The 57,671-nt window shown below is 31.5% G+C and carries 59 protein-coding genes (2 of these 59 only partly in view); 35 read left to right on the top strand and 24 right to left on the bottom strand.

Annotated features, from left to right (window positions below; translation table 11 throughout):
* From O5O44_RS14410 to O5O44_RS14350, 13 genes are all read left to right on the top strand, one after another.
* On the top strand, positions 1-565 hold the 3' end of the coding sequence (locus O5O44_RS14410; RefSeq protein WP_289194926.1) for a heavy metal translocating P-type ATPase. Its footprint begins 1,397 nt before the window's first position; 565 of the gene's 1,962 nt are visible here — the last part of the coding sequence; its start codon lies beyond the left edge, outside the window; the stop codon is at positions 563-565.
* Positions 566-576: 11 nt separating this feature from the next.
* A complete protein-coding gene (locus tag O5O44_RS14405; protein WP_289194925.1) occupies positions 577-1,191 on the top strand; it encodes a class I SAM-dependent methyltransferase in 615 nt (204 codons plus the stop codon).
* A gap of 139 nt (positions 1,192-1,330) precedes the next feature.
* Positions 1,331-3,589, top strand: coding sequence for a heavy metal translocating P-type ATPase (locus O5O44_RS14400; RefSeq protein WP_289194924.1), 2,259 nt, complete (start codon positions 1,331-1,333; stop codon positions 3,587-3,589).
* Positions 3,590-3,612: 23 nt separating this feature from the next.
* Positions 3,613-3,825 (top strand): heavy-metal-associated domain-containing protein, encoded by a 213-nt coding sequence (locus O5O44_RS14395; RefSeq protein WP_289194923.1) that lies wholly within the window; start codon positions 3,613-3,615, stop codon positions 3,823-3,825.
* A gap of 19 nt (positions 3,826-3,844) precedes the next feature.
* Entirely contained in the window at positions 3,845-4,615 is a 771-nt protein-coding gene (locus tag O5O44_RS14390) for a M90 family metallopeptidase (protein WP_289194922.1), read from the top strand.
* A 310-nt stretch (positions 4,616-4,925) separates the two neighbouring features.
* Entirely contained in the window at positions 4,926-5,231 is a 306-nt protein-coding gene (locus O5O44_RS16315) for a phosphatase PAP2 family protein (RefSeq protein ID WP_350494440.1), read from the top strand.
* Between the two features lie 15 nt (positions 5,232-5,246).
* A complete protein-coding gene (locus O5O44_RS14380; protein WP_289194920.1) occupies positions 5,247-5,405 on the top strand; it encodes a hypothetical protein in 159 nt (52 codons plus the stop codon).
* Positions 5,406-5,493: 88 nt separating this feature from the next.
* Entirely contained in the window at positions 5,494-6,660 is a 1,167-nt protein-coding gene (locus tag O5O44_RS14375; protein WP_289194919.1) for a hypothetical protein, read from the top strand.
* Between the two features lie 11 nt (positions 6,661-6,671).
* Positions 6,672-7,391, top strand: coding sequence for a hypothetical protein (locus tag O5O44_RS14370; protein WP_289194918.1), 720 nt, complete (start codon positions 6,672-6,674; stop codon positions 7,389-7,391).
* Between the two features lie 387 nt (positions 7,392-7,778).
* The gene (locus tag O5O44_RS14365; RefSeq protein WP_289194917.1) at positions 7,779-8,615 is read left to right on the top strand and encodes a DUF932 domain-containing protein; all 837 of its coding nucleotides are present in this window, start codon (positions 7,779-7,781) and stop codon (positions 8,613-8,615) included.
* A 261-nt stretch (positions 8,616-8,876) separates the two neighbouring features.
* A complete protein-coding gene (locus O5O44_RS14360) occupies positions 8,877-10,673 on the top strand; it encodes a ParB/RepB/Spo0J family partition protein (RefSeq protein WP_289194916.1) in 1,797 nt (598 codons plus the stop codon).
* A 256-nt stretch (positions 10,674-10,929) separates the two neighbouring features.
* On the top strand, positions 10,930-11,097 hold the full coding sequence (locus tag O5O44_RS14355) for a hypothetical protein (RefSeq protein WP_193744009.1): 168 nt from the start codon (positions 10,930-10,932) through the stop codon (positions 11,095-11,097).
* An 11-nt stretch (positions 11,098-11,108) separates the two neighbouring features.
* Positions 11,109-11,654 (top strand): hypothetical protein, encoded by a 546-nt coding sequence (locus O5O44_RS14350; RefSeq protein ID WP_289194915.1) that lies wholly within the window; start codon positions 11,109-11,111, stop codon positions 11,652-11,654.
* On the opposite strand, the gene O5O44_RS14345 is transcribed toward O5O44_RS14350, so the two are convergent.
* Genes O5O44_RS14345 through O5O44_RS14330 form a run of 4 tightly spaced genes read right to left on the bottom strand, consistent with a single transcriptional unit; the run spans position 11,636 to position 17,697 of the window.
* Complete coding sequence (locus tag O5O44_RS14345) at positions 11,636-12,556, bottom strand: hypothetical protein (protein ID WP_289194914.1); 921 nt, start codon at positions 12,554-12,556, stop codon at positions 11,636-11,638. The genes O5O44_RS14350 and O5O44_RS14345 overlap by 19 nt on opposite strands.
* Before the next feature lie 2 nt (positions 12,557-12,558).
* Complete coding sequence (locus O5O44_RS14340) at positions 12,559-15,732, bottom strand: hypothetical protein (protein ID WP_289194913.1); 3,174 nt, start codon at positions 15,730-15,732, stop codon at positions 12,559-12,561.
* Complete coding sequence (locus O5O44_RS14335; RefSeq protein ID WP_289194912.1) at positions 15,725-16,414, bottom strand: chromosome partition protein MukE; 690 nt, start codon at positions 16,412-16,414, stop codon at positions 15,725-15,727. Before O5O44_RS14335 ends, O5O44_RS14340 begins: the two co-directional genes overlap by 8 nt.
* The gene (locus tag O5O44_RS14330; RefSeq protein WP_289194911.1) at positions 16,384-17,697 is read right to left on the bottom strand and encodes a hypothetical protein; all 1,314 of its coding nucleotides are present in this window, start codon (positions 17,695-17,697) and stop codon (positions 16,384-16,386) included. The genes O5O44_RS14335 and O5O44_RS14330 overlap by 31 nt, the downstream gene beginning before the upstream one ends.
* Before the next feature lie 756 nt (positions 17,698-18,453).
* Here O5O44_RS14330 and O5O44_RS14325 point away from each other — a divergent pair.
* The 10 genes from O5O44_RS14325 to O5O44_RS14280 all read left to right on the top strand — a co-directional run bounded on the left by O5O44_RS14325 (position 18,454) and on the right by O5O44_RS14280 (position 26,685).
* Positions 18,454-18,807 (top strand): single-stranded DNA-binding protein, encoded by a 354-nt coding sequence (locus tag O5O44_RS14325; protein WP_282030750.1) that lies wholly within the window; start codon positions 18,454-18,456, stop codon positions 18,805-18,807.
* Between the two features lie 78 nt (positions 18,808-18,885).
* A complete protein-coding gene (locus tag O5O44_RS14320; protein WP_289194910.1) occupies positions 18,886-19,266 on the top strand; it encodes a DUF6876 family protein in 381 nt (126 codons plus the stop codon).
* 11 nt (positions 19,267-19,277) lie between these two features.
* Positions 19,278-19,475: a hypothetical protein gene (locus O5O44_RS14315; RefSeq protein WP_289194909.1), complete on the top strand. Its 198-nt coding sequence runs from the start codon at positions 19,278-19,280 to the stop codon at positions 19,473-19,475.
* A gap of 398 nt (positions 19,476-19,873) precedes the next feature.
* Positions 19,874-20,266 (top strand): BfmA/BtgA family mobilization protein, encoded by a 393-nt coding sequence (locus O5O44_RS14310; RefSeq protein WP_289194908.1) that lies wholly within the window; start codon positions 19,874-19,876, stop codon positions 20,264-20,266.
* A gap of 4 nt (positions 20,267-20,270) precedes the next feature.
* On the top strand, positions 20,271-21,299 hold the full coding sequence (gene mobB / locus O5O44_RS14305) for a MobB family relaxase (RefSeq protein WP_289194907.1): 1,029 nt from the start codon (positions 20,271-20,273) through the stop codon (positions 21,297-21,299).
* 1 nt (position 21,300) lies between these two features.
* On the top strand, positions 21,301-22,893 hold the full coding sequence (locus O5O44_RS14300; protein ID WP_289194906.1) for a type IV secretory system conjugative DNA transfer family protein: 1,593 nt from the start codon (positions 21,301-21,303) through the stop codon (positions 22,891-22,893).
* Positions 22,894-22,966: 73 nt separating this feature from the next.
* Positions 22,967-23,542 carry a DUF4062 domain-containing protein gene (locus tag O5O44_RS14295; protein WP_289194905.1) on the top strand — a complete coding sequence of 192 codons (576 nt, stop codon included), beginning with the start codon at positions 22,967-22,969 and terminating at the stop codon, positions 23,540-23,542.
* Positions 23,529-25,040 (top strand): RNA/DNA-binding domain-containing protein, encoded by a 1,512-nt coding sequence (locus O5O44_RS14290; RefSeq protein WP_289194904.1) that lies wholly within the window; start codon positions 23,529-23,531, stop codon positions 25,038-25,040. Before O5O44_RS14295 ends, O5O44_RS14290 begins: the two co-directional genes overlap by 14 nt.
* A 96-nt stretch (positions 25,041-25,136) precedes the next feature.
* Entirely contained in the window at positions 25,137-25,670 is a 534-nt protein-coding gene (locus O5O44_RS14285) for a hypothetical protein (RefSeq protein WP_289194903.1), read from the top strand.
* A 31-nt stretch (positions 25,671-25,701) separates the two neighbouring features.
* A complete protein-coding gene (locus O5O44_RS14280; protein ID WP_289194902.1) occupies positions 25,702-26,685 on the top strand; it encodes a hypothetical protein in 984 nt (327 codons plus the stop codon).
* A gap of 54 nt (positions 26,686-26,739) precedes the next feature.
* On the opposite strand, the gene O5O44_RS14275 is transcribed toward O5O44_RS14280, so the two are convergent.
* Genes O5O44_RS14275 through O5O44_RS14235 form a run of 9 tightly spaced genes read right to left on the bottom strand, consistent with a single transcriptional unit; the run spans position 26,740 to position 33,964 of the window.
* Positions 26,740-27,105 (bottom strand): hypothetical protein, encoded by a 366-nt coding sequence (locus O5O44_RS14275; protein WP_289194901.1) that lies wholly within the window; start codon positions 27,103-27,105, stop codon positions 26,740-26,742.
* Between the two features lie 7 nt (positions 27,106-27,112).
* Positions 27,113-27,946, bottom strand: coding sequence for a DUF4138 domain-containing protein (locus tag O5O44_RS14270; RefSeq protein WP_289194900.1), 834 nt, complete (start codon positions 27,944-27,946; stop codon positions 27,113-27,115).
* A 30-nt stretch (positions 27,947-27,976) separates the two neighbouring features.
* Complete coding sequence (gene traM, locus O5O44_RS14265) at positions 27,977-28,906, bottom strand: conjugative transposon protein TraM (RefSeq protein WP_289194899.1); 930 nt, start codon at positions 28,904-28,906, stop codon at positions 27,977-27,979.
* Entirely contained in the window at positions 28,887-29,510 is a 624-nt protein-coding gene (locus tag O5O44_RS14260) for a conjugal transfer protein TraK (RefSeq protein WP_289194898.1), read from the bottom strand. The genes traM and O5O44_RS14260 overlap by 20 nt, the downstream gene beginning before the upstream one ends.
* Before the next feature lie 11 nt (positions 29,511-29,521).
* A complete protein-coding gene (locus O5O44_RS14255) occupies positions 29,522-30,364 on the bottom strand; it encodes a hypothetical protein (protein WP_289194897.1) in 843 nt (280 codons plus the stop codon).
* 2 nt (positions 30,365-30,366) lie between these two features.
* Complete coding sequence (locus O5O44_RS14250; RefSeq protein WP_193744022.1) at positions 30,367-30,954, bottom strand: conjugal transfer protein; 588 nt, start codon at positions 30,952-30,954, stop codon at positions 30,367-30,369.
* A 14-nt stretch (positions 30,955-30,968) separates the two neighbouring features.
* Entirely contained in the window at positions 30,969-33,371 is a 2,403-nt protein-coding gene (locus O5O44_RS14245) for a TraG family conjugative transposon ATPase (RefSeq protein ID WP_289194896.1), read from the bottom strand.
* Positions 33,358-33,642, bottom strand: a complete 285-nt coding sequence (locus O5O44_RS14240; RefSeq protein WP_289194895.1) for a hypothetical protein — start codon at positions 33,640-33,642, stop codon at positions 33,358-33,360. The genes O5O44_RS14245 and O5O44_RS14240 overlap by 14 nt, the downstream gene beginning before the upstream one ends.
* A 34-nt stretch (positions 33,643-33,676) precedes the next feature.
* On the bottom strand, positions 33,677-33,964 hold the full coding sequence (locus O5O44_RS14235) for a hypothetical protein (RefSeq protein WP_289194894.1): 288 nt from the start codon (positions 33,962-33,964) through the stop codon (positions 33,677-33,679).
* 175 nt (positions 33,965-34,139) lie between these two features.
* Here O5O44_RS14235 and O5O44_RS14230 point away from each other — a divergent pair, with 175 nt between their 5' ends.
* On the top strand, positions 34,140-34,793 hold the full coding sequence (locus O5O44_RS14230) for an N-acetylmuramoyl-L-alanine amidase family protein (protein ID WP_289194893.1): 654 nt from the start codon (positions 34,140-34,142) through the stop codon (positions 34,791-34,793).
* Between the two features lie 91 nt (positions 34,794-34,884).
* Here the strand turns inward: O5O44_RS14230 and O5O44_RS14225 are convergent, their stop codons facing one another.
* Positions 34,885-35,979: a helix-turn-helix domain-containing protein gene (locus O5O44_RS14225; RefSeq protein ID WP_289194892.1), complete on the bottom strand. Its 1,095-nt coding sequence runs from the start codon at positions 35,977-35,979 to the stop codon at positions 34,885-34,887.
* Positions 35,980-36,544: 565 nt separating this feature from the next.
* On the opposite strand from O5O44_RS14225, the gene O5O44_RS14220 reads away from it, so the two are divergent.
* From O5O44_RS14220 to O5O44_RS14210, 3 genes are read left to right on the top strand one after another with little or no spacing between them, the layout of a single operon-like run.
* Positions 36,545-37,207 (top strand): multiubiquitin domain-containing protein, encoded by a 663-nt coding sequence (locus tag O5O44_RS14220; protein WP_289194891.1) that lies wholly within the window; start codon positions 36,545-36,547, stop codon positions 37,205-37,207.
* Positions 37,182-38,360, top strand: a complete 1,179-nt coding sequence (locus tag O5O44_RS14215) for a ThiF family adenylyltransferase (RefSeq protein ID WP_289194890.1) — start codon at positions 37,182-37,184, stop codon at positions 38,358-38,360. Before O5O44_RS14220 ends, O5O44_RS14215 begins: the two co-directional genes overlap by 26 nt.
* Positions 38,344-38,781 (top strand): ubiquitination-like system serine protease family protein, encoded by a 438-nt coding sequence (locus O5O44_RS14210; protein ID WP_289194889.1) that lies wholly within the window; start codon positions 38,344-38,346, stop codon positions 38,779-38,781. Before O5O44_RS14215 ends, O5O44_RS14210 begins: the two co-directional genes overlap by 17 nt.
* 39 nt (positions 38,782-38,820) lie before the next feature.
* Here the strand turns inward: O5O44_RS14210 and O5O44_RS14205 are convergent, their stop codons facing one another.
* From O5O44_RS14205 to O5O44_RS14180, 6 genes are all read right to left on the bottom strand, one after another.
* Positions 38,821-39,945 carry an exonuclease/endonuclease/phosphatase family protein gene (locus O5O44_RS14205; RefSeq protein WP_289194888.1) on the bottom strand — a complete coding sequence of 375 codons (1,125 nt, stop codon included), beginning with the start codon at positions 39,943-39,945 and terminating at the stop codon, positions 38,821-38,823.
* 13 nt (positions 39,946-39,958) lie between these two features.
* Positions 39,959-40,615 (bottom strand): P-loop NTPase family protein, encoded by a 657-nt coding sequence (locus tag O5O44_RS14200; RefSeq protein ID WP_218546313.1) that lies wholly within the window; start codon positions 40,613-40,615, stop codon positions 39,959-39,961.
* The gene (locus O5O44_RS14195; RefSeq protein WP_289194887.1) at positions 40,599-41,246 is read right to left on the bottom strand and encodes a hypothetical protein; all 648 of its coding nucleotides are present in this window, start codon (positions 41,244-41,246) and stop codon (positions 40,599-40,601) included. The genes O5O44_RS14200 and O5O44_RS14195 overlap by 17 nt, the downstream gene beginning before the upstream one ends.
* Before the next feature lie 6 nt (positions 41,247-41,252).
* Positions 41,253-41,534, bottom strand: coding sequence for a helix-turn-helix domain-containing protein (locus tag O5O44_RS14190; protein ID WP_203255945.1), 282 nt, complete (start codon positions 41,532-41,534; stop codon positions 41,253-41,255).
* A 275-nt stretch (positions 41,535-41,809) separates the two neighbouring features.
* Positions 41,810-42,646 (bottom strand): RteC domain-containing protein, encoded by an 837-nt coding sequence (locus O5O44_RS14185; RefSeq protein ID WP_289194886.1) that lies wholly within the window; start codon positions 42,644-42,646, stop codon positions 41,810-41,812.
* Between the two features lie 261 nt (positions 42,647-42,907).
* Positions 42,908-43,324 carry a helix-turn-helix transcriptional regulator gene (locus O5O44_RS14180; RefSeq protein WP_289194885.1) on the bottom strand — a complete coding sequence of 139 codons (417 nt, stop codon included), beginning with the start codon at positions 43,322-43,324 and terminating at the stop codon, positions 42,908-42,910.
* A 589-nt stretch (positions 43,325-43,913) separates the two neighbouring features.
* Here O5O44_RS14180 and O5O44_RS14175 point away from each other — a divergent pair.
* A complete protein-coding gene (locus O5O44_RS14175) occupies positions 43,914-44,894 on the top strand; it encodes a D-cysteine desulfhydrase family protein (protein ID WP_289194884.1) in 981 nt (326 codons plus the stop codon).
* Between the two features lies 1 nt (position 44,895).
* Here O5O44_RS14175 and O5O44_RS14170 read toward each other — a convergent pair whose 3' ends face one another.
* On the bottom strand, positions 44,896-46,227 hold the full coding sequence (locus O5O44_RS14170) for a tyrosine-type recombinase/integrase (RefSeq protein ID WP_289194883.1): 1,332 nt from the start codon (positions 46,225-46,227) through the stop codon (positions 44,896-44,898).
* 685 nt (positions 46,228-46,912) lie between these two features.
* On the opposite strand from O5O44_RS14170, the gene O5O44_RS14165 reads away from it, so the two are divergent.
* From O5O44_RS14165 to O5O44_RS14155, 3 genes are all read left to right on the top strand, one after another.
* Positions 46,913-47,404 (top strand): hypothetical protein, encoded by a 492-nt coding sequence (locus tag O5O44_RS14165; RefSeq protein WP_289194882.1) that lies wholly within the window; start codon positions 46,913-46,915, stop codon positions 47,402-47,404.
* An 80-nt stretch (positions 47,405-47,484) separates the two neighbouring features.
* Complete coding sequence (locus O5O44_RS14160; RefSeq protein WP_289194881.1) at positions 47,485-49,842, top strand: toxin-antitoxin system YwqK family antitoxin; 2,358 nt, start codon at positions 47,485-47,487, stop codon at positions 49,840-49,842.
* Positions 49,843-49,872: 30 nt separating this feature from the next.
* The gene (locus O5O44_RS14155) at positions 49,873-50,250 is read left to right on the top strand and encodes a hypothetical protein (protein WP_289194880.1); all 378 of its coding nucleotides are present in this window, start codon (positions 49,873-49,875) and stop codon (positions 50,248-50,250) included.
* A 329-nt stretch (positions 50,251-50,579) separates the two neighbouring features.
* Here O5O44_RS14155 and O5O44_RS14150 read toward each other — a convergent pair whose 3' ends face one another.
* Genes O5O44_RS14150 through O5O44_RS14140 form a run of 3 tightly spaced genes read right to left on the bottom strand, consistent with a single transcriptional unit; the run spans position 50,580 to position 53,416 of the window.
* Positions 50,580-50,786 carry a hypothetical protein gene (locus tag O5O44_RS14150; protein WP_289194879.1) on the bottom strand — a complete coding sequence of 69 codons (207 nt, stop codon included), beginning with the start codon at positions 50,784-50,786 and terminating at the stop codon, positions 50,580-50,582.
* A 7-nt stretch (positions 50,787-50,793) separates the two neighbouring features.
* Positions 50,794-51,510, bottom strand: coding sequence for a hypothetical protein (locus O5O44_RS14145; protein ID WP_289194878.1), 717 nt, complete (start codon positions 51,508-51,510; stop codon positions 50,794-50,796).
* 1 nt (position 51,511) lies between these two features.
* Positions 51,512-53,416: a hypothetical protein gene (locus tag O5O44_RS14140; protein WP_289194877.1), complete on the bottom strand. Its 1,905-nt coding sequence runs from the start codon at positions 53,414-53,416 to the stop codon at positions 51,512-51,514.
* 115 nt (positions 53,417-53,531) lie between these two features.
* Between O5O44_RS14140 and O5O44_RS14135 the strand changes: the two genes are divergently transcribed.
* From O5O44_RS14135 to O5O44_RS14120, 4 genes are all read left to right on the top strand, one after another.
* The gene (locus O5O44_RS14135; protein WP_289194876.1) at positions 53,532-54,128 is read left to right on the top strand and encodes a hypothetical protein; all 597 of its coding nucleotides are present in this window, start codon (positions 53,532-53,534) and stop codon (positions 54,126-54,128) included.
* A 249-nt stretch (positions 54,129-54,377) separates the two neighbouring features.
* The gene (locus tag O5O44_RS14130) at positions 54,378-54,758 is read left to right on the top strand and encodes a hypothetical protein (RefSeq protein ID WP_289194875.1); all 381 of its coding nucleotides are present in this window, start codon (positions 54,378-54,380) and stop codon (positions 54,756-54,758) included.
* 17 nt (positions 54,759-54,775) lie between these two features.
* A complete protein-coding gene (locus O5O44_RS14125; protein WP_289194874.1) occupies positions 54,776-56,941 on the top strand; it encodes an ATP-dependent DNA helicase in 2,166 nt (721 codons plus the stop codon).
* Between the two features lie 46 nt (positions 56,942-56,987).
* On the top strand, positions 56,988-57,671 hold the 5' portion of the coding sequence (locus O5O44_RS14120; protein ID WP_289194873.1) for a hypothetical protein. Its footprint extends 861 nt past the window's final position; only the first 684 of its 1,545 coding nucleotides appear in the window; the start codon lies at positions 56,988-56,990; its stop codon lies off the right edge, out of view.

Here is a 57,671-nt window from a genome sequence, read left to right as displayed (position 1 = left end):
AGGCTATGTTGTTATCGCAGATGAATTAAAAGATGATGCCAAAGAAACAATTACCAATTTGCACAAAGTAGGTGTCAAAAATATAATAATGCTCTCTGGTGACAAACATTCCATTACCCAACAAGTCGCAAGAGAATTAGGAATTGAAAAAGCTAAAGGAGGATTATTACCAGAGGATAAGTTAAATGAAGTTGAAGCTTTAAAGAAGAATCCAGAAAACAAAGTAGCATTTATAGGTGATGGCATCAATGATGCACCTGTTTTAGCAGCTAGTAACGTGGGTATAGCTATGGGTGGCTTAGGAAGTGATGTGGCTATTGAAACCGCAGATGTCATTATTCAAACCGACCAACCTTCAAAAGTAGTTAGAGCTATTAAAATTAGTCGTTCTACCCGAAAGATAGTATGGCAGAATATCATATTGGCTTTTGGCGTAAAAGTTATAGTATTAATTTTAGGAGCAGGTGGTTTAGCAACAATGTGGGAAGCAGTTTTTGCAGATGTTGGTGTTGCATTGTTAGCAATATTGAATGCTGTTAGATTACAAAGAATGACTTGGAGTTAAAGCATAATACTATGAAGAGAAAAGAACATTGGGAAAACGTTTTTAAAACAAAATCTCTAGATGAAGTGAGTTGGTATGAAGTTGTGCCAGAAACATCTTTATCCTTTTTTAAGGAATCTAATATCTCTAAATCCGCAAAAATCATCGATATTGGTGGTGGAGATAGTTTTTTGGTAGATAATTTATTAAAGCTAGGTTATAAAGATATCACGGTGTTAGACATTTCTGAAGCTGCATTAGATAGAGCTAAACAACGTTTAAAAGGCCAATCAAAGAAAGTAAAATGGATTGTAGCCGATGTTGCTGATTTTTTACCACCAGAACACTATGACTTTTGGCACGATAGAGCAGCATTTCATTTCTTAACAGAATTACAAGATATAAATGGTTATATCGAAACTGTTCAAGAGTATCTAAATAAGAACGGTAATTTAGTTGTTGCCACTTTTTCTGAAAATGGTCCCAAAAAGTGTAGTGGTTTAGAGATAAAACAATATTCGGAAAGCACCATGACCAATCAATTTAAAATGTACTTTGATAAAATTAGGTGCATTAAAATTGACCATAAAACGCCCTTTGATACCAATCAAAATTTCGTGTTTTGCTGGTTTAAAAAAATAACGTAATCATTCAAAATCATTGCCGTTGAGTTTTTCTGAATAAAAGAAGGTGAATGAGCAAATTCTACAAATCATTCAGCAAATAACGTAACATATTAAAGACTTTAAATCCTGAAATTTGTAGTCTACAAATAAGCATAGGATTATGGAGACCACAAACATATTTAAAACCAAAGAAAAGAACCATAAATTAGGAATAAAAGAATCATTCCCGGTTACAGGTATGACCTGTGCGTCTTGTGCAGCGAGTGTTGAATCTGTATTAAAACATACGGAAGGCGTTTTTGATGCCAGTGTCAACTTTGCCAATAGTTCTGTTCTTGTGGAGTATGATAAAGAGTTGAGCCCTCATAAACTTCAAAATGTGCTTCGTGAAGTGGGTTATGATATTATCGTAGATGCAGAAAACCCTTCGGAAGTACAACAAGAACTTCAGCAGAAGCATTACCAAGACATTAAAAAGCGTACTATTTGGTCGGCCATTCTTACTCTTCCTATTTTTGTATTGGGAATGTTCTATATGCAATGGGAACCAGGCAAGTGGATTTCTTTGGTATTGGCTTTCCCTATTCTTTTTTGGTTCGGTAGTAGCTTTTTTAGCAATGCTTTTAAACAAGCCAAACAAGGTAAAGCGAATATGGATACCTTGGTGGCCTTGAGTACAGGGATTGCATTTTTGTTTAGTCTATTCAATACTTTTTTTCCTGAATTCTGGTTAAGTCGTGGTATTGAGCCACATGTTTATTATGAAGCTGCGACAGTAATTATCACATTTATTTCTTTAGGAAAACTGTTGGAGGAAAAGGCAAAGTCAAATACCTCTTCGGCCATTAAAAAGCTTATGGGATTACAACCCAAAACGCTAAAAACTATTGAGAATGGGGAAGAAAAAGAAATTCCTATTTCCTCGGTGCAAGTAGGTCAAACTATTTTAGTTCGTCCTGGAGAAAAGATTCCTGTGGATGGGGAAGTTTCCAAAGGCAGCTCGTATGTAGATGAAAGTATGATTACGGGAGAACCAGTTCCAGTTGAAAAATCTCAAGATGAAAAAGTTTTTGCAGGAACGGTAAACCAAAAAGGTAGTTTTCAATTTACTGCCGAAAAAGTAGGTGGAGAAACACTACTATCCCAAATCATCAAAATGGTTCAGGAAGCTCAAGGAAGTAAGGCGCCAGTTCAGAAACTGGTCGATAAAATTGCAGGAATATTTGTTCCTGTCGTATTGGGGATATCTATTATTACATTCATTGTTTGGATGTCAGTTGGAGGCGATAATGCATTTTCGCAGGCCTTACTAACTTCTGTGGCGGTATTGGTTATCGCTTGTCCATGTGCATTGGGATTGGCAACACCTACGGCTATAATGGTGGGTATTGGAAAAGGAGCCGAGAATAATATCCTAATAAAAGATGCCGAAAGTTTAGAACTAGGACATAAAGTGAATACTGTCATTCTTGACAAAACAGGCACGATTACGGAAGGAAAACCATTAGTAACAGATGTGCTCTGGAATGACAAGTTTGAAAATCAAAATCAATACAAGCAAATTCTTTTAGCAATAGAAGCACAATCAGAACATCCCTTGGCAGAAGCAGTAGTCAACCACTTAAAAGATGAAAATATTGAAAAAACTGAAATTGCTTCTTTTGAAAGTATTACAGGAATGGGTGTAAAAGCTCAAACAGGAAATGGTTCGAAATACTATGTTGGAAACCATAAACTAATGCTTGAGAAAAATATTCAAGTAGAAGCTTCCTTAATGCAAACAGCAGAAAGTCTCGAAGAGCAAGCAAAAACAGTTATTTTCTTTGGCAATGAAAAACAAGTGCTGGCAATACTCGCCATTGCAGACAAGATTAAGGCAACTTCAAAAAAGGCTATAGCAACGCTTCAAGAAAGAGGCATCGAGGTCTATATGCTCACGGGAGATAATAATAAAACCGCATCAGCTGTTGCACACCAAGTAGGAATATCAAATTACCAAGGTGAAGTAATGCCTTCGGATAAAGCAGCTTTTGTTGAGAAATTGCAAGCTGATGGTAAGATAGTGGCAATGGTAGGCGACGGTATAAACGATTCTCACGCTTTGGCACAAGCCAATGTAAGTATTGCAATGGGTAAAGGCTCAGACATCGCAATGGACGTCGCGAAAATGACACTAATAACGTCAGATTTGCAATCGATTCCCAAGGCTTTGGAACTATCAAAGAAAACGGTTTTGGGTATCCGTCAGAACTTATTTTGGGCATTCATATATAATATCATTGGAATACCGATTGCGGCGGGCGTTTTATATCCCATAAATGGGTTCTTATTGGATCCAATGATTGCGGGAGCAGCAATGGCATTCAGTAGCGTATCTGTCGTTCTAAATAGCTTAAGGCTTAAACGAGTAAAACTTTAAGATTAATTATAAATTCAAATACTATGAAAACTTTAAAATTTAAAACAAATATCAATTGTGGTGGTTGTGTATCAAAAGTAACCCCTTTTTTAAACAAACAAGATGGTGTTGAAAGCTGGGAAGTTGATACTGCGAATCCAGATAAAATTCTAACGGTAGAAAGTGATGGTGCCTCAGAAGAAGATGTAAAAGCTACTTTGCAAAAAGTAGGATTTAAGGCAAAGTCCTTAGAGTAATACCTTTAAATAAATTAATATGAGTTACGTTATTCTCTTAAGTGTCATTCTTCTTTTGGTTGTTCACTTTTATAGAAAAGCACAGCGACAAAAGGTGCAGCCTTTCCCAAAGCATTGGCACAGTCTGTTGTTAGATAATGTGCTCTACTATCGTAATCTTTCAAAGGAAAGGCAAGTAGCTTTTCAGCAGCGAATGATGCAATTTTTAAGTGAAGTCTATATTGATGGCGTACAATTGGAATTGCAAGAGCTCGACAAGATTTTAATTGCTGCGAGTGCAGTAATACCTGTTTTTGGCTTTAAAGAATGGCATTACACCAATTTAAGTGGAATACTACTGTATCCGGATAACTTCAATGAGGATATGCAATTTGGCAGCAAAGATAATTTGCGTAATATTGGAGGAATTGTTGGGAATGGACGTTTCGAGAAGCAAATGATTTTATCAAAAAAAGCGTTATATCACGGTTTTAAAAATACAACCGATAAAAGCAATACTGGCATACACGAATTTGTGCATCTTATTGATAAATTAGATGAGAGAACAGATGGTGTGCCAGAGCGATTATTAGAACATCAATATGCCATACCTTGGTTGAATTTAATCCATAAGGAAATGGAAGCGATTAATAATAATCATTCTGATATCCGAAAATATGGTGGTACAAATCAGGTAGAATTTTTTGCGGTAGCTGCGGAGTATTTTTTTGAGCGACCCGATTTACTTAAGAGTAAACATCCTGAGCTTTATGAGATGTTGGAGAATTGTTTTAAACAGAAGCTTGGTTGAAGCCTATAATTAACTCAGCAGATTGTCGTTACATTGCCACGCTATCCGTTTTCGGGTAATTATTTCTTTAAAATAAGGGTTTGCAAAAGATTTGTTTTGATTTTCAATTGTGTGGATGATAATGTTTTTTTACTAGTAAGAACAGAAAAGCACTAACCCACTAAAAGATGAAATTTAATTATTTTATTGAAATATGTGTGGCAATAGATATTGCTATTATTGGTTTAGCATATCCTGTTACTTTAGATAAAATCTCAAATGTAGGAAGTAAGTACAAGTCAAATTACTTGTCACGAGGGTTTGAACAAGAATTTCCTCTGGTGTAAGCACCCAAATAATCAAAAGAATAACAGGAAGACAAAGCCCAAATGCAGCGATTGAAAGCGGAAACCCAGGAGGTCATTGGACACCTTCTCCAAGTTTTAAAGCCTACCAAACCAACACACCAAATTATGATGCTATGCCATCTGGCCGTATGACCACTTACATAGCAACGCTTACCGTTATCACAACTCACTATCCAGACGTTAAATGGCTTAAACCAGTAGGATATACGATAGCGGGAGTTATGGCTTTTAAAATGATGAGTTCCAGGGTACATTGGGCATCAGATTAGCTATTTGCTATTTTAATGGGTTATGTTATAGGTAAGAATGCAGCCAACCGCAGAATTAAAAAAGAAGTAAAACGCGATATTACAGGCGAAATTATCGAACCGAGATTTAAAACCAATTTCACGTTTTCGTCGCATTCAGGTTATAATATGGTAGGTGTTGTGATTAAATTTTAGCACATTAAATAAAATTTCCTTAACTCACATTTTTATTTAGTGGCTTTTAGAATTCAGATTATTATATTCGTAATTGATTAATCTTATTATGAAAATATCCCAATCATTACCAAAACCGGAAAATTGGCAAGACTTTGAAAACCTTTGCAAAAAGTTATGGGGAGAAATCTGGAGTTGTGCTGAAATAAAGAAGAATGGTCGTTCTGGACAAAACCAAGCAGGAATAGATGTGTATGGAATTCCAAAAGGTGAAATTTCATATTTTGGAATTCAGTGTAAGGGAAAGGATGAGTACACAAACAAGCAACTTCTTGAAAAGGAGATTAATGAAGAAATTGAAAAAGCAAAAAAGTTTGAACCTTCACTTAAAAAAATGTATTTCGCAACTACAGCGGTTAAGGATGTTGTTGCTGAAACTGTCATCCGAAAAAAGAATATTGAACATTTAAAACAAGGAATCTTTGAAGTGCATCTATATTCATGGGAAGATATTGTTGACCTTATTTTCGAGAACAAAACTACTTATGACTATTATTTAAATAGTCAAACGTTTAAAAAGAGTCAGTCTGTAAATGTAACTTTTAAAAATGGAGAAACAGAGATGACTGTTAATCCAAAATTTCTTCAAAAAATTCGTGTTGCAAGAACGAAATATGAACAAATGGAACAACAAGCTAAAGAACTTATGCCCGATTGGATAGAGAAAATGGTTGATAAACATTGGATTACACCTGAGATATTTAGTACTAGTTTTTCTAATAGCCCAAAGCAAACTGAATTTAATAGAAGTTTTTTCGAAGGTACTATTCTTGTTACCAATAATGGTTCAGATCCATTAGAGCATTGGAAATTAACTTTATCGCTACCAGAAGATATAAATGAAATATCTTATAAGAATTGTGAAAAGAAAGGAAGTTATATAATATCGGGGTTAAAAAATGTTCATTTTGATACGTTCATAAATTCTGAAAGTAATATAATTACAATTGAGCCTAGAAAAAAAATATTGGTTGGAGATGATAGTTTTGAATCCGATTCATTATTCTATAAGCCTAATCCAAAAAAATCATCAATAAAGATTCCTTGGAAATTAGTTTCTAAAGACTTTAAAGAAAAAGGTTTTTTAACATTACATATTGAGCCGAAGATTGAATCTGAAAGAATAAAGGTAGATGATAATTCCCCGCTTTTATTAGATGAAAATAAAAGAATTACAATTGAAGATTTTTTTGAAACTGTTGTTGAAAGTGAATAGTTAGCAAGATTATGATTGATGAATTAAGAAAATTATATCTACGGTTTAATTATACTGATGAAAAAGGTTTCATTTTCAATGCACCAACTTTAAAAGAGGGAGAACATATATCAATTGGCTTTGATAATAAGAAAAGACAATTCAATGTTCATTTTACAGATGATACAATTAATGAGCTTGGTGCTAAAAGAAGAAATTACGTTTTTACACTTTCTGCGTTTCGCTTTTTCCTTTTCTTAAAACGTTTTGAGTTATTCTACAATCAAAGCATTCTAAATCTTGTATTAAGCTCAAAAATTAATTTTGGTAAGTTAAAGAAACATAAGCTAATCATAAATACGTTTATGACTTCCGATGAAGCTGAAGAAAAACTCATTCATAAAAGAAAAAACGGTAAACATTGGAAATTTAGAGAAAGTTTTGATATCGATATTATCTTAGAAAATTATAAATATATTGAAGAGTCCGATTTATCAAACAATAGCTTTTATTACGCTTATAAGTTAAAGAAGAACAATTTATCGGTACAAGGGATTATATATAAGTTTGAAAACTTAAATAGTATCTATTTCATCCCAATTAAAAAATGGAATCGATTTATGAGGCAAATGGCTATTGCTATGTATAATTATTTCAATACATATCCAACCGAAGAAACTTTACCTTTCAGACAACTAATGTACGAGCGTCTTAAACATCCCTATTTAAATGATGAAGTTGGTAAGGAATAGTAAAATTAGCCATTTCTTCACACTCAGCACATTTCTCTATATTCCGTTGCTCTGCATTCCGAGAAAGGAGCTTCACTAACATAGGTCTTGGAAACAATTCCAAAGTTTTAGATTTCCACTTCGCTTGATCCTCCCTAATCCCGAAACTTCGGGAGCAGGAACGCTACATTCCCAATATAAAACTTTGAAATAGCGTCCGCTTAAAAAAAAGAGAGTTATTCATACAATATGTGAAGCAAGTTAAACTCGTAAAACACACCCATCAAAAGACTACGGCATAAAGCCATTGCAACATCCAATGCTTGTTTATTCCGTTTCCTTTTGAGCTGTGATTTCAGCTTCCGTTTGGTTCTAGCTTAAATATTGTTTAATCTAAAATCAAATATTATGTATTTAAGTAATTTACAGCAAGATGAGATTTTTGTTTCTTCAGAAATGAAATCCTTAAAAAGCCTCACGCAGATGGAATCTCGTAGAGGACTTGAAAATGCCATTATCTCAAATGGTAAAATCGTGAATGTGGTATCAAACAGTTATGGCCATATTCCTAATCAATTATTCTTTAAAAAAGCAGAACAGATGCTTTTGGATGCTGGAATTAATTACCATAAACGAAGTGTCAATAGAAACGATAGGTCTTTCATTATAGACTTTATTATTGAAGACAGCAACCAGTTTAAACTCAAAAACAAGGAAGATTTAATACTACCCATGCTACGTTTTAAAAACTCGTATGATGGTAGTGAGAAGACTTCCGGACATTTTGGTTTTTATAGAAAAGTATGCTCAAATGGATTGCACGTTTCGCAAGCAGAAATTGAGTTTTCCATAAAGCATAGCAAAAATAATACAGAATTGATTATGCCAAGAATGAATGGCTTATTCGATAAGTTCCTGAACAATGAATTTTATACCATCGTCAAGAAATTTGAAAAGATGAAAGACTTTAAAATCATCGACACAAAAGAATTTGTAAAAGCCATTTTGGATAAAACTAAGCTGTTTAGGTATGAATGTAGCGATACAAATGAAGAGCCTTCAAAGAAATCCCGTGAAGTTCTTGAAACCTTGAACTACGAAGCACTACTGCTAAACGAAGAGCCGAATTTATGGTTAGGCTACAATGCCTTCAATTCCATGTTACACAATACATTGAAGAAGACATTTTCACAACAAGAAAAGTGGGATAAAAAACTATTCAATGAAATATATGAAATGGTTTAATATCGAATAATCAAAGGTTGCTCTAGTACCTTAAAACTAGAGTTTTTTTTAGATTCATACTTTATTTCCGCTTAAAAAATGGGAGAGATATCTATATCAATATTGGTACAAAGATAAACTCGCAAAATATTATCATCAAAAGACTACGGCATAAAGCCAAAGCTTCGCCCACAACTCATTTATTCCGTTTCCTTTTGAGCAGAAATTTTGTCTTCCGTTTGGGTTCTGCAAAAATATTGTTTAATCTAAAATTTAAGTATTATGACAACAAAAGCGAGTACTACAAGTAAAAACGGAAAGGCATCAGCCGCCGTAAAAAATGAAGTCAAGAAGAAATTGACACAAGGCGCCATTGGACTTCAAGTTCAAGAACTACCTATCGGAAGGATTATTCCTGATCCAATGCAACCAAGAAAAACCTTTAACGAGGAAGCTCTAAAACAACTGGCTGAAAGCATCGAAGAACACGGTGTCCTACAACCTATTACGGTCCGAAAATCTGGAAAAGATTACATCATCGTCATGGGCGAACGTAGGTATCGCGCAAGCAAATTAGCGAAAAAGAAAACTATTCTGAGTATCGTTAGAGAGTACGATAATAATGATGTTCTGGAAATTCAAATTATCGAAAATCTGCAAAGACAAGATGTTGAACCTACTGAAGAAGCTGAAGCTGTAGCATTCCTAAGCGAAAAATATGCGCCAACGGAAATTGCGAAACGGTTGGGAAGAACAGAAAACTTTGTAAGGCAACGTTTAAAATTAGCAGCTCTAATTGAAGGTTTTAAAGTGTTTGTTCGTAATGGCGAAATGACGATTTCGTTAGGTGTAGGTGTTGCGCTTTTCGAGCCAGAGGAACAGCAAATGATGCTAGAAACAATGGGAGAAGAATTTAATGCCCATCAAATTAATCAGATGATTAAAAACCAGACCTACGATTTGGAGAATGCACCTTTCGATGTGGTCGATGACAAATTGATTACTAAAGTTGGAGCATGTACAACATGTCCATTTAACGCAGCAAATCAAGGTAATTTGTTTGGCGATGGTAAAATGGTGTGTACAAAATCAGCCTGTTATGAAACGAAGAAAAGCAAGTCATTCTTGAACTTGATTGAAAAATCGAAGAAGGAGAATGTGTTGTTGATTCCTGAAATTCGCAAATACTGGGCAGATGACGAGAATAACCAGCTCATTATATCGCAATTGGAAACAAATGGATTGAAAGTCTATCTTCTGGATGATGTTGAAATAATCGAAGAGCCGATTGAGCCTACAATGGAAGCAATTAAGACAGAATACCAACATTACGACTATTCTGAAGATGAGCTAAAAGCTGAACTTGAAGAAGCGGTTGATAATTACAAGGAAGAATTGGAAGTTTATAATTCCGCAAAAGACAATGGATTTGTAACTGGTATTATGTTTCATCCAAAAACGTATGCTCATAAAGCCGTTTTTGTAAAGCGGTTAGAAGATTCAAAAAACGAAAATTCTACATATTCTGAACCGTTGGCAAATAGAAAAATGGCAGAGTGTTCGCCTGAAGAGCAAATCGTTAAAATCAATGAAAGGGAAATCAGAAAGCGACACATCGAGCATAATAAGGAATTTGAGGACATAGTTCAGATGATTCGTGAAACCGATTATATTGAAAAGAAGAAATCACTTTCGGTAGATGAAATGGTGGCTTTTTCATTAACTTTATTTGAAAACAATGTGGACTATGTAGGTCGACAAAAACACTTTTCAAAATTATTGGGTAACACATCCAAGAAGACTGATGTTGAAACTGTCGAGAACTTCAAAAAGAATTTCAAAAAAGAAACCTTTTATAAGTTGATTCGGTACATCCTTACCAAGCAAGTACATTTTGGCGAAAGCAATCACGTTAATAACTTAACGAACATTTCATTCTACAATGCGATGCAAGGGTATTATAAAACCAAAATTGCCAATATTGAAAAGGAATATGCAGAAGAGAGAAACAAGCGTGAAGCACGTTTGAAAGAGCGAATAGGAAATCTTGAAAAGAAAATTCAGGAATTAAACGATTAGCTTTTGTTGTTGGAAGTAAGGGTCAGCATTCGTGCTGGCTCTTATTTTTTTATATAGTCCTTTAAAAAAAGGTAAGTAGAACCTATTCAATCAATATCAGCGCAAAGGTAAACTCGTAAAATACACCCATCAAAAGACTACGGCATAAAGCCTACGCATCATCCAACGCTTATTTATTCCGTTTCCTTTTGAGCTGTGATTTTAGCTTCCGTTTGGGTACTGCTCAAATATTGTTTAATCAAAAAATCTTAGAATTATGAAACAAGTATCTGAAAAACCCAGCATCTCATTACAAGAAGCAGAAGAACATTATCGAGTAAGTAGTGAAAATTACGATGTCGATAGTGGAGAAAGTCATTTGGCTTATTACAGAGAAAAGCATCCTGAAAATTACCAGGTATTATTAACTAATTGTTTAAGCTAAAATCTCACATCATGGAAAATTTAAAAGTAGTTCAGTTCAATTTCGGTTTTGAATGTAAGCCGATATTAGCAAAAGAAAAAGTAGTAAAACCAACTAAAAAGGATAAGAGCGATTTCGTCTTCGATTTTATGGATTGTCTCGCGAGTCCAATCATTGTTTTTAAATCGGCATGGCAAGACACCATACCGAGAGACATTCTTGGTAGAATAAAATTATCAAGAATAATTTGCTCAATGACAGGAGATAAAATGGCATCATTAACAGAGACTTTAGCCTATATGATGCCAAGAACTTATGAAGCACCCATGCAAACAGAATGGGCAAACATTTACACATGGCTGGGACTTCAATATGCAATGCAGACTAAAAGTAAAGACCAGTTAGAAGCTATGATTGAAATAGCACCAAAAGAACTGTCAGATTATGAAAAAGGACTCTTAAAAAATCTGAGATTATGGATTTATGATAAGCGAAGAAAAGCGCTTAAGGGTATTTTGAAAAAGAACAAAGTGTCAAAAGATGATGGTATTTTGGATATTCAAGAGAAACTGTTTTGAATCATTTTTTTTAAGTCATTTGATTCCTCAATAATCCAATGATTCGTCTCTATAAGTTTTTTAATCTTTGCTTGGTACTTCTCTGAATACAAATGAGAACTTAAATTTGAAAGTGCTTCTGGTTTATCTTGATTTTTCCAATGGCTACTATGTTCTGTATCAACAATACTTTTTGAAATGGCTGTTGGGTATAAAAGTTGAAGTTTCGGAATTTTTTCTTTAGCCAACTCATAAATTTCTAAACCATCTGCATCCCAATCAGCTGAATAAAAAATGGGAAGTCCTCTAGTATCTGCGTATTTTAATTTGGGAACATTTTTTCCACCTGCATACCAAAGTTCATAATTATTTTCACGAGGCATTTTGTCTTTTCTTAAAAAATCTAAGTTTTCGCAAAGAACAATTAATTCTGGTTTTTCACATTGAAGTATGTATAGATACTGTTGGTCTTTGTTCTCTACAAGTGTAATATCAAGTATTTGATTGATGGCTTTTATTAATGAGTCTTTTTTATCTAAGTACTTGTCATTTTTAAAAAACATTGTTGAGAATCCTCTAACGGTTTCTTGTGCTTCAATTAATTGTTCTCTACTAGGTATTAGATTACCACTTTGCTTCTTTGATTGTAATTCAATTAGAGTCTTTATATCTTCTTCTTCAAATCGTTTGGTTAAAAGATTATGGGTTTTTAAAAAATCAAAATAAATAGGAAACAGGTTTAAATGATGTTTTTTATAATACGAATCAAAAAGCAGTCCAGGCAAATAGTTTTTACCTACTTCTATAATTTCTTTATTAGACACCAATAGTTGAAAGGATGAATCTTCTTTTAGAGAATGCTTAACTTTAGTTTTTCGGTCTAAAAAAAGCTGATGTAGAGATTTTAATACAGTCCAATTCATTCTTAATTTGATTGTGCTTTTAGATACGTTTCTAAATCTTCCCTGCCTTCATTGGTTTTAAAATAACTATTAGGAATAGGATAGTTAATGTTTTTATCGCCAGCACCTTCTATTAAATGATGCAAATACCAACCTTGTTCGGTGTCTGAGCCAAATGGTCGTGGTGTCATTGTAAGAATCTGATAACCGAATTCTTCAGCAATATTTGGGAAAGTGCTAAAATTTAAATTATCTAAATTTGAAACCTCTTCTAAAATAAGGAATCGAAGTCCTGGTAAATCCGCATTTAAAACTACAGACAACCTACCTATACCTAGCAGTACAATTGCTGCATAACTTTCACCAGTACTACCACCAGATTTTTCATTATCAAACTCATCAGTAAATTTTGTCCTTAACTCAAAATACGTCTTCGGGTCAAGCAAATTAGAAAATTTTATTTTTTGATTAAAACTGGTTGTTTTCATGAAAAAATTCTCGACAAAACTTTCTACAGATTCACCAAAAGGAAGTTCACCTGCATTATGCACTTGTTGAGATGTGGCTTGTAAATCATTAATCCAGTTAATATCAAAGTCTGACGGTTTGTTAAATTCCAATTGAAAATAATATTTACCACTAATTTTCTTTCCTTTAAAAAATTTATTTAACGCTTTTATAGTTTCATGATATTCATCAAACTTTCCTTTGGTTTGCTTAAAAATATTTAACATCGTTTCATGGATAGCACCAAACATTCTATATCTACTACTGTTAAGTTGTTTAAGCTCTTCTGAAATATTAGCTGAGTGTTTTATTTTTGGACCTAAAAGGACACGCTCAAGTATTTCAAAGTTATATGTTACTTGTGTAATTTGTTCGTTAATTTCTGGGTCGTTTTTAATTTGTTCAAATGAGCTTATAATTCCTTTATAATCACCTATATAATTAGTTTTGTTGGATTGAAACTCAGTATATAAAGGATTTCTTTCAATACCTGTGTACCTCGATTTATCTATATTCTTGATGTCTAAATCTGGGAAATATTTGTAAAAATCTGTTTCAATTTTTTTACGTTGATTTTCTAAATCTGTAAGCGATTTTCCCAAATCCAAAGGTTGGTTTTTGAGTGATGGTAAAAATCGTAGTTTTTCTTCCAATTTACTTTTATCAGAACTATATTGAGAAGATAGGTTTCGCTCTTTTATGTCGATAGATTCTAACTCTTCTTTAAGTTTTTCTAGCTGATTAGCAAGGTTCTTTTTTTCAATGGGAATATTGATTTTTAGATCTACTTTTTTTAATAGCTTGTTCTCATTAAAAATTTGAGTATTTAAGCTCTGTTTTTTAACTTCAAGATTTTGAATTAAACCTAAAGAAAGTTTTAAATCTTTTAGTTTAGAAAAGTCATTAATTCTTTGGTCTAACTTTTGGTCAATATGTATTGATTTTTGTTCAAATTTTTCACCTCTAAAAAAGGATTCAATGTGTGAAAGTTCTTTATCGATTAGACTAATTTGGTTGTTCAGTTTTGTTGTTTGATTAGAAAGTGCTTTCCCAAGTTTGTCTTTATCTTTGAATAATTGTTTATCTTTTGTTGAAGATATAAACTCTTTTATGCCACCCATACTAAACCAATAACCATCATTTTCAGAATCATTTTCAATAAATTTTTCATCCATAAATGCTAAACTTTCAACATACCTAATGCCAGCGATTATTTCATTTGGTTTCTTCCAATGAACACCTTTTAAGATTGCAAATAGAATTGCTTCTTGACTTTTAGTTAATGTTTTCTGTTGCGATAAAAGTTGAGCAAACAGAGAGTTTTTCTTATTTTTAGAGAGAAGATTAAGTAATTCGCGAATGTCCGCTTTATTTGATTTGAGTGAACTCTTTCGATTATCAAGTGTCTCTTTTTGGGATTCAATGGTTTGCTCGATGCTTTCAAGAGAACCATAATCTTCAAAAACAGTTGTAAAATGAGATATTCTACGTTTTATTTCCGAAATTTCATAAGTTTCGATATCCTTAATAGAGATTTTTGCCTCATTTTCAATTGCTGGCAGCTTAATACATTCCAATTCATTCACCTTAGATTTTAATGATTCTACTTTAGCGAAAATGTCTCTGTATTCTTTTAAGTGCTTTATGGTTTTATCAAGATTATCATGTTCTTTTTTAGCTTTTTGAGCTGATTTTTTAACTTCTGGGTTATTGGTTTGTAATGATTTAATTTGCTTATGTTCTTCTAATAGTTGTGTATTTATATCTTTTAATGATTGATTCTTTTTTAAAATTTCATTTTCAGTATGCGTGAATTCTACTAAAAGGTGTTCTTTAAATGAATTGAGGTAGAGGCTGTTTAAAGAACTTAAATTGGTAAGACGTTCTTGTTTATTTTCTATATCTGCAATTAATTCTTCAAGGTCTTTGTAATCATTAATGAGTTTTTCTAAGTCTGCTTTATGTTTTTCATATTCAGATTTAAGGTTGTCTGTTTTATCTTCAAAAAGAAAGCTCTTTAAGCTATCGTCACTATCTGTGTCTAACGTTTTTGCTTTTGAGAACGACTGTATGACTTTCGCAAAAGCGTCAAGATTAGATTCTATAGAAAGGTCGATTGGTAATACTCTATTTTCAAATAGGAAAGTGTAAAGTTCATTTTTTTGATTCTTATCTGAAAAGCTTCTAAGATATATTTGTTTTTCATCCCTTAGTTTAATGGCAAGTTTCTCTATTGGTGGGATACTATTATCATGAATAAAATCCTTAAAAAATGGTATGTTGTTTTTAGCAATGCTTAAATCACTTAATTCATTATTATCATTTATACCATGAGCTTTATTAAGAATCCAAAATGATTTGAGTGGTCTGCTTTTTTTATTGGGTATATTAACGCCTAAAGTGATAAAGCTATCTTTTTCTACTTCAATATTAATAAAAATATAAGCGTCTGAAGTTTTATAAGGAAGTGTGTGAAGTAATCGCGTATTGTTCTTGAAGCTTTCAGTACCAAACGCTATTTTTTGCTTATCTGAGATAAAAAGAATTTGAAAAAGGTCGGCAATAAGTGATTTCCCTATTCCGTTCTTTCCTGTGAAATCTGTCCTAATAGGGTGTAATAAATAATCTTGGTTAAAATGCATTATGATTCCAACTGTAGAAAAAGAATATATTCGTGGGTATTTAATCATTTGTCTGTAATAAGTAGTTCTCTATAAATTCATCAATGTGGGTTATTTCTTTTTCATATAATTTTTGAAAACGATAAATAGGTTCTTTTAGCTTAAAGTGTATGTCTTCACCCTCGTCTTTAGCCATAGATTCTACCCATCCTAATTTTTCAAAATCTCGTATAGTATTTTTAATATTGGTAATCACACGCTTCCATTCGTTGGGCGAATATTCATCTCTTATTTCTTTAAACCATAATTTTTTGAAATGCTTACTGTTTTCACCAGATAAAATTTCCTTTTTAATATCTGGAAATGTTATTTCCTTAATATTTTCAAAGTACCTGTCATAATACATATTTAATAGCATTATGCCCATTACGGTCTGTAAGCTGGATAATTCTTTATGTCTTCTCGTTGAGCTTAAAGCACCCTTTGAATCTTCTGTAAAATCAAGAAAATAAAATGTAATGTCATTTTTATAGTCTCTTTCTAACTCTAAACCATAGAAGTTGGCATAGTAGAACTTTAGTTCTTCAAAATATTTTTTTAGTAACTGGTAGAGGTAATAATTTGAGTCCTTTTGAATGTGTCTGCCACTTAAAAGTTCTATGTTAAGGTTTGCAAATTTTTCTTTAACATCATTATTTTCTAAAAACTTAAAAGGATGTTCTAAAGAATTTGGTTTATTTTCATGTTCCATACTAATATTTTTTGTTCAGAATATGCCTCTGGCAAATCCTTTGTAATTTCTATTTGATATCTGGGATTGCTGTTTGCAAATTGAAAAAGGTCAAAACCAACGCTTAAAGCTATTTCACTATCATTTTCACGTTCTAGAATTTTATAGAAATGCTCTGTGAAATTCAGTTCTTTTTTCTCTTCGAGAATACTTTTATACTCTCTTAGTAATTTTGCAGCACTCTCTTGCCTAAAAAGGTCTTTTTCTACCTTTTCTCTTTCAGACCTTGCATATTCATTGTCGTAATGAGCTGGTAGTATTTCGTTTCTCTGAATTCCATACGTGTGGTAATAAGGTACTTCTATAAATTTAAATCTCTCAATAGGTATTGATTTTATAGGAAAGGATTTAGGTAAAGTGATAATGTGTTTATTGGAATACGAAGCCTGCTCTAAAGCGAATTTCAATAATTTTTTTAAATTTATTCTTATCCTTGATTGGTTTCTAAAGCTATTTTGAAGATTTGTTAATTGGTTATTAGCATATAATGACTTATCCATCAATTGCTTTAATCGATAATCTACATCATAGAAAAAATCAGTTACTTCTGTTTTTATATGCAAAGCCTTTTTGTAGTCATCGTTTAATTTTTCAAATTTTTCTCGTTCAGTACTATTTTCAGGATGCTTGAACTCATCTATTTCTTTATAGAAAAAATCAACGACTTTTTCAATTTCAATATTTAGAGTGTTTCCTAAACGAAGAGTATATTTTATTTCCTCAGATTTTAGCCCAATTTCATCAAAGATTAATGTAAATTCTTTTGTAATGGTCAAAAGGTCTTCTGATTCATTTTTCAATAATTCATTAAGTCGGCTTATGGATGAATTGACAACATCCTTTAAAGCTTCAAGGTGGTCAATAATGGTTTGTTTACTGTTATTGTGAAATTGTAAATCGTACCATAATTCAAAATCAGCTATAGTTTCAATTTCCGAAGATTTAAAATCTGCATATTTCTGAAACGTTTTCTTAAGTGGAAAATGTTTAAGTGGACTATGAAGTTTTTTATGGATTAAATCGATAAATTTTTTCGCATAGTTGGTAAGCGCAAATTTCAACTCTTCATTTGGTGGTCTTTCAATATAAAAATGAAGTAAGTTTCTAACAATTTTTTCTGTTTGTGGTATAGAGCCAACTTCTATTTTAGCACTTTCATTAATGCACTTCTCAATATCACGATAAGTAAAGTATTTAGAAACTTTACCTGCTTTAATCCTTGAATCTAAGATATAGATTACCATACCTTCTTCTTTAGTAAGAACAAGATGGTCATACAATTGATTTATGTCTAATATTTCGGACTCGATTTTAATTGAATTTAAGTGAATCACCTAATTTAAAAATAAAGATTACTCTTACCTAGAAAGTACAGTAATATTTGACAATATTTTATTTACCTAAGTCATTCAGCACATTTCCTTTCATTCCAGAAAAAGAGCTTCATTATAATAAGTCTTGGACATAATCCACACTTTTGACTTTTCATTCCGTTAACCCTTTCCGTTGCTCTGGAAAGGAACACTTCATTCACTAGTAAAAAGCGTGAATCAAGTCCGCCAAATAGGATAAAAATGTATTTGCATTTTGTTCCACTTCCTATGATTTTGTATTTCACAAAGACTTTAGAATCACTTCCGTAATCCAACACCGTCATACCTTTTTTTGACAGCAAAATAACAACATTCAGCTTTGAACGACAGCATAACCAGGCTCACTTCGACTGCGCTCAGCGCAGGCTACCCTCGCACTTTTTATATGTCTAAACAAAGCTGAATATCGAAAGCACTAAGCAACAAAAAGAAGGTAACAGCGTCGGCTCTATGGGAAGTAAATCTAAAATGAATCTTATGAAATCTTACAAAATCAATAAAAAGGAAGCGGAAAAAAAGTTAAAAAAACAAAAAAAGGAAAACGCTCTGGATATAATAAGTAAATCAATAACAAAGCCTTTCTGAATGGTTCAGATAGGTCAATATTAATCTTTAAATTTTTTAATTATGAGTACTCTAAGAAACAAAGTACAGTTAATTGGCAACGTCGGAAACGAGCCAGAAATCACAAACCTTGAAAGCGGAAAGAAAGTTGCAAAATTTTCAATCGCAACCAATGAATCTTATAAAGATTCTAAGGGAGAAAAAGTGACGAACACCCAATGGCACAATATTGTAGCATGGGGAAAGATTGCCGAAATCGTTGAGAAATATGTAGGCAAAGGAAAAGAAGTAGCACTAGAGGGAAAATTGACCTCACGCTCTTATGAAACCAAAGAAGGAGAAAAAAGATACGTTACCGAAGTGGTCGTAGATGAAATCTTGCTTTTAGGAATTAAAGGCGAAAACGCTACTGAATAACTGAAAATTAAAAGAGAGCGTTCTTGTCGAAAAGTTGCGCTCTCTTTTTCATTATTAATCTTATAAAATAGAATTACAATGAATGATAAAGTTAACAAAATAAAAGCCGATTTGCAACATTTTTGCGGTACAGAAATGTTCTTTAAAATCCCATTAATTGGAACTCGTTTTACTGACGGATTAAAATATTTAGCCAACGAAGCAGAATGCTTTTGGCTGATTACAGATGCATCAGTAATTGCGAAAAGTCTATCAAATAGAAGTCATTTTATTACCATTGATTTTAAGCGACTTTCTGAAAAGGAACAGTTTGAAAAGCAATGCGAAGCTATCATTAATTATAGTGATGGGAATTATAATATTTTAGAAACGCACAGATATAATGTAACCGATTTCCCATTGGACGAATTGAGGTTGTATTTTGTAGATAATACGCTAATGCTTCCGAGCGAATATTAAATTTTTGAGATATGATTTATATTAAATTTCAAGATTTGAGTGCGGAAAAGCAAGAGGAACTTTTACAAGTTTCAAGAGAGCACGTTACATATCTTTATGGAGATTCCATTAAAAAGTATGTTGACGAAACTGGCGCAGATTATGACAGCCTTATAGACGAAGAAATGATTAAAAACCTTTACAATTATAATTTTGTTTTTAACATTTAGTAAATTTGAAATTCACAAATTAACCTAAAGACCTTTGAAAATTTCAAGGGTCTTTTTTAATGCCATTATTTTATATTCTGCAATAAAAATAGCGGTTTACTAAAGATACTTTTAAACTTCAAGTGATACACTCTTAAAAAATCAAATTACAATTAGTAATCCTTAAAAAGCCATTACATTTTTGGATGTAATGGTATTTTTTTTGTCCAGCGAGCTGGACGAAAAGGAATAGCAAGAGGGTAACACGCTAGCGCGATGTTTCGATTTTTAGTTTTTTCAAAACCCTAGTGATATCAAAGCTTTTCGGCGATTGATTGTTTTGATTTTTGAATTTTGAACATGGTTTTTTCAGAAAAAGCCCTCGCAACCCAGTAAAAACAACAAATTTTTTCAGAAAAATGGATAAAGGATATGAAAAAGAACGTTTTGAGAAGCTCGGAATTAAAGCTTCCGTAGCAGAGCGTTTTAGAAAATTTTGTAAAAAATTATCTAAATCTCAATCGATGACATTGCTTTTGATGCTAGATTTTTTTGAAGATAATGGCATCTCACCAAATGAAACTTTGGGACCAAATATGCAAACCTTGGAGAGTGAAATTAAGAAGCGAATCAATGCAGTAATCGCTATCATAAAAGACATCGAAAAGAACCATGATAAACCCACAACTGCAATGTTACAATCTTTGTTTATGGAGTTTGAACCAAAGAAAGATAAGTTGATTTTAGAGAAAGAGGTTGAAGAGAAGAAAGTAATGTTTGTTGAAAAGAAGGATTCAAATAATCAATTATAATATTATGTATATCACAATCACAGCTCAAAAATTAGGAGGGGATTATTCACAAAGTTCTGCGGATTTCGCAGAGTATCTGGAGAAGGAAAATCAAGGCTTGGAGCAAGAACATGTGGAGCATTTTTTTAATCAATATGGCGATGAAATTGAAGCCAAAGATGTGGTAAAAGAAATCGATGGCAATACTGCAAAACTCAAAAAGAAAGAACCAAAATTTTATTCAATTACAGTTAGTCCCAGTAAATATGAATTGAGAAAATTGCAGAATAATTCTGAAGATTTAAAGAAATATACCAGAGCCATAATGAACGACTATGCAAGATCTTTTAATCGAGAAATTAATGGTAAATCAATAACCGTTGACAACATAAAATATTTTGCAAAAATAGAACATCAACGTACATTTAAAGGTACAGATAAACAGGTAAAAGAGAACCAGCCTTTTGCCACTAAAATACTTCAGTTAAAAACTGATATTCGGAAAATTGAACAAGGTCAATTAGATGGGAATATAAAGAAAATGAAATCCCAAATTAGCAAACTCGAATCCGAAGCACCACATCAACAAAATGGAAAACGGATTGTTCAAGGCATGAAAAAAGCAGGCAATCAAAGTCATATTCATATTATCGTGAGTCGAAAAGATGCCACAAATTCTGTGAGTCTATCACCAGGATCTAAATACAAAGGTTCGGAAGTTGAGATGCATGGTAAAATTGTAAAACGAGGATTCGATAGAGATGCATTTTTTACAAAAGCCGAAAGCACTTTTGACAAAACATTTGGCTACAAACGCAACTATGCAGAATCCTATAAATCGAAAAAAGATTTCATTAAAAACCCAAAACTGTACTTCACAACTTTATTGGGATTACCAGCAAGTGAGAAAGCAGTTGCTTTTAAAATGCTTGCAAAATCTGGAGTCCCTATGGCGAGTATTCCAACCAATCAAGTGCAGTTAGCACTTAAAACCATACGATATTTAAAACGTGGTGTGGACATAGCAATTAAATCGGGTTCAATAGGTATATAAAATGGAAATACAAGGAATCACATTTACTATTGGACTACTATTTGGAATGAGCTTGGTGTTCTCAATTCTTTTCAAAATCACGCGATATGCCTTTTTCATGAATCTAATGTTGACTGTGATTAGTTTAGCACTAATTTTTAAATTGAATCCTTATTTAATGCATTGGTCTGCGCATTTGCTTTATGTTGGTTGTCCATTATTGCTAATCAATACAGTTCTATATGTATTTTTTCATAAGGAAAATGAAATCTTGAATCCCAATGATAAACACCAAGTTCATTTTAAAGCAAAGCGTGGAAATTTCAAAATAAATAACATTAAACGAGGTGCTTCAATCATTGGTTCTGCAGGAAGTGGAAAAACTGAAAGTGTTGTTTTTAATTTTCTTCAGCATTTCAGTAAACATAAATTTTCTGGTGTGATTCACGATTATAAAAACTTTGAAATCACAGAAATGGCATTCCCTTTATTTGAAAAAAACGAGATTGATTTTAAAGTAATTTCATTCGATACCATTCATGATCGTGTGAATCCAATAGCACCAAGATACATGACCAATGAAGAAAGCGTAAATGAAGTCGCAAGAGTGCTCATTGAAAACCTTTTAGAACAAAGAGAGTCCGGAAGTATAGGAACAACAAAATTCTTTAATGATGCAGCTGAAGGCTTAATTGGTGGGTTGATTTGGAGGTTGAGAACCTCATATCCCCATTTTTGTACATTACCACATTTAATAGCTATTTATCAATTGCTTGACACAGATAGTCTAATAGCATTTTTAAGTTTAAATACAACATCGAGAGCGATGGCGGATGCTTTTATTAGTGGTAAGGATTCCGACAGACAAACCGCTGGTGTAAAAAGCACTTTGGCCAATGCGCTCAAAAAAATAAGTACGCAACGTATTTTTATGGCTTTATCCGCAGATGATGTTCCGCTAGATATAAATAGCCAGGACAAACCTTTAGCGATTTCAGTTGTCAATAATCCGAAATATGAAACTGCCTATTCGCCGATTATAGCTACTATCATTCATACCATTACAAAGCAAATGAGTGTACGAAATTCAAATGCCTCATTTCTATTAATGGAAGAAGCACCTACGATTAGACTATTGAATATGCATAGAATTCCAGCTACATTACGAAGCTATGATATTGCCACAATTTACGTGATGCAAGACAAAATACAGAATGATATGATGTATGGAGATAAGGCGAGTAAAGCGATTTTAAGTAATTTATCATATCAATTCTTCGGAAAGGTAAACGATCCAGATACAGCTAAATATTACGAACGCTTTTTTGAAATTGTAAAGAAAGAAACCACAAGCATCAATAGAGGACATAATCTTAATTTTGATACACGAATTACAACAGGAGAACGCGAAGTCGCTAAAATTAGAGCTGATGTGTTTTTTAGATTGAAGGAAGGCGAGTTCGTTACATTTGCAGATGGAAAAGACAGGAAAATTCAATTCAAATTGCCTACAATTGAAAAGCGATTACCAACAAAGCCGCAGAACTATTCTGATGTTGATTTACAAGCTAATTTTGATAGAGTTTATAAAGAGGTCAAGTCAATATTCAAATGATGTATCTTACCCCAATTTTGAAATTAACATTTAGTATCTTTAGAGTTTAATTTAAAAAAATGATGTTTTTAATATGGCAGAACAACCGTTAAAGGTCATGTTGTCCTCAACTGTATATCACTTTAAACCAGAAATAGAGCAAATTTTCGGGACATTAAAAGGTTATGGATATGATGTCCTTTGTTCTCACATGGGAACTGTCTATAACATACCAGGCAAATCGCCAACAGAATCCTGTTTACAAGCAGTTGAAGAATGTGATTTCTTTTTTGGAATAATCCTACCACATTATGGTTCTGGCATAACGCATCTGGAGTTTCAAAGAGCCATAGAATTAGATAAACCAAGAGGTTTTCTTGCACATAGTTCTGTAACTTTTGCACGTTTACTCTTAAAACAATTTATGTATGATAAAGACGGAAAAAGAAACGGTTTTAAATTGTTGAAGAAAACACAAGTTATGGACGATTTAAGAGTTATTGATATGTATAATGAAGCCATAGGAGATGGTGAACCTATGGAAAAACGATTATGGGCTCATGAATTTTATAAATATGCCAAAGATGGAGCAACATTTGTGGCAAGTCAATTCGAAAATAAAACCAGACTTACTAATGATTTAAAAGCTTTAAGAAATGATACAGAATAAAGAAATAAAAGACATTCTTAAAGAAGGTGAGACCAATGTTATTGAGTTTAAAAGTAGTGCCAATAAAAAATCCATTGGCAATTCGGTATGTGCACTTTTAAATACTGAAGGTGGTCGAGTGCTAATAGGCGTTTCAGAAAATGGACAGATAAAGGGTATTGGAAATGCTCAAAAGGTTAGTGAAGATTTGAGAAGGCATCTTATTGAAGAGATTGTTCCGGATACACCAATAGATTTTTCTATAGAGCATATTGAAAATAAATCCATTATTGTCATAAAGGTATCTGAAGGAAGTAAACAACCCTATATTTATGATAGTAATATTTATTACCGTAGAAATTCAAATACAGTTAAGGCAACTTCAAAAGAAATATCAAAATTAATTCATCAACGAGAAATTGATGAACAACATTGGGAGCGACAAGCTTTTTTGGGAATCACTTGGGAAGATTTAGACCACAAGTTGATTAAAAACACATTAATAGAATCAAAAGAAAATTACAGAAGTAGTTACCAAGGTGATGACTTACAAGAATTTTTAAATCACTACGGATTAATGACTAATGGAGCGTATACCAATGCCTGTGTCATTTTGTTTTCAAAAAATACATCTAAATTTTTACCTCAATCTAGAGTGCGAATAACGGAATATGCTAAAAGTAAAACAGATAATAATTTAATTCGGGATGAAATTCTAGAAGGCAATCTTTTCGTTTTACGAAATAAATTAGAAAGTTATATCGAAAACCTTGGAACTAAAAGTCATTTCGATGATAAACATTGGAAACGAATAGATTTTAGATACCCTGTAAAAGCACTTCAAGAAGGTATTATCAATGCACTAATGCATAGAGATTATAGTAGTTATAATAGCCAATTGACCATTAGTATATTACCTGAAAAACTAGTTATTGCAAATAGTGGAAAATTACCTGAAGAACTTGCTATAAGAGATTTAAAAAAGAACCATCGCTCTTTTCCAGTTAATCCAGATATTGCTCATATAGTTTTTTTAAGAGGATTAATTGATAAACTAGGAAGAGGAACTGTTAAGATAAATGAAGAATGTAAAATGGCTGGACTTAAATCCCCAACTTGGAGACAAAGTAAAGGAGAAGTTGTTCTTACATTTAATGGACCAGTTTCTAAATCAAGAAGACATTTAGATATTAAGACTGATAATATTAGTGCTAAAGTAAATGATGCAATAAGTGATGCAGTAAATGATGCAATAAATGATGCGGTAAATGATGCAATAGATGATGCAACAAATGATGCAGTAAAAAGAAGACTTAAACAAGAACTTGGGTTATTATTTATAGAGGAAAGTTTAAGTTTAAGAAGTCTTCAAGAAGCTTTTGGAGTTGGTAGGGCAACAATGCAAAGAGATATGACTTTAATGAATGAACATAAACTTATAGATTTCATTGGTTCAAATAAGACAAGAAAGTATATCATAAATAAAGATTTAGTGAAAAAGTTAAAATCTTTAAAGTAATTAATGAAAGTGGTCAAATAGATGATAATTCTAAACTTACTATAAGGCGAAAAGATGGAGTTAGAGTATGTTGGGAAATAAAACTTTAAATAATTAATGACAGGAATTCTACTTATCTTATTAATATTATTCTTTCTCGGACTTCCATTCTATTGGATTTATAAGCTGATTTCAAAAAAGAAAAAAGGAAACAAAACTAATGTTCAAAACTTATCGAAAGATGAATCGAAATTTGAAGCTTCAGATTTAATTAGTAAAACGAAGTTTATGTTTATGGACGATTATCGAATGTGGACACAACTATCTGAGGCTGAAAGGAAAGAACGTTTAAACGATATTCAAGTCATATTTGATTATGGTAAAGACCATATCACAAGAGAAATGATAAAGAAAGGTTTTGAACCTGGTTCAAAAATAATTGATATTAAATATTTTACAGGATTGTCCGAACACGGATTTACAATTTCAACATTTATTATTCAACACAAAGATGGTGGGGAAATAAGAGCTTTAACAATGAATATAGACTTGAAGAAAATGGAATTTAAAGCTACTCGAAATGTTTATTTTAGTTCAGGAAAGGAAAAATATTACTATTTGAAAGATAGAGAAAATTTAATGGAAATATAAGACAACTTACAATTAAGAGAATTTAGATTATTTGAGATCACAAATACATTATTTAGAATTAGTATATCCACCCATTTCAAATCAAGAATCTGAGTGGCTGAAAAACGATACGGAATCATTAGATTGGTTTAAGAGAAGTAAAATTTATTTTATTGGGCAAAGGGCAGAATCAAAATTCATTTTTGAAAATGAAGATTTAGTTTTGATGAATTTGAGCCTTTCAGGTAAAATCAACTTTAAATTTGAATCTGGAGATAATGAAATGTTCGGAAGTATAGATTTAGTTGAATTGTTTAAAGCTCATGATATACCACTTATAGAATTTGGAGATTTAGATATAGAACTTGGAGATAAGTTAATTAGAATATGGAAAAAATCTGAAGATCCTGAAGTAATAGATTGGTTCACAACAGAGAAATTTCTTTATAATCTTTCATATCAACCACCATTTTTCTCAGGGTTTGAAAATTACAGAGATTTTACAAAGTACCATTTGCACTACATAGGAATTTCTACGAAGAATGATAGCTTTAGTAGGCTTGTGGTTAAACCTCATGACAAGCGACTTAGAATACTTTCAAATGAGCATCCGCATAATAAAGGTTCTAGGGTTACAGATGAAATGATATTGTTTTTTTTCGATATTAATTCATTAGAAATAAAGCAATATTTGCATCCGACAGATTTTAATGAACTTGGGAAAAATGAATTAGAAGATAGATTAAGAATATTTAAAGATGCTGAGAAAGCATTTGTAAATATTCTTGATACCAACTATAATGAAATTAAATTTAAGGATTACCCAAATTATGCTGATACTTTAATTAATTCTACAGTAGAGCGATATTCTTTCTCGATTAATGAGGATATTGAATTTATAACAGATAAGACAATAATTTTTGGCGCAAGAGAAAATTATGGAATGCCAAAAGATCAAGCAGATTTCATTTTTATTGATAAAGATACAGGCTCAGTAGAATTGATGAAATTGAAAGACAAAAGCACAAAGGGATGAAAGTAATTTCATCCCTTATAAGTTAATTTTATATTTAAAAAAAGTATCTAATTTTCACAAAGGCGCTTTTTCCTTAGGATCTCTTATGGTCACTTTCCAAACACCATCTTGCTTTACCAATTTAAAAATACCTGGTGTTTTATCATAAGAGGTCGAGTATTTTACCCAAGCAACATCGCCTTCAGTAACTTCATCGATAAGTTTAAAATTAGATTCTGAACCTTTAGGTTTGGCAAACATTTTTTGAAGATTGGAAAATGTGGTAAAACCTTCAGGTGTTGTATGCTTTTTAAGCGTGGCTTCTTTGCCTTGATAAAAACTTTCTGCAACGATTTCTGCTACTGATGAAGGATCTGAATTCGTAGTTCCCGCACAAGAAATAAATAAGGCAACAAGTGAGTAAATAGCTATTTTTTTCATGATATTATTAATTTGGGTTATTGATATATTTATGTGACACTTTCATTTCAATATTTCGTTCGCCATCTTTCTCATTTAATTCTAAAACTACTCTTCTGTCATTAGATAACGAAAATTTAGGCATAACATATATAAATCTTACGGTTTCATTTACCACAATTTTAGAAGGCAGATGATGTTTAAAAATAGGCTCTATGTACAAACGTTGTAAAGATTTCTTTTTTCCTTTTTGTCGCGTTTCAATGGAAAGGTTCAGGAAATTCAAATCATAATCCAAAGTAGAATTATTCCTAATTTGAATAACGAAGTAGAGCTCTTCTTTATCAAAAACAATATTTTCAAGCCTCATGATAACACCGCTATTTCGCCTTGTATATCTTCCTAGATATTGTCTTCTATCGAGAAGATAAGAGCAGAATTTTTGATAATAATACGTACTGTTATCAATCTTTTTTTCAAAAGTTTCAGTCTGAATTGAGTCTTTAACTTTTGGTTTTTCATTCCCAATACTACTTGTCATTGGGATGAAATAATTAAGCTTTAAAAGCTGCGCTTTGTACCTTACAATATACGAAAAAATTGCGCCATTTCTGTTGATTACCAGTAGATTACTTTCTTTTCCTTGTTTAGCTTGCAGTAAGCCGAAATATTGTTCTTTTTCACGATTGTAGGTAAATACAAAATTTTCTGAACCTGTTATACCTTGACGTATAGGCTCAGGAAAAAAGAGCGCTACGTTTTTAGTATCATTTGCATAAATAGTGTCAAGAGTACTTGTTGTTTGCGCATTCATAGAAATGGAAACAATAATTAGAGTCAAAATGTTGATGTACTTTTTCATAAGAGTGCGTTTTTAAATACCCATTATGGGTCATAATTTTGGTTTTAGAATAAGTCTATAATTGTTTAATACGGTAACCTTTACATTTCGATTACTACGTCTAAGGACTTTAGTGATGCCGCCTACTTGCGGAACAGTTGGAATATTGATATCGCCAATAACATCGTCCAGAACTTCACCTGTCGCTTCAGCTCTAAAATTATTTTCCACATAAATACCTTCGCTACCATCTTGTAAATCGAAAGCTTTTAGTTTTGTAGGATGATGATTGATATTTTCAATTTCAATTAAAGCACGATTAGGCTGAAAGCTAATGAACCCGAATAAAAATGTGTTCTTGGGCATTTGTTTACCGTTTATTGTTGCAGCTTCAGTAAGTCGCATTCTCAGTCTGGTATTAGCCTTTACAATTTGTTCGCCATCAACAACCACGTAAATGGTAGCATCCGTATTGCCAATAATAGAAAGTTCATTGGGTTTTGGTGCAGCTGCAAAAAACAGTTGATGTTCCAAGCCTAATTCTTTAGCTTGAATTTTAAGTTCTCTAAGTATTTCTGAAGAATCAATTTCTATAGGTTGCTTCTTTTCGACTTTCTTCTGTCCGAAGTTTTGATATTTTTTATCTGAGTATTGAATTTTACCTGCATCATAAATACTATCTACAATACGTTTTCTTTCACGTTCTGGAAGATCTGGATCGTAATAGCCTAAAGAATCAATTAATTTTTCATCATAGATGCTGGGTGCATTGTTTTCACGCACTTCCTTTAAATCATTAAGAGCATCTAACTTAGAATCATACTCTTTTTGATTTTCTTCCAAATCTGGTATTAAGGTTTGTTCAAGATTGTCATTCTCGCTTTCGTCATCGCCCATTACCATTACGGAATAGGAAATCAGGAATATGAAAACAATAGCTAATACTGCTATAAATACGATTTTATTCTTTTCTACTTTCATCGCTTAATTTTTTTAGAGTGTTTTCGAAATAATTTGTAATTAAAAGTCCGTGCGGATTGTTTGGGAAGTTTCGGTCAACCATAATTAAGTTTCCGGTGGAAACCAATTCATAGGTATCTATTATAGAACCTCTATTGATTTTAAAAATGGTTGTGGTAGTAAAACTATACGAACCATTATTTTCTGTTATCTGCGACTCGATGCTTAGTACTTTTTGGACTAATGAATATTGTAATAATCGATTATAGACACCATCCGCTTTTTTCTGGCGATATAGATTATCTATGGAACTATTACCAAGCCAAAGTGCCTTTTTAAGATTTTTTTCATAATTGCTTGCATCAATATTATAGAAGTAGTTGTGAAACAGTTCTAAATGTGCCAAAGCTTCAACCTTAAAATTTTCTTTTTGGTTGACGAGTTTCAGCGGAATGATACTGCCATCTGTATTAATCGCAAAAGCACTATTCATCGCATTTTTATTTGTATTAAATGCCATCCAAACCGAAAAAGTACTAGATAGCAATGCGCAAACGACTACTGCCAAAACGATAAATCGATTCAATTTTAGAACGTTGTATATGTTTTTGTAAGGTGTTTTCATTGTGAGTTGAATTAGCTTGTAAACAATCTAAGCGTAAAGGAAGTAGCACGTTTGTATAATTTGAATTTTAGGAATACGATAAAGCCAACCGAACCTAATTGTACAACTGGTGCAAAAAAGCCCTGGCCAAAATCGGTACCAAACAAGTTGGTCCAGAAGTTGGTGTTTATTTCAGCATAGATAGCATTGACAAATACATTGACCAGAAAAAATGCTGGCACTAACATATAGACTGCTGCATAGAGTTTGAAAAATGTGTAGGCAAGAGAGCGGAATTTTTCAAATACAGCTAAACTTATAACCAAAGGGAAAAATGCTTGCATAATGCCTAACAGGAAGAAGCGTTCTGCTAAAAAAAGCGGGTAGATAAAGAGGTCAAGAATCCATAAAATGGTACTTAGCATAAAGGCTAATATCTTGAATCCATAAAGTGGTGTTACTAAAGCTTCATAAAGTAAAGTCATTGCCATACTTGCAGCATCTAATAAACCGACTTCTTCCTCAAGCGGTAAATCCTGTAATTGCAATGGTAATAACGCAGGTGCAGTCCCTCGATATTGTCCTTCAATAGCAACTAAAATACCATCAAAAAACCCTAACACCTGCGTTGAAAATATGACTAAAAGCACCACAGCAAAATTCTTTGCGAGTTCATCAGGACTCAATCCCCAAGAATAGCCATCTTTATCCGCAATACCTTCGTTATACTTTTTTAGGATATTGACAAGAAAAAACAATACGGCAAGTGTTTTCATTCCGGCAATGGTATATTGCGAAAAACTGCTGTTCTGTATGGTTTGAAATACCGTATCGATATACTCTAGCCCAATTCCTAAAATGATGGTTGCGGTCATTTCTAATAATTTGTTTCGCGATTATTAACTTTATCTTGCATTTTTCTGAAGGAAATAATGTCTCTGTATCGTTTCGTTTTTGTAGTGATATTAGAAACCATTTCTTTGGATTCCTGTTCCTTCTTTTTAAGAACTTCTGCACGTTCGGCATCGGTCATTTTAAGATTATCGCTGGATAAAATTTCGCCCATAAATTCAACGGTGTCCAATGAGTTTTGGACTATCGCATCAAATGATTCTGCAATTCGTGTAACTTCTTCAGGTTTTATATAAGGCGAGTTCAAAATGTCTTGTAAATCATTTTGCATAACCTGAATAAGACGTTGGTTGTTTTGTGCAATTTCTTCAACTGCTCTAAGTTGTTGTACCACACTAGAAACTTTCTCTATGGCTTCTTTGGCGTCTTTTAGAAATTTCACAGACTTTATCATTTGAGCTGTCTGTTTACCTGATTCTACAAGTTGTTTTACCAAACTGATAAAATTGGTATTGTCATATGTGGGCATACCTTGGGCGGTAGCACCGCCAGGCAATAAAAAGGCAATACTAAATATTAACCCGATTACTACTGTTTTGATTTTTGTTTTCATTGTTTTCATTGCTTTTAATTTTTAGATGTGAATTGAATTATTGCTTTTTGCATATCGTGATGCTCTTCGTAGAGCTTCATGATGTCCTCGTTTTCTTGCCCATCGGTTAAATAGGCCGCATACACTTCTTTAGGAACTTCGAGCCTAAAAATGTTGCTTTCCTTTCCGATTTTGATAAACATTTCGGTATACTTCCGTGGACCAGAAAGATTGTTTTTAATGGATTTTAATTGGTTTAAATCGTGGCTAGATAGATTGAGTCTTTTAACCAGTTCGTCATATCCTTTTTCGTTATTCAGACTATAAATGACTTGGGTATTCTCTAGAATGCTTGCTGATGTTGAATTATTTGGAAGCTGATTAATTGATTGTAGAATAATTCCAATAGCGCCATTTTGTTTTCGGATAGCTTGGTAGTAGAATTCTACACTTTCAAGTACATTTTCAAACTTCAGTTGTTTGGCAAACTCATCGAATAAGATGATACCTTTTTCAGCTCTGTTTTTCCAAATTGTTCTTTGAATAGCTGACTTAATAAGTTTCAACATTACAGACAGGATTTCCTTGTTGTCCTTTACTTCATCTAGTTCAAAAACAATTAACCGTTTGTCTTCAATTTTGTAGGTCTGGTCTTCGCTAACCTCAAATAGAAAGCTATATAGACCATCGCCAACATACTCAGACATCACATGCAGAAAGCTTGTAACATTAAAGTAGTCGGGATGGATTTTTAATGTGCTCAGAAGATTTTCCTGGTGCCTTTCTATAAAGTTGTAATAACCTTCCAAAGAATGATTTTCTGAAGTGCTATTGTAATAATGGCGCAGTATCTTTTTAACGGAAACCGATTGCGCTTTGGTTACTTTTAAATCTGAAGCAAACAATTCAAAAAGAAAGACCGATAAATCTTCAAGTCGTTCAGGTGTTAAATCTTTTGCATCATTAATGTAAAATGGATTAATGCCTAAATTTTTTCCGCTCTCGTATCGTAATACGGTATATTTTTCAGGATAGAGTTTTGCGAATTTGGTGTAAGAACCACCCAAATCTATTATAACTAAACGAACACCACTTTCAAAATATTGACGCAGAATGTTATTCGCCAAAAATGATTTGCCTTCGCCTGTAGGTGCGAAAATGGCAAAGTTTCGAGCTTTGATGCGCTTCTTTTTTTCATCCCAAACATCTTTTAATACTGGAATGTTATGTTCTCTATCATTAAAGATGATGCCTGTTTTATCTGATTTGTAGTTGGTGTTATTTAAAAACAAGCAAAGCGCATGCTTTAAATCAGTTACGTATAAATCATTGTTTGAAAAATTAGAAGAGAAGCAACAGTAACTATTTAGTATATAATTTTTGCGTTCTTCGCCTCGTGGATAGTAAGGAATGATATCCAATTCTTTAAATTCGGTTTTAATCTTAGAAGTTATTTTATCTAGTTCTTTCGCATTTTTAGACCAATACACAATATTGAGATGACCACGTATGATTCGTGAATTATCATCTGCATTGATTTGGTCCAAAATGTGCTGAATTTTACCAAGCACCACTTTGTTCTGTGAACCAAAATTTGAACTTTTATTAAGTTCCTCTATTTTCTTATCTAGTAGCTTTCGCCATTTTTGTTTGTCATCCAAATACAGAATCTGGTTAACAATATGGTTTTCATTGAGTGTAAGTCCTAGACCATCGATAAATCCTTGATGAAACACAAAATCATCCGAAGTGAATTTCTCATTGGTTTTGCTACTTTGTACATTTTCGCCAAAGCATAATTCGCTGTTGATGGCGAGCGTATCAAAATGGTTTTCGCCTATATTGACGTTTTTCTTTTCCAATAAAATATCGGTATCAAAGCCTTCATTGAAACCATTGAAATAACTATTTGTTAATTGCAGAATGTCTTTTGCATTTAGTGGAAGGAATTCTATTTTTCTACTATTATTTATAAAGGAAACCGAATCGTTTACAGAATTAGCGAAGCTCTTAATGTTATCATCCAATTCTTGTACAACACCCTTTGAAACTTTTCTGAAGGGATTGACGTATTTTGGATTGTTGAGTGCTTTGTTTTTGGTTAATATGAAGAACAAATAACATTTATGCTCTATATGTCCGCGCCCTTTAAAATGCTGGTGTGTGGCTTTTTCTAAAAAGGTGGTGTTTGGAAGTTGTTCTGAAGAATAGGATTTCTTAAGGTAGATGTCTTGTTTATGTACAACAGTTCCAATAGGTAACGATTTCAAAGCTTGAAACCAAGCACCATGCATATCCTCAAAATCCTTTTCGGACAAGGAATAGATTTCTGGCAGATTCCCTTCATAGCATAAAACCACATTGCCATTATTGGCAAATACGATATGGTCTTGAATATCTACAATAGGTTGATATGCTGAAATATTAATCTTGTTCATAATCGAAGCCGGAATTTCTTTTGTTGCTTATAATTCTTGGGAAGGCTTTTGCCATCTGAAAAAGTTGTGGATTGTGGGTTATGCGCGTCAAGGCAACATATAAGGCAGAGTTGAAAACCAAAATGCCAATTATCAATCCAAAACTGAAAGAAAAAATGATGATTAATAATGATGCAAGAATTGAAACCATCATTAAGGCAAATAGGGAAATGGGCAACCCAAAAATGACTGCCCGTTTCCTAATGTTTTTATATACTTCGTATTTCTTCATATAGCTTTTCTAATAAAGCCCTCGATGAGGGTCATTAAACTACTATAGTTATCAAGTAAGTGAAGATGCCTACTACAGCGCCAGCGATGAGAACGAATACTAAAACACGAGTAATCCCTTTTTTAAGATCTGCGTTCTCGCCAAAGAAATGACCAGCATTAAATAGGAATCCAATAAGGAAAATGACACCAAGAATGATGGGGAAAATGGTTCTAATGGTATCTGAAACATCGTTTACAGAATCTTCAATACCACCAATTTGAGCAAAGCTTGACGCTGATGTTAGCAAGAATGCGAGTAAGATAAAAATTGATTTTTTCATAATTATTTGGTTTAGCCTGTAGAGGCAGTTTCTGATTTTATTTTGTGAAATCTATTATGAAATGAAGTTGATGGAAGAAAATCTCTAAATTTTAACGCTAATTGGTGTTAAACTTTTGAAGATTATTAAGGAAGTGATTGATTTCTTGAATATTGTGTAATCTAAAACGATTATTATGAACACATTAAATCAAATTATAGTACTGTTATTCTGTCTGTTTTTTTTAAATTTTACCTATGCACAGAATAGCAAAAACCAAGCAAGGAATCCTATTGTTGTAATAGATCCTGGACATGGTGGAAAAGATGCTGGTGCAACGAGCAGAAATGGTATAAAGGAAAAGGATATTGCTTTGGGTATCGCTTCTAAAATAGTGGTACTCAATAATACCTTATTTGAAAACCCTTTAATGTTATATCTCACTAGATATAAAGACACATTAATATCTCTAGGCGATAGAACACAACTATCCAAAAAACTTAAAGCTGATATATTCATTTCGACACATTGCAATCAAGCTATAAACAGAACAGCATCAGGAACAGAGGTTTTTATTCATCCTAAAAGTGAAATACAAGCTGATGAATCTGCTTATTTAGGATTTACCATACAGAAAGGATTGGCTGATATACTTGGCATTAAGAATAGAGGTATAAAATATGGCAATTTTCAGGTGTTACGGGATAATGACGATAGTACTGCTACCATCCTTTTAGAGCTTGGATTTTTATCCCACACAGATGAAGCAATTTACTTGTCAAATGAAAATTCGCAGTACGCTGTTGCGCTTGTAATGTTGAAGTCTATTATTAAATTTTTGGGTTTATGAGGGAGTTGTATGCGGAGGTTTTTAACAGCTTGAAAGGATTAATTTTTGTAATAATTAGAAAATTACTTAGTCTGCTTAAAAAATAGAAATACTATATTTCTAATTTATTTAAAGTTGTGATAAAAGACCTTTTTCTATAGTATTCATTATATTCAAAACATACTCTCCCTCTTACAATACCTGCATGTATTTTATGTTTGTTAGAAAAATCTAAAATAATATCATCTGTAAACTCTTCATTAAGAGTTATAAAATCGCTCCATAGGTTCTGTTCTATAAGATTATTTCTTGCATAGTTGTCAGCTTCAAACTCTACAATTTCGGTATTGGAACTATTTATAAAGAATTCCTCGTCTCGATATTGGGGTTTGTCAGGATTAGTTAAATGTTCAAAAACATGACCCAATTCATGGAACAACGTAAAAGCAAAATTATCCAGACGTTTATATTTTAGAGATAGAACAATTGCAGGATTCTCTCCTGACATAAATGACTTTCCATCAACTGGAGTTTGAGGAGGCCTGTTTAGTGTAAAAAACTTTATTCCAAACTTATTTAAAATTGTCCTTGTTTTGTTGATTACATCTTGGTTGCTGTAAAAGCATTTTTTCAACTCTTTTAACAACAGTTGTTCATTTGAACGCTTAAAGCTAGGAACTGTTTCTTGATTCGCTTTATATTTAGCCATAAGAGACCAAGCGACTACATTGTACTTGTTTTCAGAAAATTTTGAGGATTTTCTAAAGTAGGTAGGATTAAATTCACTAACTCTTTTTTCAAGACTTTTGTAATCTTCCACACCATAAACTCTATAAATTTTATCAATATCATCTGATGTGTTGACTCCTATATTTTGTTTTTTAAAGAAGTTTAATGGAACAATCCCACTCTCTTCAATATCATTCCATTCTTTTATTGATTTTGTTTTCTTAATTACATCTTCATCATTGTGAGCTTGATATAAGTTAAATTTCATTTGTTCCATTAGCCAATAATTAGCATCCTCAAATCCTGCTGATTCAAGTGCTATTGCTATATGAACATTAATATTTCTATTACCTTTTAATATATTGTTGAGCAAAGAATGAGCTACGTCAATTCTTGAGGCTAGGTCTCGTTGGCTTAAACTTCTTTCATTCAACATATTATCAAGTGTAATACCTGGGTGAATGACTTTGTTTCGCATAAAAGGGTTTAGATTTAAAAAGTGTACAAATATAGTTATTAACTTCTTAATATCAATAAAATGTTAATAACTTTATTCGAATTAGTTGATAAAAATTGAAAACTTTATATAATGTCATAACGAATCTATTTTTAAATTATTGTAAGTTTGTTTTAGAATCAACTAAAAATATTTATATAGAATAAATGTTAACAAAATTGTTATCACTAAAAATTTAATTAACTGATTTTTTAGTATATTTGTAGATGTATAATTTTAAATATTAAGCTGACATGAAATAAAAAAAATCCAATTTGTTGTTGGAGCAACAGATTGGATTTAAGATTATCTAGGAATTTTTTTTAGTCTGGTAAACTAATCTTCAAAAGGCTTGTCACCTAAATTGAAGCGTTCCTTATGTTTTTATTTTGTTCTACGAAAGTAACATCTTTTTAGGATTTATACAATTGTTTTAACAAAATATTTTACCGGAGCAGTACATAGCCCATGCTGTTTTAAAGAAAATGGGGTGTTAAAGAGCTATCTATTTTGATGGCATTTTGTGAAACAATAAATTTTATAACAGATGATTTATTTATTTAAAATTAATAATCAGAAATTCGAGTCCGACGAATCAAAAAAAACAGGACGTGAATTATTAACTATTGCTAATTTGACTCCTGTAGAGGATTTTGAGTTACTATACAAAATCAACGAAAAGGGCTTCGAGCCTATTCAACTTGATGAGATAGTTGACCTCAAAACAGCAGGTATTGAAGGTTTCAAGGCAAAACCTTATAGAAAGCTGAAAATAAAAGTTGATGACAAGCAGTACGAAGTTGAAGAGTGTTTTATGACTCCTTTAGAAATAATGGTTATGGCAGGTATTAACCCTGACCGATTCTATCTAAAAGAGATTCGTAAAGGTATTGTAGAAGTGTCTTATAAAGACGATGTCGAACATAAGATAGCTATAACCAAAACATCATGTTTTGTAAGCTGTGAACGAGAAGAGATTAAATGTGTTATTGTAAATGCTAGAGAAAAGGCATGGAGCAATGAAAAAATCTCTTTCGATGATGTTGTAAAACTTGCTTATGGAGAAGTTTCCACTAATCCTAATGTGATTTATACAATAAATTATAAGCGAGGTGTACCTAGTAAGCCAGAAGGAAGTATGGTTAAAGGTGAAGTGATATATGTTAAAAATAAAATGATTTTCAATGTCACACAAACTAATAAATCATAGTCCAGACGTCAAAAAACTTCGTGACAATGGTTACGAAGTAGAAGTAATTGGAAATTACTTATTGATGCATAGTGTTCCTTATTTGAACGCTAATAAAGAAGTAATAAAAGGCACGTTGGTTAGCAACGTGTCTATTGCTAACAATCAAGTTACAAAGCCTAATACACATGTAATACATTTTGCAGGTGAATTTCCTTGTAACATTGATGGAACTATAATTCGTCAGTTACAGCATTCGAGTCGAACTACGAATTTAACTGATAGGATTGTTGTGAACCATTCATTTTCAAACAAACCTGCAAATGGTTATCAGAATTACTATGATAAAATGGTGCAGTATGCTGAAATTATTTCAGCACCTGCCAGAAATATTGACCCTAGTGTTACTGCTCGAACATATAAAGTTATTGAGTCATTGGATGAGGAGTCAGTATTAAATTATAGTGATACCAATTCTTCAAAAGCTGAAATTGAAGCCATTAACCAAAAGTTGTCAGGGCTTAAAATTGGCATTATAGGTCTTGGAGGTACAGGTTCTTACATATTAGATTTCATAGCAAAAACTTATGTAGGCGAAATACACTTGTATGATGGTGATAAGTTTTTACAACATAATGCTTTTAGAGTACCTGGTGCACCTTCGATGGAAGAACTCAATGAATCCGTTTTAAAGGTAGATTATCTTTACAATATTTATTCTAAAATGCACAAGCATATTATAACTCATGGTTTGTTTATAAATGAATCTAATGTAGGTATGCTTAAAGATTTGGATTTTGTATTTGTTTGTATTGACAAAAGTGAAATCAAAGAATTAATATTTAAAAAACTGGAAGATGAAGGGGTCGAATTTATTGATACAGGAATTGGAGTGGAACGAGTTGATGATTCCTTAATAGGAATGATTAGGACTACTACGAGTACTAAAAATAAAAGAGACCATGTTTGGAATGGATGTATTTCATTTGCTGATGAAGAAAATGAAGAGTATGCTTCCAATATCCAAATTGCTCCTTTGAACTGCTTAAATGCAACGTTTGCTGTAATTAAGTTTTACAAGCGTTATGGCGTTTTAAATGACCTTGAGAATGAGCATCACAGCACTTATTCGATTAACGTTAATCAATTAGTAAGTGATGAGATTTCAGCATAAGTTCGTTGACTTTATACCAGATATAATTGAAGGAGGTATTCTGTACATTTCTTTAGATTATGGTACAGTGATTCATAAATGTGCCTGTGGTTGTGGAAGTGAGGTTAATACACCTTTAACTCCTAGAGGATGGAAAATGATTTATAATGGAGAGGCAATCAGTTTAAAACCATCGGTTGGTAACTGGAGTTTTGATTGTAAATCTCATTATTGGATTACTAACAACGAGGTTGAATGGTCATTAAAATGGTCTGACGAAACTATACGTGAAGTTAGAGCAGTTGAAGATTCCGAAAGAGAGGAGTATTATAGGAATAAAGACTCGCAAAATTTAGAGGAGGGATTAAGTCATTCTGTTGAATTGCCTAAACCTGAGTCTAAAAAGAGGAGTTGGTTTCAGAAGCTCTTATTTTGGAAATAGTTTATAAGCCCTAGTTGAAAGACTGGGGTTTATTTTCTTTTAAATAGATAAATCAATATTCCCCCAAACCAAAGGATGCTCACTAGCAGCAACATTTCTATTAGAAACAGATTTATAGATAGACCATTGCGGATGTTTTTCTGGCCACATCGCTTTACGATTCAAACCACTATCTTTCATCTTACTAAATAAAGTTGGAGAGAACAACATGTAATCTTTCTGCTTAATATTAACACCCATTCTGTAAGCACCTAATCTAAAGTAAGTACCATCATTTCCTTTATCGATATCCACTTCAAAAGAGAGATGTTTTGTAATGTCTTTTAAGTCTGTGTCTTGAATTAAAGGCGATAAAGAATTACAATAAGATGGCACGTTAAATGTACCTGCGATGATGACATTGGTTTTACCTTCAGCTATTAGCTTTCTATAAACTTCAGCAATCTTCCAAACTTGTTTTTTTCGAATGTTATCGAATTGTTTTCTCTCTTTTGTGGGCTTTTCTAAATAAGCATTTAAGACCCAAATGGTTTCTTTGAATGGTGTGCTAATTTCATATTCAATTAAATTTTTGCCATCGTCGTTAGTTGCTGCATTGATATTATGGGTTCTAATAGCTTCTAAATTATAGCCTTGTCGTAAAGCTATTCCCATTTCTAAACCATTCATATCATTACCTTGAATCACAAAAGAGTGTTCAAAAGGTTTACAGTCAAATTCTGGGAGAATAAGCTGGTTAAAATCCTCAAAAGAAGCTCTATCTTCAATTTCTTGTAGCAGTAAAATATCTGGATTTACATTGGCGATAACCTGGGCTTTGTGTTGCGTGGACTTGGGATGAATAGGAACGGTTTGAAGTTTTATCCACCCATTCCAATCTGTGAGATTATTGGCTTTGCAATCAATAGAGTGGCTAAGACCTTTCATAAAGAGAAAACCTGCTTTTCGTCTCAAAACTGCATAAGGCCTAGGGCTTGATTTTTCAAAACCTATTAAAAATGAGAGTTCTCTAATCCGATCTTGCTGGGTTAATGATTTAGTAGGTACGATCATGAGTTTGTCAAGCTCTATTGTCCAATCGACAGTTAAATTTTTGGTTAGTTTTTCTAAAAGACTTCTGTCTCTGTGGAATAAGTTCTGAACATTAAAAGTTGCTATTTTCATAATTTCTAAATATTTATTTTCGTTTATCGCTAGTATCTTGATCGAATGCCACGAGGTTGAATAATTCTCGCATTCTGCTTCGGACTCTATTGCCATATAAATCTTCCAATTCTTCAGCATTTAGATTTGTAGTTCCGTGGGTTTTTATGTGATGGTTTATAAAAAGTTCGTGTCGTGAGAGTAAGATTTCGCCCATGACATTACAGTCTTTTCCGTAATGTCTTCCAATAGGTTCAACGCCTAAATCATCAAAGCAGAAAAACTGCCTACATCCATAATCTTCAATAGTTTTGTAGCCAATGTGATTGAAACCAAAGACGATATTTCTGGAAGGAATTAGGATGTATGGCTTTTGCAACGGAACAATGTTTTTTAGTAGAATCATTAAACTTGTTTTGCCACATCCAACAGGTCCAGAAAGTAAAATGCCTTTATTTGGGTCAATCTCATTTTTCTCGCAATTTTCTTTGTCTTTTATGAAATAATGGCAGAGTTTTAAGATGATTGGTCGGTCTTCTTCGTAGATTTTAAATTGATTACCAAAGAGCATTTTTCCTTTAACATCGAGGTAGATTAAGATTTTTTCAAAATCGTATATCACTTCTTTGCCATCAAACGTACCAATGTCATACGTTTTGTGTTCTTCGACTATTTTACAAGGGTTGACCATAATCTTTGTTTTTATTGGTTCGCAGGTTGTCCTTTTTTTGAGGAACTGCATCTGCAGTTTCAAATTCGTTGGCTTTTAGCATCCAATTACTCGCTGTAGCATGCCAATCTTCAATTTTTATTTTGCCACCAATTTTCCATCCGATGCCCTGGTAGTGGTTGTAGAATTTCTTGGCTTCATTATCAGGCCATTTTTTATTTTTAAAAAAATCAATCACTTCAAATTCATTTTTTGGTAGCTTAGTTTTATTTATGTTTTCCATTTGTTTATTACTGTTTGTATTACGTATCAATGCTTGTTCAGTACTTGTTTCAAACTCATTCACAACTTGTTCAGAGGTTGTGCCGAAATTGAACAACTTGATTTTACTACCTTTATATGGATTATGTGAAGGGAAATATTTTAGATAATCCCATGAATCCATTTGTTTTAAACAGCGATGATAAGTTGCTGTCGAACCAATTTTTGAGAGTTCCATAACTTCTTGTCTGTCTATATAAAATTCGTCTCGAAATCGGTTTAAATTCCAAAACTGAAACAAAGCCATATACAAGCTGACATGAGTTGTGTTTAGTCTTTTGTCTGCATAGAATTTTTGAAATACAGCATTGAGATGTTTTATATAATTCATACATCCTTAATCGATTTTGTGGTGCACGCGATTATTGTCCATAACCTTTTGGATTTCTTCGGAATCATAAAAAATGATGCCACCAACCTTTGTATAGGGGAGTGTGCCTTTAATTCGAAGATTCTGTAAAGTGCCAGGACTAATTTGAAGCAAGTCCATGAGTTCTGAAGATTTTAGATATTTCTTCAGTTTACCTTGCGCTTGTTTGCTTAAAAGTTTTTTAATGTCATCGAGTAATTCAAGTTTAAAATCCCTAAGATCATCTGTAGTAATAATTGTTGCTGGCATAGTAGAACTATTTTTAGAAAAGAACTACCATTTTGCTTTCAACTAAGATGATAGTCCTTGACCTGATTTGACTTTCGTTCGACAAATTTGAATAGTATTGATGGATTTTAATCAGTAGTTAAACCGTAGTGGGGTCAAAATTTAACATTTTGATAAATGGTATTATTTGATGTGTTTTGGTAATAAAAATGATTGTTTAAATAAGAAGTGATTCCTTTTTTTGAAAGATAAATTTAAAAACGTAAGGTAAACCGAGTACTGTGTTTTTTGAAGTGTTATTCTTCTGAACTCTCCATATGAGAAAGTAAACTTGCGGAAAGGTCATCCAAGAACTTGGTGCGACTAATTTTTCGAGATTTTATATCAGCAAAGGTTTTATAGTAGTCGCCCAGTTTGAAATGAAATACACTTTCTAAGGTAGAAGCAATTTCTTTAATATCAGATTTTCCGTTATTAATGACTCTACTATGGTATAACGCATAAACCAATTCTGTGAGAGCAGTTTTTGAAGATGTCCACTCTAGCTCTGTAAGATTGTTCAATTCTAATTCATTCTTATATTTTGATTTTTTAGCATCGAATAATCTGTTTTGTAAATAATTGATAAAACGCTTTGATGCCTTTAATTTGCCTAAGAGTAAATCATAAGGGGTACAGAAGTCTGGGTCTTGAAAGTAAAATTTTGAAGATGTTATAGGAAGATTATCAAAATAATCTCTTGTGAAGTATTGTTGGTCTAGATGTGTCTGTTTGGATTCAATGTATTGTACAAAGTCCATGTTATATAGAAAGAAACGATTTAGTTTGCCTAGTTTCTTTTTCACGTATTTTCTTTGTTGTCTTGTATCTACTTTAGGAAATTGAATTTCAAAAGATCGGATTTCTGAATAATATATAAGTTGAGAAAATGGAATTTGTTTTATTCTTTTAAAGAATTCTATTTCTTCTTCAGTAGATTTAAAACCATCGATGACTACTGCTTTTTTATATGTGTTTAGAAGGTTTCGACAAGCGATTATGGATTTGTTTGATCGTTCAATAATTCCATTGGAACTATATTTTATTTCATCCAAATTGAATAGTAGATTCTTATTTTTATTTTTAAAATCCATTCTGTCATTTTAATATAGAAATAGTCATTTCTAAGAAGAATGTAAAATTTAAAAGGATGATATGAAAGATGTAAATGAGAGAAACTAATAATATTTTTTTCGATCATATTAATGCTTCTATTAATTTAGGTTTTTTAGGGACTAACTATTTCATTTTAATTCTAAGTTGTTTAAAATATAAATAGAATCAAAATTATATCTGTGTAGTTTCTGCGTATTTTGTGTGTGAATTTTTGTTCACATGTATTTTGTTGTTTATGATTAACCTTTTAACTTTTTTACAAAGTCCTCTTTATTAGAAACACTAGACTTTATAAAAATATTTGAAGCATGTTTCCTTACCGTTCCATATGATATAAACATATTTTTGGATATTTTTTTATAACTATCTCCTTTAATAATTTGAATAGCAATTTCATTCTCTCTATTTGTGAAACCAAAATCTCTTCCGATATTTCTTTTCAACATGTACGTGTTCTTTAAACGGTATAAATAACTATTAATCTCCATGATAGTAACCAAAAAGAAAGCCATGGATACTAAAGGCTGGGTAATAGGTTGAAAATCTCCAAAGTATGTTAGTAAAGGCAAAAGAATTACGGATAATATAGAAGTAAGACCTAAGTAAGTTTGAATTTTGAAGTATCGCTGTCTTTTAACTTCTTTTCTTATTGTCATAAAGAAATATATCAAAAATGTTATGGACATAAATATAGGTAATACCAAAAATAGACTTCTAGAAAAATTGAGTGAGCTTGTATAATAATATGGTATAATGAATAAAAATATAAAGCACAGAGATAGTATTATTGATAGATTTTTGATTTTAAAAAATGGATTTGGTGTGATAACATTAAACTCTATATATAAATACCAAACAAGATATATACACATAATAATGGAAATACTATATGTTGCTATGTATTGAAGAAATAGAGGTCCAGGTAGAGATGTGTTAGGTAATAAACCATTAAGTATATTATAGAGTAGAAAAAGGATAGCCAGAACCAAATATCTGTAAGAAGCTTTGATTGTTTTATGTTTACTAAAGATTATTTTGAATAGTTGAAAAACAATGATTAGGCTAATTACAATACATATAAATAATACAATCCAATGCATTGATGATGAATATACGTATTCAGGTGTGAAATGATATTTTTGCTCTTGGGGCTGCATATAAGTATTTGAATAACAAAATATTGCATATAATTTTCATTACAGTTAAAGATACTATATATTAGTGTTAATCAAAAATCAGCTTATAATGTTGTCTAAAAAATACAGTTTAGGTTTTTTTCCAACTCCACTGGAGCGATTGGAGAATTTATCTAAAAAATATCCTGATTATAATTTGTTTATTAAACGGGATGATAATTCAGGATTAGCTTCAGGAGGAAACAAAGTAAGGAAATTACAATACTTTATTTACGATGCTTTAGAAAAAGGATGTGATACTATAATTACTGCAGGAGCACAACAATCCAATCATTGTCGACAAACAGCTGCGGCTTGTGCAAAAACTGGATTAGAATGTCATTTACTGCTAGGAGGAAAAGAGCCTAAAAATTATAATGGTAATTTGTTGCTTTCCCATTTATTAGGAGCTAAAATTCATTTTACTGGAGATAATAGAAAAGGAGAGGATATAATTAAATTAAAGCAAGATCTAGAAGCGCAGAAAAAAAATATTTACGAAATCCCTTATGGTGGATCTAATTTACTTGGAGCTTATGGTTTTGTGGATGCTGTTAAAGAATTGAAGGAACAACTTTTAGAAAATAACTTGAAAATCGATTATATTTTCTTTGCATCAAGTTCTGGCGGAACACAAGCTGGGCTTAAACTTGGTATAGATTTATACGATCTTGATATAAAACTAATGCCAATTAGTATAGATAAAATTGGTTTAGGAGATAAAACACTAGACGATGCTGTTTTAGAGATACTGCATCAAGGTCAAAAAGAATTGAGTATTCAAAAAACGTACTCAATTAAAGATGCAACACTTATTAGAGATTATGATAAACCTGGTTATGGAGTAATTACTGAAAACGAAAAGATGGCCATAAAGCAATTGGCTCAAAGTGAAGGTATATTGTTAGACCCCGTTTATTCTGGCAGAGCATTTTACGGAATGATTGACCATCTTCAAAATAACAAAATTGAGAAAAACTCTAATGTGCTCTTTTGGCATACAGGTGGTTTGCCGGCAAATTTTTATTATTCCGAAGAGCTTTTAAAATAACTTAAAAGTTGATTACACTTTCCAAAGCATCATCAGCTTCTTCATGGATAAAATTAGCTTGATATACTAAAGTCGTTTTTAAATCGCTGTGTCTGTATAGTTTTTGAAGCATTCTAGGATGAATCTTATTGCCAGCGATATTTCCAAAACTGTGTCGAGCAATATGGTTAGAAAGATTTTTGTCTATTTCACAGATACCACCAATTCGCTTTAAATATTTATTAAGCAGTTTAGTCGCATTTCTAGTTTTTCTAAACACATCTTCAGTATCAGATTCATTTACATCTTTTAGAAATGGGAAGATAAAGCCGTTGTTAGCTTCTTTATCTTGTTTGTAATATTCGAGTATTGCTTCCGCTTTCTCGGACACTTTAAGACTTAGCGGTTTTTCATTCTTATTCATTACATAGAACAAACGACCATCTTTAAAATCTGACCATTTTAGTTTTATAGCATCCGAAATACGTATTCCAGCAAAGTAAAAAGTAAATAGCCATACGTTTTGAGTATGGTAAATTGAAGTGTCTTCTGTTAGTTCTATATTTTCTATTTTCTGAATCTCTGGAGCAGTTAAGCCAATTTTGTTGCCAGAACCAATTTTTATTTTTTCTTTGTCGCCACCAAAAGGATAGAATTTTTTATCGATAATTTTATCATTAATCGCAGAATTAAAAAGAGTTCTAATAAAGATTAATTGATTTGTTTTCGTTCTAGTTTTGTGTTCTAGATAAACTTGGCAAAACGTTTTATATTTTTCGATAAAGAATTCATTGATATCTTCAAAATAGAGTGAACTGTTTTTCTTGAAGTAGGTAATAGCATCATCCCAATGATATTCATATTTACGTCCTTTCGAAATACGTTCCTTTCGTCTTTTCTTAATTGCATCTTTAACTTCCTCGATAGTCAGAGATTCATCTAAATTCATGAACTCTTCTAAATTATAAAGTATCGATAATTCAGATTTAGCAACTGAGAATACACCTCTTTTAAATTTTGTTTCAATTCGAAGTGCTGCTATTTTATAAAATGAATTTCTTGTTCTTGAACCTTGTAGATTCTTTTTAATGAGTTTGCTGGATGAATTATTGTTTTTCTCAAATGAAATATCATTAGCTTCAGTAAGCTTTTTGAGTAAGAAATTATTAAGCTTTTTAGAATTAGGATGTGATTTTTTTACTTTTCCTTCATCAGCGTTCCAATCTTTATCTAGCACATATTGACCTAAAAAACAGTAATTAGTCTTATAGTCCTTACTTATTCTAAGGGCTAAAGGGGCAGTGCCATCTTTTCTCTGCTTGTTTTTGCGTCTTACTATTTTAATGCTAGCCATAATTAACTAATATTTGTAAAGTTAAGAAATATAATTTAATGGGTACAGAATAGGTACAGAATAATTTAACTTTAATTGATATTATTTAATATCTAATTTAATTGTAAGTATCGTTATTATTATGTTTTATATATGAATGGTTGATTATTAGCGTTATGATAATAAGGCTCATAACCCGAAGGTCACTGGTTCGAGTCCAGTTCCCGCTACTAATTTAAAAGTCAATTATTTGTAAATCAAATGGTTGGCTTTTTTTCTTCCCGAAATTATCCCGAATAGTTGAAAGCTGTTACTTTTACAGTGTTAAGTTTTCATTAGTTTATATATCGTTACGTAAGAAATATTTAGTTACTACAACAAATAACCTGATAATTCATTTTCTCAATAAAAAAATCAAAACTTTAAATAAAGTTCAAATTAATCCATGGTTTAGAAAAGTTTGTTTTTTCAAATGGGGGTATGGAACAATTTTGGATTAACCCCGCCATTTCATATTGGGGTAGGGTGCTTTTCATTTGCAAATCATATATTTTGGTAATTTTATCTTTCTCAAAAAATTTTTTTTAAAAAATTAAATAAAAATTTTCTGCTTTGCCATGATATTTGCTTGATTCGATTTATGTTATTGTAGGAATTTTAATTATATTTAATCGGTTAATTAATTTGAATTTTAGTAAATCATTTTATGATTAAAAAATTACTTTGGATTTTATCTTTTTTCATTTTAATAAATTGCATACAGAACAATAGAAATTCTAGTTTTGAAGTACAGGAATCTCAATTTATTTTACTTTCTGAGGGAATTGATAAAGATGAAAACAGATGGGATGGAGATTATTGTGCCGATATAGAATACCATAACCCAAACACAGGAACCTATTCAAGTTATACTCTAACTATAGAGGTTTTAAATAATGAGTTAGAATTAATAAATTTTCCAAACGGGGGGTATCTTGACGATTTTTATAGTGTAGAATTTGATGAAGATGGATATGCTGAATTTACGTCAGATAGAGGATATGATTATGAGGTGCAAATTACAGGTGAAATTAGAGATTGTTTTGAAGATGTCCCTATGGCTGTTCAATGTAATGGTATTACTGAAGATGGAGACCAATGTAGAAATTTAACAGATAATTATAATGGGTATTGCTGGCAACATGAAGAACAGGAATAAATTCATTTTATAAGTCCATGTATAGTCATTACTTAGGAACTTTATTATAAGCTTTAACACTCGTTACAAAAAATACTATAATGAAACCATTAAAAAACAAACCTCTTCTGATTTTAATAATCATTACATCGCAATTTATTTTTGGACAAAATTTAACACTTAATGATATTGAAAATATCTGTAGTAAATCAAACTGGGAAGGTGCTAACCAGTTTTTGATGAATAAAGGCTGGGAGTATTATGATTCAGAAAAAGGGAGTTCAGAAAAGTACAGCACAATAACCTGGTCATTTAATAAATCATATGGCGACAAAGCTTCTGCATGGTTTTATTTGTATTCTTATGAAGGAAGTCCAGAAAAAGTAAGTTATTCAGTTTTTAACAAGCCCTCCTACACTATAATTCAAAATGCCTTGAGTTCAAATGGATATAAACTCCAAGAGAGTAAGATAGAAGACAACGAACTCATATCCACCTATTCAAACTTCAAGTTCATATTAAAGATTACTACCGAAAAAAGAGAAAAAGATGAAGATTCATTCAGAGATGAAAGCATAACAGCATACGGCTTCCAGCTCATCCAAAAGTCAAGTGTTTATGACCCTAATAATGGTAAAAAAGTAAATTATTTTTCTAATGGTTCTAAAGAAGTTGAATATACTTTAGTTAATGGCAAATATAATGGGGTCTTAAAGGTTTATCATAATAATGGAAAAGTTAAGAGAATAATAAATTATAAAAATGGACTTGCTCAAGGCAAACTTTCTGAGTTTGATAATGATGGTAATATGACATTTGAATGTTTAATGTTAAATGATAAAAAGAACGGGCTTGCAAAATCCTACAAAGATGGAAAAATATCAAATTCAACTAATTATAAAAATGACATTCAAAATGGAGAGAGAATTAACTATTATTATGATGAAGAATCAAGAGTATTAATTGGTAAATCAATTGGTAATTACTTAAATGGGGAGATGAATGGTGTTTGGAATTTTAAATATATTGATAAGGATTCAAAAGAAAGGGTTCTAACTATAAATAATTACTCAAAAGGTATAAAATATGGATTCAATCAAGAAGTTCAAGGTGATAGTTTAATATTAGCAAATTATTTGAACAATAAACTTGACGGAGAGTATAAGTTATACCGAGACCTAACAAAATATTTCTTTGGAGGCGTTATAGAAACAGATATATCAAAATTGTTTTTAATTTCTGAGGGAAGTTATAAAAATGATGAAAAATCTGGATATTGGAAAAACTATACATTTTCAAAAACATTAAGTAGTGAAGGGGCTTATTTGAATGATTTAAAAAATGGAGAGTGGAAGTATTATTACTCAAAATATGTTAACGAAGGAAAACCATTGCCATATTCAGAAAAATTATTTCTTATCGAAAATTATAGAGATGGAAAGTTAAATGGTAAGTCAAAAAGGCTTTCCTTTTTGAACAAAGAAAAAATATGTTCGGAATTAGATGAAAATAATAAACTAGTGGATACTTGTACAATATTAGTTTTCGATAAAGCTTTAGAAACATCTTATTATAAGGATGGGGAGCTAAATGGAATGTACGAATTAAGAGATTCACTTAACACTATTATTAAAAAAGGGATGTATGAAGATGGTTTGAAAGTAGGAGAATGGGTTGAAAGTTATGTTGATACTACAGCAAACGGCATTTCATTTCGCAGATTTTATAAAGGCTCCTATTCTTTCGATGATGAAGAAGGAAAATGGATTATGTACTACAATGAAAATAAAATTGAGAAAACCATTAACTATTCCAACGGAAAATTAGATGGAGAATTCATAGAATGGAATGAATTTAATAGACCAAGGGAGATAAAGCAATTTAAATATGGAAAACTTACAGAGTTAGTAGTAAACGATAGTTTAGGCAAAACCCCTTTAAGAAAGTATGAGATTTTTGATGAATCTTCGGATAAATATAAGTGTCGATATACACAGTTTTTTTCGGATGCTAAGGTTTCGCAAGTTTATTGGATAAAAAAAGAAAATGAAATTAGTCACAATTGGTTTGATGTGCTTTTTCAATTGAAGCTTGAAAAGGGAGACCCAACATTTATTTATAAAGACGGAGAGTTCAAACTTCATGGCGTAGATAGTAATCTACTCATGACGGGAAATTATTTAAATGAAGATAAAATTGATACTTGGGTGTATTTTTATAAACCTCAAAATGTTAAAATAGAGATTAAGTATAAGGACAATACTAATGTTCTTGAAAAATATTTAACATTGGATAATGCGCTATATTCAGGAGATTTTACTTATGAAAACAGTAGCGAAAATGTAAAGGAAATAAGGAGTATTAAAGACGGCTTAAGAAATGGAAAAACAGAGTTTATTGATTTATTAACGGGAAAAACTATAAAAAAAGTAAAATATAAAGATGGAGAAATTAAATAAATTTTAACCCAATTAACAATAATAATTTCAGTGTATTTCAATATAGAAAATCAAAAGCAACTTCGAAAGGTTTTTAAAACTTTAAAAGAGAGAGTTGACAACTTAACTTCAGAGCAACATAAACTTGGTTATCAGCAACGAAATGAGCTTATATCTCATGTTCTTGGAGGATATAATCACGATGAGCAGCTTCAAGCACAGAAAAAAGGATGGGAGGCTACAGGACAGGAACAACGAGTTGTTAAGTGGATTTATGAGTTAATGAGAGAAAAGAGAGATTTATATGGATATTTTGAGAAACCAGAGGAAATCCATTTAGAATTACAAAACTTAATTAAACAGTCCGAGGATAAGGAGTTATTTGAAATTGCTAATATTCTTAATTATTGGAGATTAAAAATAATTTAATACCTTAAATATTATTCAATCTTTCAATTAACTAATATTTAATGTAGTAATAATTTATATCAAAATTATGAAGTAAAAACATTCCAATTTAGTACACTTATGTCTTCTGATTTTAACAGCTATGTCCTTAGTTGGTGTTCAAAATTTAAAAGGTCAAATTAGATTGATTTTGTAATACCTATATACAGAGCAAAAAAACGGATTTTTTAAGTGTGCAAAAATTGCCAAAAATAGCGGTTTGGGGATAGGGTTTAAGTAATACACAAATTAAGTTCTAAAATCAACCAACTAATTAGCATTTATAAATTAATAGCTCTTGGGAATGTCAACTAACATTTCATTTCTCCAGTCCACGGGTCGATATAACAATATTTTGGAGAATTATCTGCTTCAACTTCTTTAATTCCAGATTCGGAATCACTAGGGTTTTTAATTTTTTTAATTCTTATTTCATCAATTTGAAAATTGAATTCGGCTTTATTAGAAATATAAGATTCTAACAATTCTTTGATTTCTGACCAAGTTTTTTCTTCCATATTTTTATTAATTTGCTTCTGTGACTAAAATTTCTATACTATCTTCTATAGTTGTTTCCAAACCATTTTCGTCCAATAAAATTGCTTTGATTAAAATTTTTTGATTTCCAGATATTTGTCCAGCAAAATAAGTTGTTTTAGCAATACTTGCATGGTCTGAACTACTTATTACTTTAGTGAATTTTCCGTCTCCTGAAGTTCCATCACTTAAAAAATCTTTAAAAATCACATTATTTCCTTTACTCACATTCTTATCTTCATTGTTAGTCAACACTGCATCAATAGGAAAAGCTTCTTCGAAATTATTATCGATTGAAAAACCCAGTGTTTTTAAAACTAAATTTGCTGGAATTGATGGGTTTGAAGTTATAGTTGCTTTATAGATATACTGATTAATGTTGAATTCAACTTCGCTATCAAGATTAACTGTAGAGGATTTAACAGTAACCATAGCTTTCAGGTTTTTCTTTATATCCCGAATTGGTTTAATTGTAATTTTATTACTTTCAGAATCAACAAAAGTTCCATTCGTGATTTCAGCCTCGACTTTAATAAGTTCTTCTTTGGCGTCCTCATTAAAAGTTAAAACAAAAGTAACTTCATCTGAGCCGTCTGACACCCAAAAATCTCTGGATTGTCTAATATCAAGTAAGTCTCCAAAGGTGACTTCATCAGTACAACTGAATAAAAACGATACAAAAATGAAATAAAATAATTTTCTCATATTAAAAAATATTACCAACTAGTTTTGTCACATAACCAAACAAATCAAAATCAAAAGATATGCTAGCGTAAGGTGCAAATTGCACAGTACTATTCTCCACTATAGGGTTTGGGTCATTTTCTCTTACAAACAATGTACCTAAACCAAATCTAACCTGCCTATCAATTCTATAATTAATCCCAAGCATCGGACTCACTCCATTGTAAAAATCTCTATAGCCAACCTCATTAATTTTACCCACGGTTACCCCTACATTTAGTGACCACCTGTGCCTAAAATCTTTATCTTTAATGTCCTTAAATTTTTGCTCTTTATTGATTCCTCCAAAATGCCAATTAAGCCCAAAATAGGGTCTAGCAATGTATTTAATATCACCTTCATAATTATGAGCAAAGGCATTTACAAAACCAAAGTCAGTAATTAAGCTTTTTGAATTCTCTGTTTTCAATGACCCAGATCCAGATTTTGCAGCTATTAATACTGATATTGGATGTCTGTGTTCCAAGTATCCAATTATTAATTTATTTTTCTTCTCTAGAACATCCTTATTCTTCTTCAGTTTTTTAATGTAAGTATCATTTATAACCTCATAAAAAGAAGTAGCAATTAAATCATCAACGGTTAGGTAAAGTTCTTTAGCTTCAATCTTTAAACTATCAATAATGGCTAAATTCTCTTTTAGTTTTTTTAATCTTTTATGATAATTAAAATTATCTTTTGAAAGAGTGCCATAAAAAAAATCTTTTCTTTTCTCATTCTCATTCTTAAGAAAAATATCACTTATTTTAAGAAAGTATTTATGAGACACTTCCTTATCCTTAAATAATTTTAATAGTTTTCTTATTTGAGATAAATCAAAAGCACTACTAACATCAGGCATTTCCATCTTTGTGACTAATTCCGATTCTAACAAAAAAATGCTAGAAAATTTTTTGGAGTAATCTTTTGTAAAATATGTATTTACGAACTGTTCTTTTGGTAGCATTGCAGATATATTTTTGGCTCTGTCATATCCTCTGTATTCAAAAGATAAAATCTTTTCTTCATAAAAATTTATATGCTCCTTATAAGTAAAGGCTTCTTTGGAAATCCTTGTTTTTATATCTTCTAAAGAGAGATTATCAATGTCTTGAGTCTCAAAACCTGATTTAAAAATCTCTTTAATATTTTGTTCACTTATTTTATCGAGGCTATCTTGAAGTATATAATTTTTAATTTCAATACTATATGTAGGAACAGATTTGATTAAATTAAAAAACTTTTTACTTTTAAAATGCTTACTAAGCATCAAGTAGTAATTATTAATCAGTTCTTGAGAATATTTTTTGTACAGTATAATTTCGTAGTTTAATCTAGGGTCTAATTCTGGGAGATAGACATGTAATTCTTTATTATCATTAGGTTCAAATTTCAGAGTCTTTTTCGCCTCCTTTACTTCTGTTTCTATAAAGAGTTCTTTATAACCGTTATCACATTTCGAAGATTCAGGTTTTACAATTGGATTTAACCACCAGTTATTTCCGAGTATTGAATCCTTAAAAGATTCATAGTTTTCACATTTTACTTTAAAAACACTCTTTTTCCTTTCGTCCTTTATATTTCCAATAGGTAGGAGAATTTTATCCTTAGTAATATCCTTATGATTAATATCAAAATAATCATATTTTCTATTTAGCCATTTTACTGATACTAAATTAAGCTCATAAAGTTGACCGGTATGCAAAAAATCCTGTCCTTCTTTGATTACTAAAAGTGATTCTTTGTCAAAAGGTAGTGTTCCAGAAAGTTCCTCTTTTTTTGCATCATAAATTATTTTATCCAAACCATTTGCATCAACTATCTCAGATTGGCTAAAACAATAGAAGCTTGTGAAGACAATACAAATTAAACGTAAAAGTAATTTCATAAATTATTTTGTAAAACTTAATATCCCAAATATAGTTATTATTCTTACAAAACAAATACCCGATATTAGGTATATTTATTTTACGTCCTGCAATTCTTCTAAAATCTATATAAATATGAAAACTACAGTAGCTGCAAAAAGAGCTTTTTTAGACCTTCTTTTTATTAAGAACCAAATACACAAACTTTTTGCAAATGAAGAGAAGTATAAGAGCTTAGTCTCTTTTATGATGTCCAAAAACTTTCTAGAATCTAATGAACCGTTACCCACAATAAAATCCATGGAACAAATTTTAGGATTGAGACCTCATAAGCTGAGAAAACTTATTCACGATTTATATGAAGAAATGTTTGGGAATGAATTAAATCATGCTTTGAAATTTAACAAGATAGAAATCTATTTTGACTTGCACTATTTCGAAGGTCAATACGGCTATTTCAAATGTAGTGATTTAGCATTTATCCCTAGAGTTGGAGAAAACATGACTATACCTTTTTTAAAAGCTAAAGTTGGAACAGATTATTTCTATGTAGATAGTATTAGGCACTCACTTGAAAACGATGTCCAGAGAATTGATATTAGATTAAATTCTGGGTTTTATAATAAGTATTTCCATTATGAGAAATATAAAGCTTACGAAGAGGGTAGAATTAGCTTAAGAGATTTATTCCGCAAACATGATTTAAATTTGAAAGACCAAATGAGACTTTAGCAATACTTTTAGTTTTTATTTGCTTGTATCATAATTTTAAATCTCAATAATTAAGATTTTAGAATCTACTTCTTAATATTTTTTTGTAAGTAACAATTTTCTTACTTTAGTAACCTCTCCTGAAATAATTATTAGCTGTTCTAACTTTTATAAAACGATATAATGAGTAAACAACCTAAAACAGATTCTAATAAACATACTGATTTAATTTTCTTGCTTACACCAAATTTTGATTATAAAGATTTGTAAATGGAAGTATTTATTTATCAAATTGTAATTGCAGCGCTAATTATCATTTCGGGTTATTCTGGAAAAAAGGCGAAAGTTATAACAACTATTATTATTGCACTTTTTACTATTACCCACATTTTTATGCCATGGTTAATGATATTACAATTCATAACTATAGCGATTAGCTTTTCAGTAGCTAGCTACATAGCCAATAAAAAAGACGAACAGAAAAAGTTGAAAATGTTAAATTCCTCTGTTAATTCAATTAACGAACCTATGGGGTTAATGGGCATATTTGGTATTCTATTTTTACTTTTTGCAATTATAGCGATGCTTTATTCTTTCGCTTCCTTTTTGGGCTATGTCACGGGCTGGTTTGACGTGGATGATTGGTTTTAATTGAATTTTATAAATTGATGGATGTACTAAAAAAAATAGAAAGGCGTTGGCTTAAAAACTTTCAAGAGTCTCCATTGGTTCTAAATAACGAATTCCAGCCAAAAGTTGCATCTCAATTATTCTACGGTTTTGGTGACCAATCAGAGCACAATATTGAATTTGAACTTGGATTCAATGAATTCTACAATGATTTTGATTATTCTAACCCTTATGCTCAATTGAGCGAACTTCTTAAGTATTTGAATTTTATTGGTATTACGATAAAATCAGAAAATGTTGTAAAATCAATGAGTGATGGGACAAGCGATTGGACAACGTTTACTAAAAAGGTATTTTACCTATTAAAACAACTAGCTCGTTATGATAAAACATTAGACATTCGCAATCCTTATTTTGATAATTTAGGTGATCTTTACTTCTTTATGAGAATAGAAGGGACAGGTTCAGAAGTAAATCAGCAATTATCACTTTTTGAAGAAGTTCAACTTCCTGATTTTTATAATAAATATATAGAACTTCCTGAAAATTATTCCAATGATGAAATAGCAATTCAATTATTTGAGGAAATTGAGAATAACAATAATTCGTATTTTATAACTGGAAAGGCAGGTACTGGAAAATCAACATTTATACATTATTTTACAAAAAACACTACTAAAGACACTCTTTTATTTGCTTTTACAGGAATTGCTGCTATCAATATTGGAGGGCAAACACTTCATTCTTTTTTTGGATTTCCTTTTAAACCATTGCTTCCAGAAGACGAAGACATAAGACGTTATAATCCTAATTTTCAAAAATATAAGATTCTCCAGAAAACCAAAACTATAATTGTAGATGAAGTGTCCATGTTGCGTTCAGATTTACTTGAAGGACTTGATTTCTCTTTAAGAATAAACGGAGGTGACCCTCATAAGCGTTTCGGTGGAAAACAAATGATATTTGTTGGTGATGCTTTTCAGTTACCACCCATTGTGGACAGAAAAGACCCAATTCAAGAAAGAGTATTCAACCATATTTATAATAGTGAGTATTTTTTTGATTCCCCATCGTTTTTAGATTTAAAACCCAGATTGTTTGAATTTGAGAAGGTACATAGACAGTCTGAGTTGAAATTTGTGGAACATTTAAATAAACTAAGAAATTATAGTTTCTCAGAAAGCGATATTCAATTTTTTAATCAAAGATATGCGCCAAGTTATACTCCTAATATGAATGATTTTGTTATGATGCTTACTAGTAATAATTATATAGCAAATGATGAAAACCAAAGACGCTTAGCCCATTTACCATATGCTTCCGAATTTTTTAAAGCTAACATAAATGGCGAATTTAAAGAAGACAAATACCCTACATTACCAATTTTAGAACTGAAAAGAGGTGCTCAAATAATGTTTGTCAAGAATGATTCATATGAAATGGGAAGAAGGTGGGTAAATGGCACAATAGGTAAAGTTAATTTTATAAAAGATAAGAGCATAGAAGTTGAATTGGCAAATGGAGAAACTTACGAAGTTGGAATGGAAACATGGGAAAACAGAAAATATCAATGGGACAGATTTAAAGGAGCCATCACATCAAAAGTAGTAGGTACCTTTACACAATTACCTATTAAATTAGCATGGGCAATAACTATACACAAAAGTCAGGGACTTTCTTTTGATAAAGTTCATATTGATTTAGGCAAGGGAGCTTTTGTTAATGGACAACTTTATACCGCTTTGAGTAGATGTAGGAATTTTAATGGACTAACTCTTAAACGTCAAATTACAAAAAGTGATATAATTGTTGACTCAAGATTAGTTGAGTTTAATAAAGCTGTAGAAAATGGTGAATTAGTATCATCCAGAAATTTTTTACATAGTAAGGAAGACATAGAGGATATTATGAGTTCAATTAAAAGTGAGCTTTTAAATATTAACTACCAGAACACAGATTATAATGACAAGCTGATTAAGTTAAGGCTTAACACTAAATTAGATTTCGGTATTTATGAAGGAGAAACACTGGAACAAATTTTAAAACATTCCCCTGACTATATCTTAGAACTTTTAAAATTGGAGTATATAGTTATAGCTCCTTCTACAATTGAGATAATTGAAAAGAAATATATCAATTTTGATATTTCACCTGAAAAAATAGAGGAGATGAAATTAAAGAATGAACGGTATAACGAAGAATAAAAATGCTAAATTTAACCATTACTAACACAACACCTCAGATTAAAATATGACAGCTACAGATTTTCTTACCATTTTAGGTTTAGCTTTAGCTGTTTGGGCATTAATACCAAAAAAAGAAAGAAACTTTGTAATGCTGTTTTTTTCCAAAAGGCAAATCATTTTTTTTGGTATAAGCTTGATGTTTCTTCATTATTTGTTTGCGTTTGATTGGCTGTTAGAAAATTGGTTTCCTTGGTTATCTGTATTTACTTCTGAAAAAGGGATACCTAGCTCTACTTGGGCATATCTGTTTTCTTTGGTTTTAATAGGTGCACCTGTTTTACAAGTTATGTTTGGTTTTTTCTCTTCTACAAGAAGGCAAGAATTGATTTCATTATATAACACACTTCTAAAGGAGGATGATATAGACCTATTAGTAGAGTATATAAATAAATACCATATATCAGATATTCAAGCATATTTAAAAGGACTTTCTTATCTGCCAGAAAAAGAGAATATTGATATGATTTTAAGAAGGCGAACTGAAAAAGACGAAGCATTTGATAAGCTTATTAAGCCTAGAAGGATGCAGTTTGCAGCTAATGTTTATGGAAGGATTTTGCAAAGTGATGATTTTATTAATAAAGCTGCTTCTAAATACCCAGAACTTTTTGCTACCGCATTTGCAGGTATGGAATCAGAAAAAGCAGCAAATCCAGATTTAGTAAAGCTTTACATTGAAAACATTTTT

It is taken from the genome of Algibacter luteus, assembly GCF_030344935.1.
Lineage (GTDB): Bacteria > Bacteroidota > Bacteroidia > Flavobacteriales > Flavobacteriaceae > Arenitalea > Arenitalea lutea.
Note: the sequence above shows the minus strand (reverse complement) of the source record. Positions and strands in the feature narration are given on the sequence as shown.

Coding starts and splice junctions, on each gene's coding strand:
- O5O44_RS14405 (WP_289194925.1), top strand. CDS start 577: ATGAAGAGAAAAGAACATTGGGAAAACGTTTTTAAAACAAAATCTCTA.
- O5O44_RS14400 (WP_289194924.1), top strand. CDS start 1,331: ATGGAGACCACAAACATATTTAAAACCAAAGAAAAGAACCATAAATTA.
- O5O44_RS14395 (WP_289194923.1), top strand. CDS start 3,613: ATGAAAACTTTAAAATTTAAAACAAATATCAATTGTGGTGGTTGTGTA.
- O5O44_RS14390 (WP_289194922.1), top strand. CDS start 3,845: ATGAGTTACGTTATTCTCTTAAGTGTCATTCTTCTTTTGGTTGTTCAC.
- O5O44_RS14380 (WP_289194920.1), top strand. CDS start 5,247: ATGGGTTATGTTATAGGTAAGAATGCAGCCAACCGCAGAATTAAAAAA.
- O5O44_RS14375 (WP_289194919.1), top strand. CDS start 5,494: ATGAAAATATCCCAATCATTACCAAAACCGGAAAATTGGCAAGACTTT.
- O5O44_RS14370 (WP_289194918.1), top strand. CDS start 6,672: ATGATTGATGAATTAAGAAAATTATATCTACGGTTTAATTATACTGAT.
- O5O44_RS14365 (WP_289194917.1), top strand. CDS start 7,779: ATGTATTTAAGTAATTTACAGCAAGATGAGATTTTTGTTTCTTCAGAA.
- O5O44_RS14360 (WP_289194916.1), top strand. CDS start 8,877: ATGACAACAAAAGCGAGTACTACAAGTAAAAACGGAAAGGCATCAGCC.
- O5O44_RS14355 (WP_193744009.1), top strand. CDS start 10,930: ATGAAACAAGTATCTGAAAAACCCAGCATCTCATTACAAGAAGCAGAA.
- O5O44_RS14350 (WP_289194915.1), top strand. CDS start 11,109: ATGGAAAATTTAAAAGTAGTTCAGTTCAATTTCGGTTTTGAATGTAAG.
- O5O44_RS14345 (WP_289194914.1), bottom strand. CDS start 12,556: ATGAATTGGACTGTATTAAAATCTCTACATCAGCTTTTTTTAGACCGA.
- O5O44_RS14340 (WP_289194913.1), bottom strand. CDS start 15,732: ATGATTAAATACCCACGAATATATTCTTTTTCTACAGTTGGAATCATA.
- O5O44_RS14335 (WP_289194912.1), bottom strand. CDS start 16,414: ATGGAACATGAAAATAAACCAAATTCTTTAGAACATCCTTTTAAGTTT.
- O5O44_RS14330 (WP_289194911.1), bottom strand. CDS start 17,697: ATGGTAATCTATATCTTAGATTCAAGGATTAAAGCAGGTAAAGTTTCT.
- O5O44_RS14325 (WP_282030750.1), top strand. CDS start 18,454: ATGAGTACTCTAAGAAACAAAGTACAGTTAATTGGCAACGTCGGAAAC.
- O5O44_RS14320 (WP_289194910.1), top strand. CDS start 18,886: ATGAATGATAAAGTTAACAAAATAAAAGCCGATTTGCAACATTTTTGC.
- O5O44_RS14315 (WP_289194909.1), top strand. CDS start 19,278: ATGATTTATATTAAATTTCAAGATTTGAGTGCGGAAAAGCAAGAGGAA.
- O5O44_RS14310 (WP_289194908.1), top strand. CDS start 19,874: ATGGATAAAGGATATGAAAAAGAACGTTTTGAGAAGCTCGGAATTAAA.
- mobB (WP_289194907.1), top strand. CDS start 20,271: ATGTATATCACAATCACAGCTCAAAAATTAGGAGGGGATTATTCACAA.
- O5O44_RS14300 (WP_289194906.1), top strand. CDS start 21,301: ATGGAAATACAAGGAATCACATTTACTATTGGACTACTATTTGGAATG.
- O5O44_RS14295 (WP_289194905.1), top strand. CDS start 22,967: ATGGCAGAACAACCGTTAAAGGTCATGTTGTCCTCAACTGTATATCAC.
- O5O44_RS14290 (WP_289194904.1), top strand. CDS start 23,529: ATGATACAGAATAAAGAAATAAAAGACATTCTTAAAGAAGGTGAGACC.
- O5O44_RS14285 (WP_289194903.1), top strand. CDS start 25,137: ATGACAGGAATTCTACTTATCTTATTAATATTATTCTTTCTCGGACTT.
- O5O44_RS14275 (WP_289194901.1), bottom strand. CDS start 27,105: ATGAAAAAAATAGCTATTTACTCACTTGTTGCCTTATTTATTTCTTGT.
- O5O44_RS14270 (WP_289194900.1), bottom strand. CDS start 27,946: ATGAAAAAGTACATCAACATTTTGACTCTAATTATTGTTTCCATTTCT.
- traM (WP_289194899.1), bottom strand. CDS start 28,906: ATGAAAGTAGAAAAGAATAAAATCGTATTTATAGCAGTATTAGCTATT.
- O5O44_RS14260 (WP_289194898.1), bottom strand. CDS start 29,510: ATGAAAACACCTTACAAAAACATATACAACGTTCTAAAATTGAATCGA.
- O5O44_RS14255 (WP_289194897.1), bottom strand. CDS start 30,364: ATGACCGCAACCATCATTTTAGGAATTGGGCTAGAGTATATCGATACG.
- O5O44_RS14250 (WP_193744022.1), bottom strand. CDS start 30,954: ATGAAAACAAAAATCAAAACAGTAGTAATCGGGTTAATATTTAGTATT.
- O5O44_RS14245 (WP_289194896.1), bottom strand. CDS start 33,371: ATGAACAAGATTAATATTTCAGCATATCAACCTATTGTAGATATTCAA.
- O5O44_RS14240 (WP_289194895.1), bottom strand. CDS start 33,642: ATGAAGAAATACGAAGTATATAAAAACATTAGGAAACGGGCAGTCATT.
- O5O44_RS14235 (WP_289194894.1), bottom strand. CDS start 33,964: ATGAAAAAATCAATTTTTATCTTACTCGCATTCTTGCTAACATCAGCG.
- O5O44_RS14230 (WP_289194893.1), top strand. CDS start 34,140: ATGAACACATTAAATCAAATTATAGTACTGTTATTCTGTCTGTTTTTT.
- O5O44_RS14225 (WP_289194892.1), bottom strand. CDS start 35,979: ATGCGAAACAAAGTCATTCACCCAGGTATTACACTTGATAATATGTTG.
- O5O44_RS14220 (WP_289194891.1), top strand. CDS start 36,545: ATGATTTATTTATTTAAAATTAATAATCAGAAATTCGAGTCCGACGAA.
- O5O44_RS14215 (WP_289194890.1), top strand. CDS start 37,182: ATGTCACACAAACTAATAAATCATAGTCCAGACGTCAAAAAACTTCGT.
- O5O44_RS14210 (WP_289194889.1), top strand. CDS start 38,344: ATGAGATTTCAGCATAAGTTCGTTGACTTTATACCAGATATAATTGAA.
- O5O44_RS14205 (WP_289194888.1), bottom strand. CDS start 39,945: ATGAAAATAGCAACTTTTAATGTTCAGAACTTATTCCACAGAGACAGA.
- O5O44_RS14200 (WP_218546313.1), bottom strand. CDS start 40,615: ATGGTCAACCCTTGTAAAATAGTCGAAGAACACAAAACGTATGACATT.
- O5O44_RS14195 (WP_289194887.1), bottom strand. CDS start 41,246: ATGAATTATATAAAACATCTCAATGCTGTATTTCAAAAATTCTATGCA.
- O5O44_RS14190 (WP_203255945.1), bottom strand. CDS start 41,534: ATGCCAGCAACAATTATTACTACAGATGATCTTAGGGATTTTAAACTT.
- O5O44_RS14185 (WP_289194886.1), bottom strand. CDS start 42,646: ATGGATTTTAAAAATAAAAATAAGAATCTACTATTCAATTTGGATGAA.
- O5O44_RS14180 (WP_289194885.1), bottom strand. CDS start 43,324: ATGACAATAAGAAAAGAAGTTAAAAGACAGCGATACTTCAAAATTCAA.
- O5O44_RS14175 (WP_289194884.1), top strand. CDS start 43,914: ATGTTGTCTAAAAAATACAGTTTAGGTTTTTTTCCAACTCCACTGGAG.
- O5O44_RS14170 (WP_289194883.1), bottom strand. CDS start 46,227: ATGGCTAGCATTAAAATAGTAAGACGCAAAAACAAGCAGAGAAAAGAT.
- O5O44_RS14165 (WP_289194882.1), top strand. CDS start 46,913: ATGATTAAAAAATTACTTTGGATTTTATCTTTTTTCATTTTAATAAAT.
- O5O44_RS14160 (WP_289194881.1), top strand. CDS start 47,485: ATGAAACCATTAAAAAACAAACCTCTTCTGATTTTAATAATCATTACA.
- O5O44_RS14150 (WP_289194879.1), bottom strand. CDS start 50,786: ATGGAAGAAAAAACTTGGTCAGAAATCAAAGAATTGTTAGAATCTTAT.
- O5O44_RS14145 (WP_289194878.1), bottom strand. CDS start 51,510: ATGAGAAAATTATTTTATTTCATTTTTGTATCGTTTTTATTCAGTTGT.
- O5O44_RS14140 (WP_289194877.1), bottom strand. CDS start 53,416: ATGAAATTACTTTTACGTTTAATTTGTATTGTCTTCACAAGCTTCTAT.
- O5O44_RS14135 (WP_289194876.1), top strand. CDS start 53,532: ATGAAAACTACAGTAGCTGCAAAAAGAGCTTTTTTAGACCTTCTTTTT.
- O5O44_RS14130 (WP_289194875.1), top strand. CDS start 54,378: ATGGAAGTATTTATTTATCAAATTGTAATTGCAGCGCTAATTATCATT.
- O5O44_RS14125 (WP_289194874.1), top strand. CDS start 54,776: ATGGATGTACTAAAAAAAATAGAAAGGCGTTGGCTTAAAAACTTTCAA.